The organism is Pirellulales bacterium, from assembly GCA_036499395.1.
Lineage (GTDB): Bacteria > Planctomycetota > Planctomycetia > Pirellulales > JACPPG01 > JACPPG01.
In genome coordinates this window covers 1-42,796 of record DASYDW010000086.1, presented here as the reverse complement: position 1 = coordinate 42,796, position 42,796 = coordinate 1, and the positions used below count along the sequence as shown (strand labels likewise).

Genomic DNA, 42,796 nt, shown 5'->3' with positions numbered 1-42,796 from the left:
CCGCCGTGGCCGCGGTGGTCGACGAAGCGCGGCGCTTGCAGATCCCGGTCGTCTTCGACCTCGACGATTTGATCTTCGAACCAGAAAGCATTCACCACGTCGACGGCATCAGTGGCTATACGCCGGAGCAAGTTGCCGAGTATCGGCGCGGCGTGTGCGGCTACCGCGAGATGCTGCTCGAAGCCGACGCCGTGACTTGTACGACGTCGTTCTTGCAACGCCGCGTTCAGCAATTGGGCAAACCGGCCTATGTGATCCCGAACACGATCAATGCCGCACAGCTTGAGACCGCCGCAACGCTGCCGGCGAGCAATCGCGACGGCGCCAAGATCCGCATCGGCTATTTCTCAGGCTCGGCCACGCACAACAAGGATTTCCTCGAAGCCGCGGGAGCCGTCGCCAAGGTGATGCGCGAGCGGCCGGAAGTCGAATTTCTGATCGTCGGTCCCTTGGTGTTGCCGGCAGAATTCAAGGAGTTGGAAAGCCGCGTAATCCGCAAGAGATTCATGCCTCCGCTGGACATGCTGCGCGAGCTGGCCGCGGTCGATATCAACATCGCGCCGTTGGAACTTGACAACCCTTTCACGGCCGGCAAAAGCGAACTAAAGATTTTCGAGGCGGCCCTGGTGGGCGTACCAACGGTTGTGTCGGCGACCGATAGTTACGGCAATTGCGTCACCCACGGCCGGGACGGCTTCGTCGCTGCCACACCCGCCGAATGGTTTGCCGCCCTCGATCGTTTGGTTTCGAATCGAAAGCTGCGCGAGGAGATCGGCCGCGCCGCGGCCGCGCGATTTGTGCCGGCGTTTTCGATCAATTCCTGCGCGGCGGGCATCGTCGACGTCTATCGCTCGATCGTGGCCACGGCCGATGATGGTCAGTGCGATCCCGAATGCCTCGACATTGCCTGGATCGTGCCGCAGCCGTCGGCCGGATCGGGCGGGCATCGTAATATTTACCGCGCGGCGAAGAAGCTGAGCGAATTTGGCCACCGGATCACGCTCTACCACACGGAAACCAACGACGACACGACCAAAGAGTTCGTCTGCCAGAACTTCTACGATCTGTCGAACGTCGAATTTCATCGTTATCGCGGCACCACGCTGCGGCACGATGCCTGTTTCGCCACGCATTGGTCGACCGCTTACTGCTTGCAGGCGAACCGGCACAAGATTCGTCATCCGTTCTACTTCGTGCAGGATTTCGAGCCCATGTTCTATCCGATGGGCTCGGAATACATCCTGGCCGAGAATACATATCGCCTCGGCTTCACGCATGTGACGAGCGGCCCTTGGCCCAAGAAAGTCCTGGAGCGCGAGTACAGCCAAGACGTTCACGAGTTCTATTTTCCGATAGACATGTCCGTCTATCGGCCGGGAGCTCGCGAGATTCGTCATCGGCGCGTGCTGTTCTTCGCACGGCCCGAATGGAACCGCCGCTGCTATGAACTGGGAATCGCGATGCTCGCGCAGTTCAAGCGGCGCAATCCGGACGTGGAGGTCGTGCTGTACGGTTCGTCGAAAATTCCCAGTGACAGCGTGCCGTTCGAGCACGTGAATATGAAGATGCTGCCAAGCCTGCAGGCACTGGCGGAGCTATATCGCAACGCTGACCTGGGCATTGTGTTCTCGACGACGAATCCCAGCCTGGTGCCGTACGAGATGATGGCGTGTGGCCTGGCCGTGGCCGACATCGGTCGCGACGCGGCAGCGGTCAACTACGGCGGCGAAGACAATATTTTCCTGCTCAACCCTTCGCCCGAGATCATGGCTCGCGAGGTTCAGCAGATCATGCGCGACGACGTCGAGCGTGCATGTCGTGCGCGGAATGGCACGGCCTACGTCAAAGGCTTTCCGGACGAGGAAGGGATGGCCCGCCGCATCGAGGAGATCGTGCTGGAGACGATTCGCAAGAGCCGCAAGCAAGAGAAGACGGCTCACGGCCACGATTCGCCCGCGTTTCGGCAGTTGGTCAGCGAAACGGCCGCCTAGCGGGCGTGCGTTTGTCGGGGGGAGTGGAAGTTATGAACATCCTGGTCACCGGCGGAGCCGGTTTCATCGGCAGTCATCTGATCGATGCGCTATTGGCGCTAGGACATCAGGTAGCGGTCGTCGACAATTTGTCGCTAGGGGATAAGCGGCAACTCGACCACCTTGCGGGCAATTCTCGCTTTGCGCTACACGTCGTCGACATTCTCGATCAATCGTCCTTTAGCAAAGTCATGGCCGACAGTGCGCCGGACTGTGTATTCCACCTAGCGGCCAATTCCGATATCGCCCGTAGCCACGACGATCCGGGCGTGGACTTCCATAACACGTTCGAGACAACTTACGCCGTGCTGTGCGCGATGCGCACCTGCGGTGTGAAACAGATCGTGTTTGCCTCGACCTCGGCCATCTATGGCGACGCGGCGTGCGCGCTCGACGAGAATCATGGTCCGCTGCTGCCGGTATCACACTACGGGGCAGGCAAGCTGGCCAGCGAGGCGTTTATCTCTAGCTTCGTGGCCAACTACGGCATGCAAGCCTGGATCGCGCGGTTCGCGAATATCGTCGGTGAACGGGCCACGCACGGAGCGCTATTCGATTTCATTAACCGGCTGCGTCGCGATCCGAGCGAGTTGCCGGTGCGCGGCAATGGTGAACAGGCCAAGCCCTACCTGTATGTAAAAGAACTGGTCGAGGCGCTGCTATTCATCTGGCAAAACGCCGACGAGCCCCTGAATGTGTTCAACGTGGGGGTCGATTCCCGTACCAGCGTGCAGCAAATCGTCCGCACGGTGATCGACGAGATGCGCGTTCAGCCTGAGGTGCATTACGAAAAGGGATCGACCGGCTGGATCGGCGACGTTGCACAAGTTCGCTATCGCGTTGACAAACTCGGGGCATTGGGATGGCACGCGCGACGCACGTCTGATCAGGCCGTGCAATGCGCCGTGCGAGCAATGCTGGAGACGTAAACATGAAGTTGGTCATTATCGCCGGTGGCAAAGGGACCAGGCTTGGCGCAGCCAACGTGCCGAAGCCGATGGTCAAGATCGCCGATCGAACGGTGCTGGAACATCAATTGGCCTTGGCCCGGCGCTACGGCATTCGTGATGTTTTCGTCCTGTCCGGACACTTGGCCAACGTGACCTTCGATCATTTGCAGGACGGCGCCACGCGCGGCATGCGGATCACGCATCTGGTCGAGCCCTATCCACTGGGCACCGCCGGCAGCCTGGCGCTGGTCAAACACTTGATCAGCGATCGGTTTCTGGTTTTCTACGGCGACGTGATGCTCGACATGGATCTGGGACGACTGATCGCCTTTGATCGCGAAGAGCATGCGCTGGCCACGCTGGTCGTCCATCCGAACGATCATCCGCAGGACAGCGACCTGGTCGAAATCGACGACAAAAATCGCATCCAGGCGTGGCATAAGAAGCCGCGCCCTGCCGGCGCATGTCATCGCAACCTGGTGAACGCCGGGGTGTATGTCTGCTCGCCCGAGATATTCCGCCACCTTCCGTTTGGCGAATCCGCGGATCTAGGCCGCGACGTGTTTCCCTCGATGCTTGCGCACGGGCTTCCCTTGGCGGCGTATTGCACAGCTGAGTTCGTTAAAGACATGGGGACGCCCGATCGACTGGGGGAGATTGACCTCGCGTGCCGAAGCGGCCGGATTGCGCGGATGAATTGGGCCAATCGCCGCAAGGCGGTATTCCTGGATCGCGACGGAGTGGTGTTGAACTTCGTCGACCATTTGTCGAACCCCGACGATGTAGAATTAGCGCCTGGCGCCGCTGAGGCAATTCGCCGGATCAACGACAGCGAGCATCTGGCTGTGCTGGTCACGAATCAGCCCATGCTGGCCAAAGGGATGCTGACCCGGCCGGGGCTCGAGCGCGTACATGCTCGCATGGAGACGTTGTTGGCCGCCGAGGGCGGTGCGTTTTTGGACAAGATTTACTACTGCCCACACCATCCCGAGCGCGGCTTCGACGGCGAAGTCTCGACGTTGAAGATGGATTGTGACTGCCGCAAGCCAAAGCCGGGCATGCTGCTGCAGGCTCAGCGCGAAATGAACATCGATCTGAACGGTTCGTGGATGGTCGGCGATCAGGAAAGCGATCTGCTGGCTGGCAAAAAAGCGGGCTGCCGCACCATCCAAGTCGACGCGCGTCGTGCAGCTTCCGGCAATACGGCGCGTGACCTGTTGTCGGCAGTGCAAATGGTCTTGGGCCGAAGTGCAGAAATTCCGCGAGGCAAAGTCGCATGATCATTTCACGTACACCGCTGCGTATCAGCTTTGCGGGCGGAGGCAGCGACTTCAAGGAGTTCTACGCCGAGCATGGCGGCGCCGTGCTGAGCGTGGCGATCCGCAAGTTCGTGTATCTGTCGTTGCACCCGATGTTCCACCGCGAGAAGATCTTTTTGAAGTATTCCGAGAGCGAATTGGTCGATTCCGTGTCTGCCATCCGCCATCGGATTATTCGCGAGATCTTCAGTCAATACGGCATCAATGGTGTTGATTTCAATTCGAGCGCCGACGTCCCCACAGGCACTGGCCTCGGAGGATCTTCGGCGTTTACGGTCGGCTTGATCAATTTGTGCAATGCTTACACAAACCAGATCATTTACCGGCGCGACATCGCCGAAGAAGCCTGCCACGTTGAAATCGATCGGCTGGGCTCGCCGATCGGCAAGCAGGATCAATACGCCGCGACGTTCGGCGGCATGAACTACTTTCGCTTTCGACCGGATGGGCATGTCGAGGTGCAGCCCATCTTTCTCGATGGCGTCACCCGGGCCCGATTGCAGTCGCGGCTGCGGATGTATTACCTGGGCGAGTCGCGATCAGCCAATAGCGTGCTCGTTGAGCAGCAGAAAAACCTGGCGGCGAATTCGCAAGTGATCGCGAACGTCAAACGCATGGTTAACCTGGCCGAAGAACTGCGCGGCGCCGTCAGCCACGGCAACGTCGACGCCGTCGGGCAGATCTTGCATGACGGCTGGATGTACAAGAAAGAAATGGCCCGCACGATCTGCAATGAACGGATCGACCACTACTACAACCTGGGGCTAGCCAACGGCGCGGTTGGCGGCAAGCTGCTGGGAGCGGGGCAGGGCGGTTTCTTGCTGTTCTACTCGCCCGAGTCGGAACACGAACGCCTGCGTCGCGCGCTGAGCGAACTGGATGAATGCGAAGTCGAATTCGACGATGCCGGCACGACAATTATTTACGACGATCGATCTCACATGCCGGAGCTGGCCAAAGTCGCCTAGCGCCCGCACGCTAAGCGAAACATCCGCTCGCCGGCGCGATCCCATTTCAAGGAAGATATCTCATGGCTCTGCCGAAGGATCCCACGCTCTACCCACCGTCGCGCTGGTCGCTGCACTCGGTTTACCAGCCGCTTGATTTTTCAGCGGCCTATCTCGAAACGTTGCGAGCCATGGAGAGCGATCCGCACGCGCCCGGGCATTCGGACGCGGGCATTCGCAACATGCTGTTCAGCCTGACGCTGTCGTTTAAACCCGATTCGATCCTGGAGTTGGGGACGCACATTGGGTCAGCGTCGGTCGTGATTGGCGAGGCGTTACGGCTGAATGATTTCGGCCACCTGTACACGGTCGAGCCGACCAACGAATGCCACGATAAGGCGACTGGCTACGTCAAGCGGGCGGGCCTCGAAAAGCAAGTCACTTGCATCAAGGGTTTCAGCTACGAGGAGCCGGTGCGGCAGCAGCTTGCGCAGGCGGCGCCGTTCGAAATTATTTACGTCGACGCCTGCCACGACTTCGACGCCGTATTCGGCGAGATCCAATATTTCACGAAGCTGCTGCGCGATGACGGGCTGATGATCTTTCACGATACATCACTGTACGCGCAATCGTACGACACGAAGAAGCAGGGAGGAGTGCGGCGGGCGATCGTCGAGGCCTGCGGCCGGGCTCCGGAACTGGTGCCGATCTTTTTTGAGTGGCCCTACTGGTTGAATAATTGTGGCGCCGCGATCGTCTGCAAGCAATCGATCGTCAATCGCGAGGCGTTCGCCGGGCGCGATGAGTTCGAGAACTTCGAAGCCGGGCATGCCGTCCATCATGTACATGGCAAGGGGCCCGCAGTGCTGCGCAGGGTTGCCAGGCGATTGCTCGGGCGCGGGGCGTAGCCGTGCGGGCGCGCGGTGATGGGGGGACGCGACCATGACGCAGTTCAACGACGGCATATCGGTGATCATCACCGCGCATGCCGAAGGCAACCTGGCGCACCGCGCGATTCGCAGTGTGCTGCGCGCTGCCGAAGTGGCCCAGGCGCAGGTGCCCGTTGAAGTGGTCGCAGTTCTCGATACACCGACCCCGGAGACTCAGGCTTATTTCGATAGTCACGCGTCCCAATTCGCGCAAATCCTCTGCGTCAACTTTCAGGATGAAGGTCAGGCGCGACAACACGCCATTGGACGCGCACATGGGCGGTATGTGACTTTACTGAACTCCGCGGATTTGATCTCGGGCAACTGGCTTCTGGCGGCATTCCAGCAGGCGCTCACGATCGACGATCGCCGCGCGGTATTTCACCCCGAGCTGTGCTTCCACTTTGGCAGGCAGCCTCGAATCTTCGAAAACGTTGGGTATGGCAACGCTGCAACCAGCGCTTCGAATCTGCTCGAATCCGACTGTTGGAGTGGGCACACCTTCGTCACTCGAGAATTCGCGTGTGAAGTGCCTTTCGCATCGTCAAAGTCCGGCGGCGGGTGGGGGCACACCGCCTGGCATTGGAATTGCGAAGCGATCGCCGCCGGAGGAACCCATCATGTGGTGCCAGGCACTGTAGATTTCGTTCGCGAGCAACTTGCCGCCACCCATGACGCACGTAGCGCCGACGCTCTGCTGCCGCCGACACGGCTCTTCGATCAGTGCGAGGTGAGCCAACCGCAATCGGCTAACGTCCTGAGGACGCCGCGGCAATCGATTCTTAATCAAATTGCGCGATCAGTGCGAACCAGTGTACGTGCTCAACTGCAAGACCGGCCCCGGCTGCGCGATATGGCTCGCCGTGTATCTTCGGCCCTTCAGGTGTTGAAGGACGCCCGGCAGGCGATCGCCGCGCCGGCTGGCCGCAGCGAGGCACTTCCAGAGTGGTTGGTCAACGAATGGCGCACGCTGCACGACATTGAACCGGCGCTACTTCCCACGTCGGATCACGGTGCGCAAATTCCGCGCGTGCGACCGTCGGCTTCGACGATTGCAGGCGTTTATTCGCAAGCGGCCGCAGCCTGGCAGAGGGATCGGACTCATGTTTTCTTACTACCGTGGTTGAAACGCGGCGGCTCGGACCTGGTCGTCCTGCACCAGATGCGTGCGTTGGCCGAGTTAGGTTGCGATCGTCAGTTGTGTGTCACGACCGAGGCGTGTGATTCTCCGTGGCTCGCGGAATTGCCTCCGCGGACCGACGTACTCGAACTCGGTAAGCTGGCTGCGCATCTACCGGACGAGGCTCAGTTGACCTTGCTCGCGCGATTGCTCGTGCAGCGCAGCCCCAGCCATGTGCATTGCATCAATTCGGCGCTCGGCCTGAAGCTGTTCGCCCGACACGGCAAGGCACTCAGTTCGGCGAGCCGGCTGTTCGCTTCGATGTGGTGCCCCGATTATTCGGTCGACGGTTACGCAGGGTACGCGTACGAATACCTGTTCGATATTTTTCCGCATCTGACGAACGTGTTCTGCGACCACTCGCGGTTTGTCGACGAGTTGGTTGAGAAATACGATTTCGACCGCGCGCGGTTTCAAGTGCTGGACTTCCCGACGCGCGTCACCGTCCGCCCGCGACGGTCCGAGAACGATGCTCGCCTGCACGTGCTGTGGGCCAGCCGACTCGATCGGCAAAAGCGTCCCGACGTGTTGTTAAAGGTCATCGAGGCTTGTCGCACGTTGCCTGTTCATTTCCACGTGTACGGTGCGCCGGCCTTAGAGGCGAATCGCTATTCCGCGCAGTTGCGGGCTTGTGTGAACGTCACCTATCACGGCGAGTACGACGGGTTTTCCTCGCTGCCTACCGAACGATTCGATGCGCTCCTCTATACGACCGCCTGGGATGGGCTGCCGAATGTGTTGCTGGAAGCGATGGGAGCTGGTCTAGCTTGCGTGGCTCCTGACGTTGGTGGTATTTCGGAGTTGATCTCGGCGCAGAATGGTTACCTCGTGGGCCGGACGGACGCCGTGGACGAATACGCGCGTGTGCTAGGCGAGCTATGCCAGAATCGTGAGCGCGTCGCAGAACTGCGCCGCTTGGGACCGGAGTACATCGCAGCGTATCGCAACTGGCCGCGATTCGTCGAACAAGTGCGCAGCAATTGCCACTACGCGCCGCCGACCGCCGCGATGGCTTGCGTTGCCGCCTAAGCGGAACGGATTTATGCAGCCGACATCTGACAATTTGGAAAGGCACGAAACGCCAGGCGTAGTCGTTAGTGCGTCGGTAAACGCAATCGAGTGCAGCCACAGAACAGTTGCGCTGCCGCTTGGCAATCACTGCACGTCAGAACATTCGTGGCCGGTGTTAGACGTTTCGCTCGTAACGTACAACTCGAGCGGCTGGTTGCCCAAGTTTTTTGAGAGCCTGCTGGCCCAGGGCTATCCGACGAACAGCATCCGCATCCTGGCGGTCGACAATGGTTCGCTCGATGGCACGTACGAGCAATTGCAATCGTTCGCCGAAGCCCATGGGGCTAGGTTCGCCGACGTGATTGTCGTGCAGCAATCGAATCGTGGCTTCGGCGCCGGGCATAACGTGAATCTGCGGTCGGCCGCGGCCCCTTATTTCCTGGTGACGAATGTGGACCTCGAGTTCGAGCACGATACGCTCACCCAACTCGTGGCCTCTGCCGTGACGAGTCCCGTCGATGTGGCGAGCTGGGAATGCCGGCAAAAGCCTTTCGAGCATCCAAAGTATTACAACCCTGTCACGCTCGAGACGGCTTGGTCATCGAGCGCGTGCGTCTTGTTGCGAACCGCGGCTCTCAAGCATGTCGGTGGCTACGACGAGAAGCTGTTCATGTACGGTGAAGATGTCGACCTGTCATACCGACTACGAGACCACGGGCACCGATTGCTCTATTGTCCTCGGGCCGTCTGCTGGCATTACGGCGCCACGCCCCATGAGCCGCGCGCGACCGAATTCCTGGGCATTTCACTGGCGAATCTACTTTTGCGATTGCGATTCGGGGGATGGCGCGAGCAAATAAGTATTCCGCTCGTTTACCTCACGCGGTGGTGGATCGTGCTGTACCGGCCTAGCTACGCTTGGGGGCTGTTCAAGCTTTTACCGCAGTTCGTGTGGCAGGCGCCGGCTTTCTGGCGCAGTCGCCAAACGTCGAAAACCAAATTCGCTTTCCGTGGCGTCGGTTATGAAATCAGCCGCGACCGCAGCGTGCCGGCCGCAGAAAAAACCTCGCGCACGACTTGGCCGCTCGTTTCAATCGTGATTCGCACCTACGCCGGCCGACTCGGCTTCTTGCGCGAAGCCGTGCAAAGTGTGAGCAATCAAACATATCCGCACATCGAGGTGATCGTCGTCGAGGACGGCGAAACTCGCTTTGCCGAGGAATTGCTACGCCAGTGTGCGTCGAAAACTTCGTTTGCAATCCACTACTTCACGATTCCCAAAGGGGGACGGTGCCGGGCGGGAAACGAGGGGCTGTCGCAAGCACGGGGCGAATACCTGGGTTTTCTGGATGATGACGATTACTTCTTTGCCGACCATGTCGAGACGCTCGTCGCGCAACTAGCAGCCACACTGAATTGCAGCGCCGCGTATTCGGCCGCCTGGGAAATCGCCACGGCGGTCCGATCGGTGGAACCGCTCGCGTACGAAGAAGTAACACGCCGCACGATTTACCGACAACCGTTCTACCGTGGGCTGCTATGGGAACGGAACTACATCCCGATTCAGTCGATCTTGTTCGATCGCCGATTGTACGAGCGTCACGGTGGCCTCGACGAATCACTCGAAATACTCGAAGACTGGAACCTGTGGACGCGATACTCGATCGACGCTGAGTTTGCGTTCGTCAATAAGACAACGTCCGGCTATCGTGTGCCGGCGAGCTCATCGGACCAGTTTGCGCGTACGAGAAAGTTCGCGACGTACTACCAGATCGCCAAGGAAAAGCAGGCGGCGATGCTCGCGCGAATGGACGAGCGAACCGCGGCGACTATCCGGAGCGAACAACGGGCGCACGCCGCACCGGTCAACTTTGTGCAGCGGGCCGTGAAATATCTGCGCGACCGCGGCCTGCGGGCGACGTTCGTGCGGGCAGCGCGCGAGATGGGATTGCGGCTGGGCTTTTGCTGAAGGTACATCTGCCAAAGCGAACGACATCGAAAAACGTGTTCTGAATTCTACCCGCGAGTAAGTGTGTCACACCGTTAGGGAATCGCGACCATGTTTAACCCGCTCGACTATCCTGTATCGCTCGCTTCTCCGCATCGGCTGGTTCACTCGGCCTGGATCGAGCATGTGCCCTTCGGTTTGGCCGTTGTCGAGATGACGAAGCCGAAGCTGCTCGTCGAGCTGGGCGTGCATTTGGGCGTTTCGTACTGTTCATTCTGCCAAGCCGTCGATCAATTAGGGCTCGACACGCGCGTCTACGGTGTTGATACGTGGGAGGGGGACGAGCATGCCGGCTTCATGGACCTCGCCGTGCTGAACGATTTGAAGCAGCATCACGATCCGCTTTACGCCCACTTTTCTTACCTGGTGCAAAGCAAATTCCGCGACGCCGTGAATCGTTTCGGTGACGGCACGATTGATTTGTTGCACATCGACGGCTTTCATTCGTACGAGGCTGTTAAGGAAGATTTCGACACCTGGCGACCCAAGATGAGCAACCGGGGCGTCGTGCTGATGCATGACATTCGCGCCCGACTGCCGGGCTTTGGCGTCTGGCAACTGTGGGACGAGATCGAGGCCAGCTATCCAACGTTCGCTTTCGATCATCAATACGGGCTGGGGGTCGTGGCCGTAGGGAACGAGATTCCCGATGAGCTGGCAGCATTTGTGAATGCTTCAGCGATCGAGCGCGGCCGAATCCGCCGCTACTTCTCGCAGGTGGGCGAGCGACTAACCAGCCGCCTGGAAAACCTTTGCCTAAAGCACAAGGTCACCGAACTCGAATCACGCGAGCTTTTCGCGCCCACGGTAGCTACGCCAGACGCTGCGTGATCGCATTGTCACGACTAACATCGCTATCTTCGATCCGTTTATGCGGATTTAGCCTCAGTGCATACCGAGGCGCATCTGCATGAGAACGCCTTTCGGAAGTCGGCGGCGCGGCCGCACTTTTGTATACTGACGGCGGTTTCTTTGATTGCCGCTAGCCAGGTGCCTTTTTTCGATGCACGATTCGATCCTGACGCTTAACGGCGGTTCGTCGAGTTTGAAGTTTGCCGTGTTCGCACCAGGCGTTCCGCCCACGCGAATATTTTCAGGACGCATCGAGCGCATCGGACAAGCTGGCAGCACGCTCGTCACGCGCGAGGCGGATGGGACGGCTGCCGATCCACAACCGGTTCAGGCCGGCGGCCTAGCCGCGGCCGCAAACTCGCTGTTTGACCTTCTCGACAAGCGAAGCGGGCTGGCAAATGTGCGTGGTGTCGGGCATCGCATCGTTCACGGCGGGGCGAACTTCACCGAATCGCAGCCGATCACCGCGACAATGCTCGACGAACTGCGCCGCCTGGCTCCGCTGGATCCCGAGCACTTGCCGGGCGAGATTGCACTGGTCGAGGCCTGCCAGCGACGATTGCCGAAGGTCCCGCAAATCGCCTGCTTCGATACGGCCTTTCACCGTGATCTGCCGCGCCAGGCGCGGCTACTGCCGATACCGCTCCACTACGAACAAGAGGGAATCCGCCGTTTCGGTTTCCACGGCCTGTCGTACACCTACCTGATGCAGGAATTGGCACGCCTGGCCGGGCCAAAGGTCGCTGCAGGGCGAATTGTACTAGCGCACTTGGGGAGCGGCGCGAGCATGGCCGCCGTGCAAAACGGCCGCTGCATCGATACGACGATGGCCTTTACGCCCACGGCGGGCCTGGTGATGGGAACGCGCACTGGCGATCTGGACCCGGGTGTAATGGTCCACTTGATGCGGCAAGGAATGAAAGCTGACGCGCTGGACGAACTTGTAAATCGGCGTTCGGGCCTGTTAGGCCTGTCCGAGACGAGCGCCGATGTGCGCGATCTGGTCGCAAAACGTGTGTCAGATCCGCGCGCTCGCGATGCCCTAACAATTTTTTGCTATCAAGCGCGAAAATGGATTGGCGCGCTCACGGCCGCCCTCGGCGGTATCGACGTGCTGGTATTTGCGGGCGGGATCGGCGAAAATTCGGTCGAGGTGCGTGCCGAGATTTGCCAATCGCTCGACCATCTTGGCATTCGACTCGATGCGCAGCGCAATGCCCACGCCCTGGGAATGATTTCTGCACAGAACGCATCGTGCCAGGTGTGGGTGATCCACACGGACGAAGAATCGATGATCTCGCGAGAGGTACAGCGGCTGGTCGCCGCAGATGACGGCGGCTGAAATGCGGCGGATCTCGCATCACTTTTCGGTAAAGGAACTACCAACTATGTCCTCCCCCTCGATCGAACAGACACCGCCGAGCCTTGCTAGCGCGAAGAAGCCCGTCGCACCTGCGAGCGGCACTTCCGCCGCTCGTTCGCTGACGCCCGATTTGCTGCGGCGCATCGACATGTATTGGCGGGCGGCGAATTATCTGTCGGTCGGGCAGATTTATCTCTATCAGAATCCGCTGCTCAAAGAGCCGCTCAAGCCCGAGCACGTGAAGCCGCGATTGCTCGGGCACTGGGGAACGACGCCGGGACAGAACTTTGTCTACGTCCATCTGAACCGGATTATCAAGGATCGCGATCTGGACATGCTTTACATTTCCGGCCCTGGGCATGGTGGGCCGGCGCTGGTGGCCAATACCTATCTCGAAGGGACCTATAGCGAGCTGTATTCACACATCACCCGTGACGAAGAGGGAATGCAAAAGTTATTCAAGCAGTTCTCCTTCCCCGGCGGAATTCCCAGCCACGTTGCGCCCGAGACACCGGGGTCGATCCACGAAGGGGGCGAGTTGGGCTACAGCCTGAGCCATGCCTTTGGAGCGGTGTTCGATAATCCGAACCTGGTCGTGGCCTGCGTCATCGGCGACGGCGAGGCCGAAACCGGCCCGCTGGCCACGGGCTGGCACGGCAACAAATTCTTGAACCCAATCAGCGACGGCGTTGTGCTGCCGATTCTGCACCTGAACGGCTACAAGATTTCGAATCCGACCGTGCTCGCGCGCATCGGCCGCGAAGAGCTCGAACAGCTCATGCGGGGCTACGGTTACGAGCCTTACTTCGTGGCCGGCGCCGACCCGACCAAGATGCACGAGCTAATGGCCGTGACGCTCGACAAGATCTTCGATGACATCGCCGCGATTCAGCATGCGGCGCGAACCAACTCAGATGCGACGCGCCCCCGCTGGCCGATGATAGTGCTCGAAACGCCCAAGGGATGGACTGGGCCGAAAGTGGTTGACGGTCTGCCTGTCGAGGGAACCTTCCGCGCGCACCAGGTCCCGCTTTCCAATCCGCGGAACAACCCACAGCACCTGCGACAACTCGAAGAGTGGATGCGCAGCTATCGGCCCAAGGAATTGTTCGATGACGCGGGGCGGTTGGTCGCCGAAGCGGCGGACCTTGCGCCGCAGGGCGAGCGCCGCATGGGTTCCAATCCGCACGCCAACGGCGGACTGCTGTTGAAAGATCTGACCCTCCCTGACTTCGAAACCTACGGCGTCAAGGTAACGGCGCCCGGCGCCGTTGACGCCGAAGATACGCACGTGCTGGGCGGTTTTCTGCGTGATGTAATCAAACAGAATGCCAGCATGCGGAACTTCCGCATTTTCGGGCCCGACGAAACGATGTCGAACCGGCTGGGGGACGTGTTTCAAGTCACCCAGCGGCAATGGGACGCCGAGACGATCCCCGGTGACGACCATTTGGCCCGCGATGGCCGCGTGGTGGAAATCCTCAGCGAGCATCAATGCGAAGGATGGCTCGAAGGTTATCTACTTACGGGCCGGCACGGCATCTTCAACTCGTACGAGGCGTTCATCCACATCATCGACTCGATGTTCAACCAACACGCGAAGTGGCTGAACGTCACAAATCACATTCCCTGGCGGCGGCCGATCGCGTCGCTGAATATCCTGCTGGCCTCGCACGTCTGGCGGCAAGACCATAACGGCTTCACGCACCAGGATCCCGGCTTCATCGACGTGGCGATGAACAAGAAGGCCGAAGTGGTGCGCGTCTATTTGCCGCCGGACGCGAATTGCCTGCTCTCGGTGGCGGATCACTGCTTGAAAAGCCGGCAATACGTGAACATCGTCGTGGCCGGCAAGCATCCCGCGCCGCAATGGCTGACGATGGATCAGGCGGTGAAGCATTGTACGGGCGGCGTCAGCATCTGGGATTTTGCCAGTAACGACGCTGGCGGCGATCCGGACCTGGTCATGGCCGCGGCCGGCGACGTGCCGACCTTGGAGACTCTCGCGGCAATCAAGCTGCTGCGCGAGCACGTGCCGGAATTGAAGATTCGCATGGTCAACGTCGTCGACCTGATGAAGCTGCAACCGTCGAGCGAGCATCCGCATGGGCTGTGCGACAAGGACTTCGATTCCTTTTTCACGCGCGACAAGCCGGTGATCTTTGCCTATCACGGTTATCCGTGGTTGATTCACCGGCTAACATACCGCCGCACGAACCACGACAACATGCACGTTCGTGGCTACAAGGAAGAAGGCACCATTACCACGCCATTTGACATGACGGTGCTGAATGAGCTGGACCGCTTTCACCTGGTGATGGATGCGATCGATCGCCTGCCGCGACTGGGCGACAAGGGCGCCTACGTCAAGCAATTCTGCCGCGACAAACTGATCGACCACAAGCACTACATCCGCACGTACGGCGAAGACATGCCAGAAATCCGCAACTGGCGGTGGGCGTAGTCCTTATTGCGTGCTGAGGTGCTGGTCCGACGTAAACTATTCCCAACGCAGCCGCTTGAAGACTGGCGGGTGGTTGGCCGGATTCTGGCCTTGTAGGATGAAGTACTCGACATGCTCCCAATCCGGCAGCGCGATTTCTTGCGGGTTTTTGAATTGCTCGCGCGTCATGCGAATTGTGCGCCAGCGTGAATCGGCCGGCTGAGGTTCCGGGCCTTTGGCTTCGTCAGCGAGGCCGGGCAAAATCTCGGCGCTATATTCCTGTGAATATTCGCCGGGCAACCGATGCTTTAACCGGACGGTCAGCTTTTCGGGCAGCGCCTCGGTCAGGCAATCGATCGAGATCGCCGTCACTCGCTGAACGCGAAACTGCGGGTCGCCGATTTTACGCGTGCCGAAGTAGAACGACATCGGCCGGTTGTGCGGAAACATTGTGCGGTCGAGTGTGAAGCCGCGTTCGTCGCCCGTGCCGCGCCACGGCTCGAAGAACGCCGTATCCCCTTGGTTGGGATCGGTGTAAGCCGGCACCCAATTCCAATCGGTCGACGTTTCCATATCGTCGATCATCGTTGATCGCGTCAGCGTCGGTCGCATGCCGACAAGATCGGCGACCGGACGCGCGATCGATCGCGCGCTTTGCCGGATGCCTGATTCGTACGTGACGTTGGCAAACGCGTACAGGACATCATCCGCCGCGACAAAAGGGGCGGCCGCAACAAAGGCCTCGCCGTCGCGACGCACCGGCGCGGCCGTTCGCCAGAACCGCGACATGGGCCAGTTGTTCGACAACGAGTAAAAGATGTCGGCTTGAACGATTCGCGCTGTGCCTGGCTGTGTGACGCGAAGTTGTGGAACTCCGTCGACGGCGTCGGCGAATTCAATCGCCGGTGAACTGGGCCAAACGGGCAGTTTGCCACGCAAATGAACGTCCATCCACAATGGCAGCGAGCGCGCTTCGGCCGGCTCGATGTGGTGATCGTAGTTCGGCGTGAAAACCTGTCGGCGGATGGGCGAGGCCAGCAGATCGAGCGAGCGATAGCCCAGGTCCATCTTGCCATGAAAATCATCCGTCGCGCTCATGAACAGTAGCGGACATTTGATGCGCGGCGCGTGTGTTTCGGGCGCGATCAGCAGTCGCCACAGGCGGTTATCTTCCGTGACCTGCGGCTCGGGCTCGGGCGGGTAATTCGTGTACGATTCCCAGCCATTGCCATAGATCGGTACCGCGACCTTTACCCGCGAGTCGACGCCGGCCACGATCCAGGTCAGCGTGCCCCCCATGGAAATGCCGAAGATGCCGAGCCGCTCGCGATCAACTTCTGGCTGTGCTTCGAGCAGCGACAACCCACGCCGCGCGACGAGTGCCCAGTGATACCAGGGATTGTGTCGGGGCGTCGGCGACATCGATCGTCCGCCCGAGACCTGCATCATGTTGGCCTGCACCTTGCCCCAGCGCGTGAAATGCTCGCGGCGGTACTGCGGACCAAGGTTGGGCAGGTTCGTGTCACCGCAAAAGTCGAAGCTTAGGCAGGTGTAGCCGCGGCGAGCCCAGAACCGGGCCCAATCGAGATTCGCCGTCTGACCACCGCCGTGAATATGCAAGATGCCCGGCACTTGACCATCGACCTTTTGCGGATGGCCGAGATAGCCGAAGACTCGCACTTTTTCGCCGTCGAATACTTCGCCCGTGAAATAGATGGTCTCGAGGCGAATGCCCTCTTCGTCCCAGGACTTGATCGTTTCGACTTCAAAGGGCAACTCGCCCGGGTCGAAGCCGGCCCACAGTTCGTCGATCGAGTTGAATTTGGTCGTCGCCGAATCGTCAGCACCGCACGTCGATCCGACCGCAATGACCGCGACCAAGAGCGCGTGGCGAATCATTCGAACACCACCATGGCGTGCATGCCGAGGTCGTTGACAATCACTTCCAGACCGTCGTCGGTCTTGGCGATTGGTAAATCGATCGAACCCGGCTCGAGCGTGGCCCGCGTCATACCGGGCTGGCGGCAGCGGACGCGGATGCCTGAGAGTGGAATCACCTCCTCGCGCACCGGCCAGGTACCGCGCAGTTCGGACTGATTCGGAAAGCCCCATTGCTTGTTCAGTTCTTCGGGGAGCGGCGCGAGCTTTTGATAGATCGAGTGCATGCCCCAACTACTTCCCTGGTTGAGCAGATGGACGATTGTGCGTTTCTTGTCCGCCTGCTGACGATAGGTCGCAGTGAGGATCAGCGGACCATCGACCTCGATTGGCGGGCGGTCATCGCGTGCCACCCAGCGTGCCGCCGCGGCCAGCATTTGCCGCATGTATGCGTCCGGATAGAAGAACATTCCCTTGTCGATCGAGGCGGGGAAATAAACGACCCGGCCGCGGCCAAACTCCGAGGTGATGATCGCCGGATGAGGCTCCTTGGCACGCTCCGCCGGAAGGTTCACGCGATACGTGGCCAGAACCTGACCGCCGTCCGTCGGTTTCACGTCGGCGGCGCTCGCGATCAGGGCCAGCGTCCCTTGCTCGGGCGGATGGCCGGGATTCAGCCAGGCTGTGTTCTGCTTCGATTTGATGAGCGGATCGTTCACGATCGGATGATCCGCTGCGAGCGACAGATACAAGTTCTCGGTCCGCTGGCTAACGGTATCTGTCGATTGATATTGCGCGCGAAATAGATCGGCCAGAGCGAAATCGGATCGCTTTTGATAGTTCTCGTCGTACAGCGAGGTTTCGAACGTGGCGATCAATCCGCCGCCGGCGGCGACGAAGCGGCGCACGACTTCGGCGGCACGCGGCGACATGCAGGCGACGTTCGGCAGCACCAGTACGCGAATGCCCTGCAGGTCCGCATCCTCCAGATCGTGCTCGGTCAGCACGCGGGTGGGAATGTGCTTTTCCATGAACGAGCGGAACGCGCCCAACGTGTGTGAAAAGTAAACGGGCAGTGCTCCTTGCGCGTACAGCGTGCGCGTTTGCTCCGAGGCGACGATGCCCAGCCACGGTATTGCGCGCGAGTGCGTAAACCACTCGTCGCGGGCTTTCATATTCTCCAGATGCAGCTTGTAGTATTCTTCGCGCCCCGTGGATTCGACGAATTCGGGATACACGCCCCAGGGCGTTCCTTCCAGGCCGCGTAGTTGAATCTCGACGCGCGAGGAAATGCCCGAGATGCCATGGGCCGAGGGTTGAATCCAGCATGCGGCGCCGCGCTCGTGAGTGATTCCTTGCATGAACGCGTAGACGAATTGCTGATACAGCGGATCGCCCGGCACATCCCAGTACAACTCGACCGAGGAAATATCGACGGCGCTTGTGTAATCGATCGGGTACTCTCCCATGTACATGTCGGGAAAGTACCACGTGCGATTCGCCGAATGGTTCACATAGATGATCGAGTCGAGGTTCGCTGCACGAATCGCCTCGCGCATGCGGTCGGCGAAATCAACAAAGTAGGCGTTGTGCCAGTCGAGATACTGCTTGGCGACCGGATCATGGACCGGATCGAAACGGGTAGGAATCTCTTTTCCGCTCGAGAAATCGCGAAATGCTTTCTTCGTGGCCTCGTCGTAAGTATGCAGGTGAACCGGGGCGTAGCCGTCGAACCAATATCCATCGACGTGGAACTCGCGCGTGACATATTCGAGTTGCTTGAGCAGCCAGTCGGCATAGCCGCTGCGAATATTGACAAAGTTCGGAACTGCGTCAGGCTGTCCATCAGCTTTGAAGCGCAGCCAATCGGGATGTGCCTTGGCGAAGATGTCATTGCCTGACGGAACCTGCACCGGTCCCATGTAGAACACCGCTTTCGCGCCGGCGGCGTGACAACGCTCGACGTGCGTGCGCATGTATTGCTCGGCCTCTTTGACCCGTTCAGCCGGATAGAGATCGGCCGTGGGGCCGACGATGTCCCAGCGTCCTAGCACGTTTAGCGTGACGACGTTGTAGCCGGCTTTTACGAACTCGTCGGCCATTCGCAAATCGCCTGGCAAATGGCCGACGCGCTTGTGCGTTTCGACCCATTCGGGAATCGGCCGCAGAGGTTTTGCCGTGGCTACCGATCGCGGTGGCAAGCCGGCCGTGTCGGGATTCGCGATTGGCTCACCGGCTGACACTATAAGGCCAGGGCCTATGGCGAACGCAAACAATAGGATCAACGAGGAACGCTGACCGCAGAGTGCGGCGGGAGGAAGTTGGCGCATGAGAAGAATCCGTCAGGGCGATTGATAGGCAAGACAATCGCCTCCGATCATGCGCGCTGAATTGGCCCTGAGCAAGCGTTTGTCGCACGCGGGGGTGCGGGAAATCGCGACATGGGAAAAGAGTATCGGCAGATTACACAGATGAGCGGCACGGCGTGAGAACCAACTGCGTGGCTCTCACGCCAGCCTTCTTTAAATCTGCATGCATCTGCGCAATCTGCGGATTAACGTCCTCGGAACCGTCGCGGTAGAGAATCTGGGGTCGCCTCAAGCCACGCCGTTTTTCTTGAACCATTCGAGCAGACGCTTCCAACCGTCGTCCGCCTTGTCTTGACGATAGGTTGGGCGATAGTCGGCATAGAATCCGTGCGGCGTGTCCGGGTAGAGGACGATCTCGCTGGGCTTGCCGGCGTCCTTGAGCGCCTTCTGCATCTTCTCGACGCTTTCGACCGGGATGCCCTGGTCCGCGCCGCCGTACAAACCCAGTACCGGCGCCTTGAGCGCGTCGACCAGGTCGATCGGGTTCTTGGGATGCAACTCGTCGGTGTTGGTGATCAGTCGGCCGTACCAGGCGACGCCTGCTTTCACATCGGGATTGTGGGCCGAATAGAGCCACGTGATGCGGCCGCCCCAGCAGAAGCCGGTGATGCCGAGCTTCGCGGTATTTCCCTTGCCTGACTTCTTGGCCCAGGCGACCGACGCATCAATGTCGGACATGACCTGCGCGTCGGGAACTTTCGAGACGACCTTGGCGATGATCTCTGCGATGTTTTCCATGTTCGAGACATCGCCTTGCCGGGCGTATAATTCCGGCGCGATGGCCAGATAGCCCAGCTTGGCGAAGCGGCGGCAGATATCCTTAATGTGCTCATGTACGCCGAAAATTTCTTGCACGACGATCACGACGGGAAAAGGACCGCCCGAGGCCGGCATCGCTCGATAGGCGGGCATCTCACCGTCCGTGACGGGAATCTTCACTTCGCCCGCGACCAGTCCCTTGTCATCGGTCGTGATCGTCTCGGCGGATACGGGACGCACGGCCAAGGCAAACCCCGCGGCAAGCGAGGTCACGACAAACGTGCGGCGGTTGAAATCGGCTTTGCCCAACAGGCTCAACATTTCTTCGCGAATGGCTGGCGTGGACATAATCTTGCGATGCTCCTCAAAAGGCGTGTTCATTGCCAATGGTTGATTAGCTAGAAACGGCCTATCAACGATGCGTTATCGCGATCGGCCGTATGATGCCGCTCAACATACCCGGTTGAATCGTGGTTCGCTACGATTGGGACAGGTTGCTGGCACTCGCCCAAAGTGTGGGGAATTTTATTTTCTGAGGTGACAAATTGCATGGCGCTCTCGATTTCTTAATGTACGCGCTGATCGCCAGATGATTGGCGCCGCCAGGCCAACGTGTCAGGAAGCACTCTTGTCCACGGATTGGAACGAACTAGTTCGCCGAGAGGGGCCGGGCGTGTATAGCGCGGCATGGCGGATTCTCGGCCACGAGGCGGATACCGAGGACGTCGTGCAAAACGTCTTTCTCGAGGCGCACCGCTTGTGGTGTACGCGGCCGACTGCTGAATGGATTGGTATTTTGCGCTCCATGGCCACGCGCCGGGCGCTCGATCAATTGCGGCGGCGCCGGAGCTTTGCCGCGACGGACGAATTGCTGACCGTGCCGGCAACCGACGATCCCGTGGCCAATGCCATCGAGCGCGAATTGGCGGCACGCCTCGCGCAAGTTCTGGCAGACCTGCCGACACGCGAGGCCGAGGTGTTCTGCCTGCGGTTCTTCGAAGATTTCTCCTACGAACAAATTGCGGCCCAGCTAGGCATCAGCGGCAGCGCCGTTTCGACGGCACTGAATAAAGCGCGGACGAAGCTGGCGGTTGCGTTGGAACGAACGTGCAAGGGGGACTGATATGGGAGACAAGCCATTAGCCGTCGACGAGGGCAACTTGTCCGATGCGTTGCGAATGGCCGTTAAGACATTGCGCGAAAGGCCAATCCAGCAGGACTCGCTAACGCGGAGTTTAGCATCGGCCCAGGAGCTAGCGTTGCGTGAAACACTGGCAGAGCCGGCCGAACACGAAACGATACGGAAATCCAAGAATGCGTTCGTTCTCAATCGACGCCGGTCGCGGAGTTTGATTCGCGTCGCCGTGCTTTCGGCCGCGACAATTCTCGTCGCGGCGATTGTGCCGACAGCGTGGCGCGCGACCGAGCCGCAGACGAGTTGGGCCCAGGTCGTCGAGGCCGTCAAATCGCGACCATGGGTTCGTTGCGTTGAGGACAGACAAGATCCGGGGAGGTTCGAGGCCTGGTCCAATCAGGATCGGCAGAAATTATGCTTTCGTCGCGAACGCTGGCTGCATTTCGCCAATTTGCAGACACGCCTCTACGAGATTTATGACGTGGACCAGAATCTGATCAGGCGCGCGCCGGTAGATTCCGAAGGTTTATTGCTGGAGGTAGTCGGCGGGTTGCAGATGTTTTTTCAGCTAACAGATGGGATACCCAAGGAAGGCAGCTTCGTCAATTCACAAGAGCTGGCACTATCGCGTCGCGAGGTGAAAGCCGTCGTTGATGGTCATGAATGGATTGACTTCATATTTACGACGTCTCGATTTAGCTTTACGGTGCGAGTCGACGCTAAAACGCATTTGCCTGCGAGCTTAATTCAACCTGAATCGGCGCCTTGGTTATTCGAATATCCTACAAAGGGGCCGAACGACGTTTATGAATTTGGTGCGCCTGCAGATGCGGGGGTGCTCGATTGCCGGCCACCAATGGAAGTTGCAAAGATTCGGCTGCAATTACGTGCGGCTGCAAACCGGCTCGGCGATTACGTCGGGTACATTGTGCACCTTACCGCGGGCGAGGCCACGGAAGTCGCGCGCGTGTGGCGCGCGGGGCGTCGGTTTCGATGCGAACGTGCCCTGGCTACGCCGCCCGCTTCGCATATTGCAGATTTGGCTCTTCCCATGTCCATCGCAAATGAAGCGACTTGGATCGCCAATCTTGATCGAAACTTGACCTTTGTGCCGACAGAAGTATTCGACGGTGAGACCGTCTGGCAGCGAGCCGACAGTGATAAGGCTCCGCAGCAGGTATGGAACGTCGTGCGGCATACGGGCTCCGATCGTGACGGGGATTGCGATCTATTCCGCCCGTTCATCTGGGAGATGCCGCATAATTATTTGTTTCCCGAAGTTAGTTATTTGTGCGAAGTCGATCGCGCCGAGTTCACGAAGCGACCGGACGACGGCCCTGCTGGATCAGTTCGCATCCGATCGCATATGACGGATGTCTTTACCGGATCAGGAAGCTACGAGCCGTGTTATTCAGAAATGTGGCTCGATCCCGCGCGTGGGCATGCTTGCCTGAGATACTTTCGCACCGAGAACGATCGCCGTCCACCGAAGAGAGAATCAAAGGTCTGTTGCGAAATGGACGGGTTCCGGCAGCACAGCTCGGGCGTCTGGTATCCGACGATCGTGCGCCGATGTGATGACGACGGGAAAGTACTTGCTGGCGAACAAGCTGAGGAGCTGCGGATGTATTGGGACTTCGATCGACCGGTACCAGCCGAGGCGTTTACGCGATCGATCGAGCCGGTGCGCGACCGCTGAGGTGTGAATCACGCGCGCGGAACGACTTGCCGCTACATCAATTCGCGCAGTGGTTGCGCATCGCCGGCGACCAAGTATTGCGGCCGGCCTGACAGGTCGGGCACGGTGACCTGTGTGGCGTCGATGCCCAGCGTGTGATAGAGCGTGGCGAATAGTTCGGCGAATTTCACCGGACGCTCGATCGGCTCGCCGCCCAAACGGTCCGTGGCGCCGATCACCTGACCCATGCGCAGTCCGCCGCCGGCCAGTAATCCAAAGGCGACGCGCGGCCAATGATCGCGTCCTACGTTCGCATTGATCGTGGGGGTACGGCCGAAGTCGCCCCACACGGCCACGGTGACATCGTTTTCCAATCCGCGGTCACGCAGGTCATCCAATAGCGCCGAGAAGGCACGATCGAAGACGACTAAATCTTCGCGGCAGCGGTCGAAGCACGATCCATAAGGATGGCCGTGCCAGTCCCATTTGCTGTAATTCACGGTCACGACCCGCGCCCCGGCCTCGACCAGGCGGCGCGCGGCGAGAAAACTTTGCGGCACGCGCGGCGCGCCGTTGTCATCGATGAATATTTTCGGATCGCCGGTGCCGTAGCGCTCGACCGTCTGTGGTTCTTCGCGTGACAGGTCGAGCGCCTCGGCCAGTCTGGACGATGTCAGCACGCCCATCGCTTGCGAGGTAAAAGCATCGAGTCCCGACATCATGCCACGCGCATCCGTCTCGCGACGAAACCGGTCGACGCTCGACAGCAACCGGTGCCGATCGTGCAGCCTGTCTTGGGTTATGCCACGCAAGACGAGGTCGTCGCGGCCATCTCCAAGAGGACGAAACGGCGTGTGCGCCACGCCCAAAAAGCCCGGCCCTGGTTCGTTGTAAGGCGGATGCGTACACGGATAGCAAAGGCTGACGTACGGGGGCACGTCGGTCGTCACGGCACCTTGCAGCCGAGCCACGGTTGCGCCGACAGTTGGCCAGGCACCACTCGCAGCACCGGCGCGCAGGTCGCGCCCCGTAAAGCATTGAAACGCATCGTGATCCGCCTGGGAGTCCGCAATCGAACGTACGATCGCCATGCGGTCCATGCGCTGAGCAAGTTGCGGCATGTGCTCACAGATGTCAATGCCTGGCACGTTGGACTTGATCGGCCGGAAAGGTCCGGCCACTTCGCGCGGGGCGTCGGGCTTCAAATCGAACATGTCCAGATGCGGCGGCCCCCCGACGAGGTAAATCAAGATCAGCGACTTATGCCGTTTGCTCGCACCGGCCTGGGCTTCGGCGGCGAAGAGTTGCGGCAACGTCAGCCCAGCCGCCCCCAGGGAGCCGATCTGCAAGAAGTTTCGCCGCGAGAGGCGATTGGGATGCTGCTTGTCGCCGTGCGGTCCTGGCAGGTTCAGCATGACGCACGCTTCCGCTTCTGGGCAGAAATTGGCGGGGGGGTGGCGGGCGGAGTGACTCGGCGGACAACTCGTGCCCGAGGAGTTAATTGCGACCGTCAGAATAACAGTCACCGGCTTGCGCAGGCAAGATTTTTTGCCGGCGAATATCGGCATAAAGTCTTTCCAACAAGGTGGCTTCGAGCTTGACGTGAGGCGCCGGATGCAATTAGGATTACGGGGTTGAACGGCGAATAATATTGCCCAACCTTTACATCCGGTTTCGTGCTGCACGCTCTTGGCGTGCGATTCACCGGGATATTCTCATGCGACGCCAGCAATTCCGAAGCGCGACGAGCCTGTTCGCCGCAGCGGCCTATTTGCTGGCTATTGCGCTCAGCAGTCTGTCGCACGTCCATGTGCATCCGCTGGCCGACGGCTCGCACGAGACCGCGGTCGCCGACCATTGCGGCGCACACAATCACGACGGCGATCATCATTGTGATCACGACCAGGGCATCGCTATCGACAGTGTTGCTGTCGACAGTGATGCTGTCGACTGGGCCGCCGACGGCCACGACTCCCACGATGCAGGCCATTCACCGCTTGCTCACGACGACGATTGCAATATCTGCCAATTCCTCGGCCGACCGATTCTGGCAGTAACGCCGTTCGCGCTGTCCGAGACATCGGAACCGGTCTCACCGCTTCCCACGGCTGCCGCGCCCGAGGCGCAACCGATTGTCGTAGTTGCCACTCAGGCCCGCGCCCCTCCTCGCGCCGCTCACTCGATCTGAGCTGCGTCTTTTCCAGCCGTCCGTAATTTGCTGCGCTGCAACTGTTGCGCGCTTACGCGAATTGATCGGCGGTTTTTCGAATGCGCGGATGTTCGTGACTCTGGCCAGGCCCGAGCGCGATACCGCGCGACCAGCGACTGCGAACCTGCAAGAAAGTTGGACGCGAACGCTGGTCCTGAATTCATTTAAGGGATAAATCCGTGATTCATAGAATCAACAAGAAGCTGACGCCGAGCGGATTTACGCTCGTCGAATTGCTGGTCGTGATCGCGATCATTGGCTTGCTGGTCGGGCTTTTACTGCCCGCCGTACAAGCCGCTCGCGAAACTGCCCGGCGCACGCAGTGCACGAACAATCTCAAGCAGATCGGTTTGGCTCTGCAGAACTATCACGACAGTCAGCGGTTCTTTCCGCCAGGCTATATCGATCGCAACACGCCGCCGGTCAACACCCCGGACTTGGATCTGGGGCCTGGCTGGGGATGGGCCGCGTTCTTGCTTCCCTACCTTGAACAGGGCAATACGTCGAGCCAGATCGACTTCTCGCAAGGCGTCGGGCTGGGGCCGAACGTCGCCGTTTCGCAAATGTCGCTGCCGTTTTACCAATGTCCGACGGATCCGCTGCAGGATCCGTTCGCGATCTATGACAACACGATGACTGCGCCGATCGCCACGGTGGCGCACGGAAATTACGTCGGCTGCAACGGCTGGGAAGAATGCTTTTGGAATTCCGGAGGCGCTGGAACCGGATCGGGCAGTGGCGCGGATGGGCTGATCGGCGGCGCAGGCCCGCAGGGAAACGGCCTGTTCTTTCGCAATAGCCGGTACACGATTGCCAACGTTACGGACGGCCTGAGCGGCACGATCATCGTCGGTGAACGTTCGAGCGATCATTCTCCCAGCACCTGGACCGGCGCGGTCACGGGCGGATTGTGTCCGGCCTGGATGGCGGGCCAAACGCCGAATTCGGCGCCGCCGGGCCCCGCCTATGACAACACCGACTACAACGAGGCTCTGGTCCTGGCCCACGGCAATGCCACGCATGTGCCGAGCGCCGATTTTCCGATTTTCGATCCTGACGTGTTCTATAGCATGCATGCCGGCAAGGGAGCGAATTTCCTCTTCGGCGATGGCTCGGTGCGGTTCCTGACCTCGGGCATTGATCCGATGACCTATCAGTACCTGTGTACGATCGCCGGCGGTGAGCCGACGACCACTCCATGAGTGCCGCCATGCAAGAAACTCACCAACTGCAGGGACGTACAAAATGGGTTCTGCTGCTAGGACTGATCGCTTGCTCTGCCTGCAGCAAAGCAAAAACGACTGACGAACTACTGGCTGATCTTAACTCGACCCACGAGCGAGATCGCATCATCGCGGTGCGATTGCTGCCGGATCATAAAGCGGATGCGGAAAAAGTTGTGCCGGCGATGATCGCCTGCCTGAAGGACGACGGAGGCGATATCCGTTTAAGCGCCGCTATAGGACTGGGGAACTTTGGCGCCGCCGCCAAAGATGCCATTCCCGCGCTGCGCGAGGCGGAAAAGGATCGTGACGTGCGAGTGATCCGCGCGGCGGGCGTCGCTCTGACGCGCATCGATCCGACGTTAACTCCGAAGCCCCAGCCCGTGAAGCGGCGCAGGAAGTAACTTCAAACGAAAAAGGGCCGCCTGCCCCGAACGGCAGGCGGCCCCCAGTGGATGTGCCCGAGCGAGCAATCGTAGTCGGGCTGCAGTCGCTTGCGCAATTTCGCTAAATGCAGCCCAAGACGTCCAACAAGGACGAAACTATCGCTTACATCGTGCGAGCGATCATCATCGCTTGCTGGATGCCGCGAGGGTGGCGGCACCCGTGATTCGTTTCCGGAACGGTCACGATTTCGGCTCTTCATTGACGCTACCGCGGCGCGTCGTGCGGCGTCGCACCGCTGCGCTGGCCAGGCCGAGAGCCAGCAACGCGAAGCTGCCGGGTTCGGGCACGCCACTGGTGGTGACCGGTGCTCCTGCGCCGCTCGTGTGTAGCCAATTCGACGATACGAGCGCCAGGTCTTGTCCGTTGACGATGCCGTCATGATTGACGTCCCCGGTGACACCCGATCCGGCGTGTAGCCAATTCGACGAAACCAGCGCCAAGTCTTGTCCGTTGACGATGCCGTCGCCGTTAACGTCACCAGTAAGAGACGCGAGCGAGGTAACATCGAGCAGGATTTGGCCCGGGGTCGAGGTTTCGTCGAGCTTGTATGAGAAGCCGGTCGGTAATGTGCCGAGCGACAGGCCGCTATCGATAAGCGAACCGGTGTACGAGAACAATTCGTAGATGCCCGCACCGAAGCCAGTAAGTGCTGAGACACTCAGCGAGCCGGCCAAGGTCAGGTTACCGTTGACCACGGTTAAATCATTCGCCCCCGATGTACCATGCGCACCAAGCTAGTATTGGATCTTGGAAGCCGCGTCGAGCGACGTGTCGCCCAGGGTCAGCGTGGCAGCGGTCAATGCACCAGCACTCGGCGCGAGCGTGCTTCCCAGCAGGCTCACCGGTCCGCTGATCGTGCCCGAGCCGGCCAGGGTTGCCGAGGTCAGCACCACGGCGCCGATGCCGGTCGCGGAACCGGTGGTATTGGAAACGTTCAGCGTACCTCCGGTGACGGTGGTTCCACCCGAATAGGTGCCGGCGCCACTCAGTGCGCCGTTAGAAGTTCTGCGGTAGCACTTCACCGGAATCCTTCGAACCGAGCGCGCGCCACACATTGATGTCGATCGCGTTGGCGACAAACCGCGCGCTGCCGTCGACCAGCCCCAGGCCCACGCCCCCGTTGTGTCGGCTGCAGGCAGTGGTGGCGCCACCGTTGGTATTGGGACTGTTGCCGCGGGGGCAGCTCCAGGTGTTGGGCGCCATGACGTGGTTGTAGCGCGTGGTCATGTAGTTGCCGTTGATCCAATCACGGCCTGCGTAGGATGTCTGGTTGCTCGCGCCCACCTGCGCACTGGTATTCAGGGCCATGCACTTCGTGTAGACCTGTGTCGCCGTTGCGGTATTGCCGTTGTTGGCAATCTGCAGGAAGTCGCTGAACACCTCGACCGTGGTGTCATCGCCGTCACCGAGGACTTTCTCGCTGAACAGCGCAGTGTTCGACGTGCCGTCCGTAACCTGGCCGATGCGCACGCTGGTCTTGGTCAGAAAAATACCGTTGTTCGTCTCTTTGGCGGTCACGTCACCGTCGTTGACGGTCGTGCCCACGTCGTTGCCGGCGTTGGCGCGATAGTTGTTGCGTCCCCAAGCGCCAAGGACCGCATCGAATTGGTCCGCGGATAGCGACGGATCGCTCATCCGATCTTCAGAATCCGTCGGGCAGCGGAAGCCCGGGATATTGATGTATTTGACGTTGTTGGTGCCCGTGCCGGCTGAGAGATTGATCTGGGCGAAAACCGCACTCTGCTCGAGAAATGGCAACAACATCACGTGCTGGCTATAGGTATTAGGCTGTTGCCGACCTATCGGGAAAACCATGTTCGCATCGTGAAACGACAGCGCAGCCAGTCCCAGTTGCTTAAAGTTGTTGATGCACTGCGTGCGCCGGGCGCTTTCGCGCGCCGCTTGCACGGCCGGCAGCAAGATGGCGATCAAAATACCGATGATCGCAATGACCACCAGAAGTTCGACCAAGGTAAAACCGTGCGGGGCGCCGACAGGCGCGCCCGCGCCCTGACGAAGTGAGGAACGTCGCATCGTTGACTCCATCAACGATTTCTGTGCGCGCTTCCGGAGGACCGGTCAGCTACGCACGATTGGCAAAATGAGCTCCCGAGATCGGGTCGCCAATACGCGAATCAGGCACCGCGGAATTCCCCGGACAAGCGTTGCGTCACGCAACCGCCGAGGAAACTCGCCTAGCTACAACAGCCGAACGACGTCGCCCGAGGTGCCCAAGATTGAGCTGAAAAAGCGATCACGGCCACGCGTCCGTGGGCTCGTGATCGCTGCAAAATCGATGCGGACCGCAACCGCGGCAAGGGAGTGCCGGTTGCCAAAATCGCATCAATTGAGAGTTGGTCGCTGGAAAATGGAAAATATCGCTGTGACATGCGCGACTCCTAATAAGTCGTAACGCGTGCCTCCGGAATTCCAGTCAGCGACGCTTGAGTTTTTTGGACTCAACAACATGGTCGATGGGATTAAACATCACCAATTCGATCACATTGCGTGTGATTATTGGAATTCCGGCTGAATTGTCAAGAGGGCATTTTTAAGGAATGTCGATCGGTCGCCAGGAGTCCGCACCTAAGCGTTTCTATTCAAAGTACTTACGAATCTGATCTGTCTCGGGCGGGTTTGGGTTGTTCCTTGGTTGCCGGATTTGCCGATATTGCCAATGAGTGCGGATATTTCCCGTCTGCACGCTCCCCGCGGCCGCAAGTTCCCCTGTCGGCCTCGCCCCATTCCTAGACTGTTCCCACCCCTCAAATCGTCTGATTCCCGAAGGATTTCGCGCATGGAGGCAATCGCGCCTCGGCGTCTGACGACATCGTCGTCCGTTGCCGGATCGAAACCGCGCGCGTTCGGTCGCGATTGGCGACCGTGCGCAGGCGCCGGCGCGCACCTGCGATCCGTGCGATCGCTTGGAATCAGCGTGCGAACTTTGGCCTGCGCGCTGGTCGTGCTTAGTTCTGGTTGTACTAGCTTCCGCGAGTATGTATCCAACGGATTCAAAGTTGGACCGAACTATCGGCGCCCGCCCGCGCCCGTGGCCAACGATTGGATCGATGCCGAGGACATGAGGCTGCGCAAGGAAGAATCGCCGGAGCTTGCGCATTGGTGGACGGTGTTTCAGGATCCGGTCCTCGACGAACTAGTGGCTGATGCCTATCGACAGAATCTGACACTGCGCGAAGCCGGCTTTCGTATTCTGCAGAATCGCGCCATGCTCGGCATTGCCGTCGGTGGCTTTTTCCCGCAGCAGCAATACGCGTTCGGCGACCATACCCGCAACGCGATCAGCACTCAGGTCGCCAACCGTGGCTTCGTGCTCGATCAGTACTATCCACAGTGGGATGGGGGATTCACGCTCAACTGGGAGCTGGATTTCTGGGGGCGCTTCCGTCGCGCGATCACCGCGGCCAATGATCGGTTGGACGCCTCGGTCGAGGATTTCGACGCGGCGTTGGTGACGATGCTTGGCGATATCGCGCAGGCCTACGTGCAGATGCGCATCTACGAACAGCAAATCGCACTGACGCGCGCGAACGTGCAATTGCAGCGCGAAACGCTTGCCATCGCGACGGCTCGCTATAAGGGAGGTCTGGTCACGGAACTCGACGTCGATCAGGCGCAGAGCATTTTGTCAGAGACCGAAGCACAGATTCCGCAGCTTGAAATCTCGCTACGGCAAACCAATAACCGCCTGTGCGTGCTGCTGGGCATACCGGCCGAGGATCTGGTACGGCGCATGGAGCCTCGTTCGATACCGATCGTTGGGCCCGAGGTGGCGGTCGGCATTCCGGCCGACCTGGTGCGCAGGCGGCCCGACGTGCGCCGCGCCGAGCGCAATGCCGCAGCGCAAGCCGAAAACATCGGCATCGCCGAATCGGATTTCTATCCGGCTATTTCGCTGAATGGCACATTCAGCTATTCGGCGGAAGAGTTTCAGAACTTGTTTAACGCCCGAGCTTTATACGGCGCTTGGGGGCCGACGTTTCAGTGGAATTTGCTGAACTACGGCCGCATTCTGAACAATGTGCGTGCTCAGGACGCCGTCTTTCAGGGACTCGTGGCGCACTATCAGCAAACCGTTCTGACGGCCAGCCAGGAAATCGAAAACGGCATCGTGGTGTTCCTGAAATCGCAGGTGCAGACGCGCTACATGGCCGAAAGTGTGACCGCCGCCAAGAAGGCCGCGGTGGTCGCGATTGCGCAATATCAGGGCGGACTGACTGACTTCAATCGCGTGTCGCTAGTGGAACAGAATTTGGTCCAGCAGCAGAACCTGTACGCGCAAGCTCTTGGTTCGATAGCGCTGGGGCTGGTGCAGACTTTTCGCGCGCTGGGAGGCGGGTGGGAGATCCGCCTCGATCCTTCGGCCGGCGCATTGCCTGGGCTGCCGCCGCCGGATGCCCGTCGTGACCCGGAAAAGATTCCGGCGCCTTCGCCGCTGCTGGATCCGCCCGCTGTGCACGGACCGATTCCGCCGCTGCCGCCGCCGGACGGCCCGCTGGGTATGGTGCGACCATTGCCGAGCGTCGATTCCCAGGCAGCAAATCGAATTGTCCCGTCGTCGCGTGTTGTACCCACGAGCGTCACTAATAGCGCTGTGCGGCAAGCTCCTGGTGGCTCGCGCGGAGGCGTTCCATGAGGCAAACGTTGACGGCCCTCGTCGTGCTGGCGTCGATCGTGAGCGGGACTGGCGAATCGAGAGCAGGATTTCCTTGGGCTCGACGCGATGTCTGTTCGCCGCCATGCGGCGTTTGCGACACCTGGTGTTGCGACGATTATTGCCGTAAGCCGCTCCCTGGTGCGCCGCCTTGCCCAGGTTGTTGTGGTCCGAACGATTATTGCCGCAAACCGCTTCCCGGCCCGCCCCCCTGCGTCTGCGGCACGTGCGACGACTACTGTCGCAAACCACTTCCCGGTTGCCCGCGCAATTGCGAACCGTGGTACCGTTGCGCGCCGACGAACCCGGCAGGCATCTATGTCCTTCCCGCTTCGCCGCAGCAGGCAACTTCGTATGCCACGCAACCAGCGACGAAATGATGATGGCGTTTGCTTAGTGTTCGACGTTCGCTGCGGCGGCCGGCGCATCCGCATTCGTCGCGGGGGACTTGCCGAACCATTGAATGACATAATAGAAAACCGGCGTCAAAAAAATGCCGAACAGCGTTACGCCTAACATGCCGCTAAAAACGGCCATTCCCAGGGTCTGCCGCATTTCAGCACCGGCGCCGTGCGCGAGCACCAGCGGCACCACGCCCAGAATGAACGCAAATGACGTCATCAGAATAGGTCGCAAACGCAGCCGGCATGCTTCGAGCGCGGCTTCGCGCAGGGGCACGCCCGCTTCTTGCTGCTGCTTGGCGAATTCGACGATCAGAATCGCATTCTTGCTCGCCAGTCCGACCAGCACGACCAGGCCGATTTGCGTGAAGATATTGATGTCCATGCTGGATGCCGTGACCCCGATCACCGAGCACAGCAAGCACATCGGTACGACCAAGATCACGGCCAGCGGCATCTTCCAGCTTTCGTACTGCGCCGCCAGTACCAGGAACACGAACACTACGGCCAGGGCGAAGACATAGACCGCGGTGTTGCCGGCCTGCAATTGCATGTAGGTCAGTTCGGTCCAGTCGAAGGCCATCGACCGCGGCAACTCTTTTTGGGCGATGTCCTGCATAATCTTGATCGCCTGGCCCGAGCTGATGCCCGGGGCCACGTTGCCGTTGATCGCCGTGGCGGAATACATGTTGTAGCGCATTACGGCGGCGGGCCCGCTGGAATTGCGCACGTCGAGAACCGTTCCCAGCGGTACCATTTCGCCGCGCTTGTTCCGAATCTTGATCAGCGAGATATCCTCGATGCGGTCGCGAAAGGGCGTGTCGGCCATAACATTCACCTGCCAGGTGCGGCCGAACTCGTTAAAGTTGTTCACGTAGTACGAACCGAGATAGACTTGCAACGTGTTGAACACTTCGGCCATCGACAGCCCTACGGCCAGGCATTTCGTTCGATCGATGTCCAGATAGAGCCAGGGTGTGTTGACGCGCGTGCTCGCGAACATTCCGTCGAGCTCAGGCGTGGCATTACCATTGGCCACGATCCGATCGGCAACGGATTCCAGTTCGGGTAGCCCCAGGTTGCCTCGGTCTTCGACGATCATCTTGAAGCCGGCTGTGGTGCCAAGTCCGTCGATCGGCGGAGCGCCAAAGATGCTGACAACCGCATCGTTGATCTCGGCGTGGCATTGCTGGCGAATCTTCGCGGCCACGTCGTCGGCCGTGATGCCGCGGCGTTCGCCGAATTCCTTCAGCATGACGTACATCGAGCCCAAGTTCGGCGCATTGGCTCCCAGCAGCAACGATTGTCCGGAAATACCCACGGTGTGCGAAACACCGGTGGTTTGATGGGCGATGTCGTCTAGCCGCGCCATCACGGCCTCGGTTCGTGCCACTGTGGCCGAGTCGGGCAGTTGCACGTTGACCAGCAGGTACCCCTTATCCTGTTCGGGCACGAAGCCCGTCGGCGCCCGGCGGAATTCTTCATAGGTCAACCACAGAAGTCCGCCGTAAAGCAGCAGCACGATCACGCTGACACGCAACAGCATTCCCACGGCGCGTGTGTAGGCCGACGTGCCGATCGTGAACGCGCCGTTGAACAGCCGGAAGAACCAACCCAGCGTGAAATCGAGCACGCGGGTCAGCGGGTCATGCAGCGCGTGGCGCGGTCGTAGGATCAAGGCCGCCAGTGCCGGGCTGAGCGTCAAGGAATTGAATGCCGAAATTACGGTTGACGTGGCAATGGTCACTGCAAACTGCCGGAAGAATTCACCGGTGATGCCGCTAATGAAGGCGCACGGCACGAACACGGCACACAACACCAGCGCCACGGCGATCACGGGGCTCGTAACCTCGTCCATGGCCTTGCGGGCGGCGTCACGCGGCGAAAGCCCTTCTTCCAGCCAGCGCTCGACGTTCTCCACGACCACGATCGCATCGTCCACGACAATGCCGATCGCCAGAACCAGTCCGAACAGCGAAAGGTTGTTGAGCGAGAAACCGAGCGCCGCCATAGCCGCAAAGGTTCCGACCACGGCCACGGGCACAGCGATCAAGGGAATCAGCGCGGCTCGCCAGTTTTGCAAGAACACCAACACCACGATCGCGACCAGGATGATCGCGTCACGCAGCGTCTTAAACACTTCGCCGATCGACTCCTTGATAAAGGGGGTCGTGTCGTAGACGATTTCATACTTCATGCCGTCCGGGAAGCGGGATTTCAATTCTTCCATCTTGGCGTACACTCCCTGCGCCGTTTGCAGGGCATTCGACCCGGGCAGTTGGTAGATCGACAGCGCCACCGAGGGTTTGCCATCCAAAGTGCAGGACTGATCGTACTGCTGCGAGCCAAGCTCGATGCGTGCCACGTCGCGCAATCGCACGATGCTGGTCGATTGGCTTTGCTCGTTATTCGGCGTTGTGCCGCCGCTTTGGCCAGAGCCACCGGTGGGCGTTGTGGCCTGGTTCTGCCCGACCTTGATGATGATGTCAGCGAATTGTTCGGGATCGATCAAACGGCCGAGGGTATTGATCGTTAATTGAAACTGTTGCCCGGGAGGAATCGGGGGCTGACCGATCTGTCCGGCCGCCACCTGCAGATTTTGCTCGCTGATTGCCGCTACGACGTCCTCGGCCGTGATCGCCATCGCGGCCAGCTTTTCCGTATCGAGCCACGCCCGCATGCTGTAATCACGCTCGCCCAGGTATGCGACGTTGGCCACGCCGGGCAGACGCCCCAGCTCATCACGAATCTGAATCGTGGCGTAATTGCTCAAGAAGATGTTGTCGTACCGCCCGTCCGAAACCAAGTTGACGATCATCATCGTCGATGGTGACATCTTCTTGACGTTGATCCCTTCGCGTTGCACCAGATCGGGAATCACCGGTTCGGCCAATTGCACGCGATTCTGCACGAGCACCTGGGCCATGTCCGAGTCCATGCCCAGCTTGAACGTCACGGTCAGGACGTAGGCCCCGTCGTTGGTGCATAGGGAGGACATGTAGATCATGTTCTCCACGCCGCTGACCTGCTGCTCGATGGGGGCTGCCACGGTGTCGCGCACTGTCAGCGCGTTGGCTCCGGGATAGAGCGCCGTCACGAGGACCGTGGGGGGCGTGACGTCCGGATACTGCGCCACGGGCAGGGCGAATAGCGCGATCGCGCCAGCGAGCGTTGCCACAATGGACAACACCGAGGCGAAGATCGGCCGGTCTATGAAAAAATGCGAGATCACAGTAACTACTCTTTTTCTGTTGGCTCGGGGCACGCGGTAGGACCATGCGCGGTTCGTGGCACGTGGCGCAGACGCGTGACCAGTGTGGTACTGATCACGCCCAAGACGATACCCAATAGCAGAGCCACGGGCAGGCTGATGTGGGTGACCATGTACAGCAATCCGCCGGCGATCAGTCCGGCCAATCCGCCCAGCATGGCCGAGCCATAACGTTGCACGGCAGGCCTGCAGAAAAACGGCGTTTCGCCCAGGCCTTCGATGACCAGGAAGAATACCGGCGTAAAGAAGATTCCGAACAGCGTCACGCCCAACATCCCGCTGAAGACGGCGGTGCCCAGTGCTTGCCGCATCTCGGCGCCCGCCCCTTGGGCTACAACCAACGGCACCACGCCCAGGATGAAGGCGAACGACGTCATCATGATCGGCCGCAGCCGCAGCCGGCACGCCTCGCGCGTGGCCTCGCGCAGCGGCTGCCCTTCATCGCGCAGTTGCTTGGCGAATTCCACGATCAGAATTGCGTTTTTGCACGCCAGGCCGACGAGCACCACCAGGCCGATTTGCACGAAGATATTGATCGCCATGTGGGCCATTGCCACGCCGACGATCGACGACAGCAAGCACATCGGCACGACCAGGATCACGGCTAGCGGCAGCGACCAACTTTCATACAAGGCCGAGAGCGCCAGGAAAACGAACACCACGGCCAGCCCAAACACGTACATCGCCGTATTGCCGGCGCGGATTTGCATCAGCGTCAGCTCAGTCCATTCGGTCTTCATCGACCGGGGCAACGCTGAGACCGCCATCGAGTCGATCATCTTGATCGCTTCGCCGGAGCTGAGCGTAGGAAATATCACACCATTGACGGGCGCCGCGGGATAAAGATTATAGCGCGTGACCATGATCGGCCCATTCACTTCGCGCATATCGACCAGCGTGCTCAAGGGGGCCATGTTGCCTTGATTGTTGCGCACTTTCAGAATATTGATGTCCTGCTCGCGATTACGAAACTGGGCGTCGGCCATGATGTTGACTTGCCACGAGCGGCCGAAGTCATTGAAGTTGTTGACGTACAACGATCCCATGTAGATCTGCAGCGTGTCATCCAGATCCTGGATCGTGACGCCCATGGCGCGGACCTTGCTGCGATCGATGTCCATGTACAACTGCGGTGTGTTCGAGCGGAACATCGTGAACACACCGACCAGGCCGGGCGTTTTCAATAATTCCTCGATCAACTGGTCGGTGTATTTTTGCAGCGACGGCAAGCCCAGCGAACCGCGGTCCTCGACCATCAGCTTAAAACCGCTGGCCGTACCGATGCCAGGCACCGGTGGCGCGCCGAACACGCTGACCATCGCTTCGGGAATCTCGCGTTTGAAGGTCTCGCGTAATTGATACATGATCGCGTCGGCCTTCAAGTCTTCCGACCGACGCTTGTCGAAGGGATCGAGCACGACGAACATCGAGCCGAAGTTTGCGCTATTGGCCGTGAGCAACACCGACTGACCCGAAACGGCCACCGTCACGCGGACGCCGGGCGTTGCCCGAGCCAGCTTGTCCACTTTGCGCATCACGTCCTGCGTGCGTCCCACGGCCGAAGAATCGGGCAACTGCACGTTTACCAGCAGCCAGCCCTGATCCTGTTGCGGGATGAAACCCGTTGGCATTTTTGCGAACAGGCCGTAGGTAACGACCAGCAGCCCCAGGTAAACCAACAGCACAATCACGGACAGACGCAGGAACCAGCCGACCATGCGGGCGTAAATGTCTGTGGCGAAATTGAACGTGTGATCGAACGCGCGAAACAGCCACCCCAGCGTAAAGTCGAGCAGACGCGACAAGATATCCTTCGGGCCGGAACGCGGGCGCAATAACAACGCCGCCAGGGCCGGGCTGAGCGTCAGCGAATTGAAAGCGGAAATCACGGTCGATACGGCGATCGTCACCGCGAACTGTCGAAAGAACTGCCCAGGAATACCGCTGATAAAAGCGCACGGCACAAACACCGCGCACAACACCACGGCCACTGCGATCACGGGGCTCGTGACCTCATCCATGGCGCGGCGGGCGGCTTCGCGTGGGGCCAGGCCTTTTTCCAGCCAGCGCTCGACGTTCTCGACCACGACGATCGCATCGTCGACCACGATGCCAATGGCGAGCACCAACCCGAACAGTGAGATGTTGTTCAAGCTAAAGCCCAGCACCTGCATCACGGCGAAAGTGCCAACGATCGCCACCGGCACAGCTACCAGCGGAATCACCGTGGCCCGCCAGTTCTGCAAGAACAAGAGCACGACGATCGCGACCAAGACAACGGCTTCGAACAGCGTGTGGACCACATCCTCGATCGATTCGCTGATGAACGGCGTGGTGTCGTAACCGATTTCGTAGTCGACGCCGTCAGGGAATCGCGATTTCAGCTCGCGCATTTTGGACTTCACACGATCGGCTACGTCCAGGGCGTTGGTGCCCGGCAGTTGGTAGATCGCCAAACCCACCGACGGCTGCCCATTGAGCATGCTGCTCTGGTCGTATTGTTGCGCGCCCAGTTCCACGCGTGCGACGTCCTTCAAGCGGACGATCTGCGGCGTAACGCCGTTGGGTCCACCGTCGAAGGTCTTGATAATGATGTCGCCAAACTGTTCTGGCTTGGTCAGTCGCCCCAGCGCGTCCATTGGCATCTGAAACGCGGTGGGGGATTGTGTGGGCTGCTGGCCGAACGAGCCCGGCGAGACTGCCTGATTCTGCCCCTTGATGGCCTGGGCCACTTCGGCAGCCGTGATACTGCGCGACGCCAGCAGCTCGGGGTCAAGCCACGCGCGGATGCTGTAGTCGCGCTCGCCCAGGTAGTTGATGTCAGCCACGCCTTCGAGCCGGAACAATTCGTCCTTGATGTAGATCGTGGCGAAGTTGCTCAGGTAGATATTGTCGTAGCGGCCGTCGGGCGAGTAGAAGCTGACCGCCAGCAGAATGTTCGGCGACTTTTTCTTGATCGTCAGCCCTTCTTGCTGCACCGAGGTGGGCAATTGCGGCATCGCCAGCGAGACGCGGTTCTGAACCATCACGAGCGCCGTGTTCAGATCGGTCCCCAGGTCGAACGTGACGGTCAGATTGTACGAGCCGTCGTTGCCCGACTGGCTCGACATGTAGAGCATCCCCTCGACGCCATTGACCTGCTGTTCGATCGGCGCGGCGACAGTATCGGCGACGACCTGCGCGCTCGCGCCGGGGTAAGTCACCGAGACTTGCACCGTAGGGGGCGTGATCTCGGGGTACTGTGACAACGGCAACGAGAGCATCGCGATCGCGCCGGAAAGCGTGATCACGATCGACAGCACCGACGCGAAGATGGGGCGATCGATGAAAAATCGCGATATCATCGGGCCGCCCTACGGGGTAGAGCCCTGCGAGGCCGGAGCGGAATCCGCAGCCTTACCCGGTGCGGCCGGAGTGGCTGCCGGCGCGGCGGGAGTAGTCGCCGGCTTCGCTTGCGGTCCCTTCTCGGGTGCAGCAGCCTCTTTTTCCGGCGCTTTCTTTTCATCCGCGGGCTTGTCGAGTTTCGCCGCGTCGGGCTTGGCCGTCGCCGGTATGCCGTTGGCCGCGGCTTGCGACTGTGCCGCCTCCTCGACCGGAATTGGCATCGAAATCTGTTCCGGTTTTACTTCCATCAGCGGGCGAATTTGCTGCAGGCCGCTGATCGCAACCCAATCATCCGCCTGCAAGCCATCGGCGATGACGCGCAGTCCGTCGTCTTCCAACGGGCCCAGCGTTACCCGACGGTACTGCACCTTGTTCTGTGCATCGACGACGTAGAGGTATTTCAAGCCTTGATCGGTACCGACGGCGCGGTCGGTGACCAACAGGGCTTCGTGTGGCTCGCCCAAGGGGATGCGGACGCGGACGAACAAGCCCGGCGAAAGCAGCCGAACGCCGTTTTTCGGTTCCTTATTATCGAACTTCCCACGCAGCGTGATCGTGCCGGTGTACGGATCGATTTTGTTGTTGATGAAGTTCACGATGCCGTCGTGCGGATAGCCGGGCTCGCCCTGCAAGCCCATCATGATCGGAATTTCACCGGGGCCGCGGGGGCGCAGCTTTCCGGCATTGATCGCGTTGCGAATTCGCAATAGCGTCCGCTCGTCGACGTCGAAATAGGCATAGATCGGATCGAGCGAGACGACGGTCGTCAGCAGCGTCTGATCCTGATTCACCAGGTTGCCGAGCGTGAAGTAATAACGACTGACCTGCCCATCGATCGGCGACTTGACTTCGCAGAACTCGCGATTCAAACGATTGACTTCGACGTTGGCCTTGGCGGCGTCGACGTCGGCCAAGGCTTCTTCCTCGGCCGCTTCGTACTTGTTCACATCCTGGACGCTGATGGCACCGGGCGTTTTGCCGGTTTCCTTGGCCAGCGAATTATTCGCCTGCGCCACCTTCAGCCGCGCCTTGGCCAATTCGAGCTGCCCGAGCGCCTGATCGAGTTGCGCCTGATAGGGACGCGGATCGACCTCGAAGAGCAGTTCCCCTTCTTTGACGTCGCTTCCTTCGCGGAACGGCATCTTGGTGAGATATCCAGTGACGCGCGGGCGGATATCGACCGAGTACACCGCGTCGGTTCGTCCGGTGTAGTCGATATAGTCGACAACTTTGCGCTGCACGGGCCGGCTGACGTCAACGATCGGCGGGCCAGAGTCCGACGGCGGTGCCTGGCGGCGGCCGCAACCATGCGCAGCACCGAACAGCACGAGCATCGAAATCCACAGCACGCGGGGCTTCATGCCGAAAGTCCGCACAGAACGCAAAAAGGCGAGATTGACAATAGCGCAAGGAAATATAGCCCCGCGCAAGTGCAAAAAACCCAGAGAAATAGGGCAATTTTGAGTGAATTAATGGGCGAGCTGAGCCGAGGCGGGATCGCTATTGCGCAAGAATTTCGAAAGTAAGCGCCGCACCTATCTGTTCGGTGCCGATGACGAGTGTGTGAGCCCGGCTATTGGCTGGAATCTACGACCTTGCTTCAATCGCTCTGACATACTTGTTGTAGACAGCCAAGACGTCACTGTACGCGTCGGTGATTTCTCTGTTCGACCATTGTCGAAGTCGGTATCTCCCTTTCTTTCTAATTGAATGCATAATCGCATTCCGCATGGTGATCCCCGTTGCACATGCGTTTATTTCGTTAGCCGACGGCCGTTCATTCTCTTCCATGAACAAGAACGGGGTCAATTGATTAAGAACAAACAATCCCTCGGTGCGAAGTAGGTCCGCGACTCGGCTTTCAACGACCTTGTTCCGCTCTTCTTCATCCAGGATATGCATAAACCGACTCTGCAATCCGAGCCGCAACATCGCAGCGTGCGCTCCTTCCAACGCGATCACAGAATAAAGCAATGCGGCAACATAGTCCTTATTGGCCATTCGAGTTTTGGCATCGAGAGCAAACTCATAAAAGATGTATTCATGCTTGAGGTCTAACGACCGCTTTATCCCCTCGAGTAGTGTGAGAGGGAGATCGCCAAAGTCGCCGTGAACTTGCTGTAGCACGATTGATCCGCAGGAATCAGCGAATTTGAAGCATTCCGACCAATTGGGCACCTGCCCGAATCGGCCGACATACGCTATCTCGCATTTCATGCTGTCGAACAACTCCATATTGGTCAGACGCGCGAGGGCCTGCCCCCCAAAAAGCATTTGAGTAGTAGTTTGATATGCCACTATGAAGTCGTTAATTGCACATAAAGCGGCAAAATGCCGTGACGGCATATTGATTAGCTCTGCGTTCGGCGCGATTCTGCGTACAACATCGACGTCGATTCCCAGATTCCAAATCGCGATGCCAATGTCAGACTTGAGTGCTTCGATGGGCGTTGCAGGAGTAGTGCTTGCCATCTGGTGCAAAAGCTCCTGCGTCGTTAGTTCGCTAGGCACGACGAGGCTATTCCTGACGAAAATATCGGTCTTATCGTCGTATTTGAACGAGAAGGTCTTTCCGACGCGAAGGCGAAACGGCAGTCGCAAAATGTAAATGGCGGCAATGTCGTCCGCTCTCAATTCCTCGGGCGATACTGTTTGATCGACCATCGTAACGGAAATTGGCATTAGGCTTGCTCCGCCGTGTGATTCCTTTTTCAGATCCTACACTAGTTGCTGCGTAATCTCACCGAAGTAAGTCGTGTCTTCCTGGAACTTCACGGATGACGGTATCATGACGTAACTCAGCGCCTTGCAGCGCAAAAACATGGCCACGCAACTTGCGTGGCCATGGCACCCGCGGTCGGGTGGCTCCTCTTCGGTTTCTACGTCATCTTCTAACTATCGCGTCACGACTTGGCCGGCTTCTCGGTCGGGTCGCTTTCGACCAGTTGCATGACTTGCTTTGTCATGCGGTCGGCGAAGGCTTTGAATTCGCCTAGCGCCGGGTCGGTCGATTCCGACTGGAAGCCTGATTTCTCGGAGACGAGCAGACTGACGAGCAAGCCCAACAGTCCGGTCGTTTGTCCCGCAGGGCCGGCGCTCGCGCCGTCGCCGCCGGCCGCACCGGCCACGAAGACGCGCTCTGGCACCAGTGGTTGCGTGCTCTTGGACAATTGCTCGGCCAAGAGCGACATGGCGTACAACCGTGGATCGCGGTACGAGGCGATGCGCTGGAACAGCACCGCGGCCTCGGACAGACCGACGTGCGCAATCTTCTGCGCCTCGCCGCGACCGGCCAACTCGCGTTGCCGCGCGTCGGCTTCGGCCAAGACGACCGTCTGCTCGGCCTGGCGGCGCGAACGGGACAATTCGCCGTCCGACACGACCACGACCTGTTCGGCCTGCTTGCGAGCACGGGCCAGGTCTGCCTCGCCATTACTTTCCGAAATCTGGATTTGCACCCGGGCGTTGGTCAACTCGGTTTGCTTGTTGGCCTGGGCCTGGGCTTCGTTCAGGATGCGCAGCTTGTCAGCCGCGGCCCGTTGACGCTCGTAGGTTTCCAGTTGCTCGAACGAAAGCTGCCGTTGACGCAACTGCTCGAGCAGCGTTTCGATCTTCTGGTCGCCGTTTTGCGAATCGGGCTTGCCGATCAGGACGTCGACGCATTCGATATCGAATTCTCGAAACCTTCGGCGCAGCACTTCCCGCGCCTCGGCCTGGATCGTATCGCGCTCGTGCAATAGCTCGAGCATCGTTTTCTTGTGCGCTACGTCGCGGAAGAAAGCTGACAACATCGGATCGAGCGTCTGCGTAATCAATCGCTTTACATCGCCGAAACGCTGGATGACGCTGGGGGCCCGCTGGTAGTCGATATGCACGACCACCGACAAGGGGAGCAGCGGTTCATACGCGTCCTTGGTCACCAGGTCGATCGAACGCAGACTTTCGTCATAGCGGTGCGACTCGCTCTTGCCAGTGATCCAATGCAGCACGAAATTCGTCGTCGGCACCAGCACGATATTGCCGGCGAAGGTGTTAAACGGATACTTGCCCGGGCCGAGCGGACGCTCCCACACGCCACGTTCCCCTTCGGCCACGCGTTCGCCGTGGCGGAAGGCATCGCCCGACAGGTCGGTACCGTGGCGTCCGTAGTAACTGACGACGACGCCGACATAGCCGATCGGTACGACGGTCTTCGGAATTAATGTCCATGCGATGGGTCTAAATCCCTCGCCGTCAGGCGAACCCTTGAGGTTTTTCGGTTTGCTATGATCGGGTGATGGAAAAGTACCGGACTGGTTCGCATAGTCGCTTCGACCTGAAGTACCATTTCGTGTGGAT

At 59.7% G+C, this 42,796-nt stretch carries 28 protein-coding genes; 16 read left to right on the top strand and 12 right to left on the bottom strand.

The genetic code is table 11. From position 1 onward, the window contains the following. From VGN12_16155 to VGN12_16110, 10 genes are all read left to right on the top strand, one after another. A partial coding sequence (locus VGN12_16155; protein ID HEY4310985.1) for a glycosyltransferase occupies positions 1 to 1,991 on the top strand: 1,991 nt, incomplete at its 5' end. A 32-nt stretch (positions 1,992 to 2,023) separates the two neighbouring features. Beyond that, the gene (locus VGN12_16150) at positions 2,024 to 2,959 is read left to right on the top strand and encodes an NAD-dependent epimerase/dehydratase family protein (protein ID HEY4310984.1); all 936 of its coding nucleotides are present in this window, start codon (positions 2,024 to 2,026) and stop codon (positions 2,957 to 2,959) included. Positions 2,960 to 2,961: 2 nt separating this feature from the next. Next, positions 2,962 to 4,260, top strand: coding sequence for an HAD-IIIA family hydrolase (locus VGN12_16145; GenBank protein ID HEY4310983.1), 1,299 nt, complete (start codon positions 2,962 to 2,964; stop codon positions 4,258 to 4,260). Next, a complete protein-coding gene (locus tag VGN12_16140) occupies positions 4,257 to 5,267 on the top strand; it encodes a GHMP kinase (protein ID HEY4310982.1) in 1,011 nt (336 codons plus the stop codon). Before VGN12_16145 ends, VGN12_16140 begins: the two co-directional genes overlap by 4 nt. A gap of 62 nt (positions 5,268 to 5,329) precedes the next feature. Continuing rightward, complete coding sequence (locus tag VGN12_16135) at positions 5,330 to 6,154, top strand: class I SAM-dependent methyltransferase (GenBank protein HEY4310981.1); 825 nt, start codon at positions 5,330 to 5,332, stop codon at positions 6,152 to 6,154. 34 nt (positions 6,155 to 6,188) lie between these two features. After that, the gene (locus VGN12_16130) at positions 6,189 to 8,384 is read left to right on the top strand and encodes a glycosyltransferase (protein ID HEY4310980.1); all 2,196 of its coding nucleotides are present in this window, start codon (positions 6,189 to 6,191) and stop codon (positions 8,382 to 8,384) included. A gap of 13 nt (positions 8,385 to 8,397) precedes the next feature. Further along, positions 8,398 to 10,335, top strand: a complete 1,938-nt coding sequence (locus tag VGN12_16125; protein ID HEY4310979.1) for a glycosyltransferase family 2 protein — start codon at positions 8,398 to 8,400, stop codon at positions 10,333 to 10,335. A gap of 90 nt (positions 10,336 to 10,425) precedes the next feature. Then, a complete protein-coding gene (locus VGN12_16120; protein ID HEY4310978.1) occupies positions 10,426 to 11,205 on the top strand; it encodes a class I SAM-dependent methyltransferase in 780 nt (259 codons plus the stop codon). A 172-nt stretch (positions 11,206 to 11,377) separates the two neighbouring features. After that, on the top strand, positions 11,378 to 12,568 hold the full coding sequence (locus VGN12_16115) for an acetate/propionate family kinase (GenBank protein HEY4310977.1): 1,191 nt from the start codon (positions 11,378 to 11,380) through the stop codon (positions 12,566 to 12,568). Between the two features lie 46 nt (positions 12,569 to 12,614). Continuing rightward, positions 12,615 to 15,053, top strand: coding sequence for a phosphoketolase family protein (locus tag VGN12_16110; GenBank protein ID HEY4310976.1), 2,439 nt, complete (start codon positions 12,615 to 12,617; stop codon positions 15,051 to 15,053). A 36-nt stretch (positions 15,054 to 15,089) separates the two neighbouring features. Here the strand turns inward: VGN12_16110 and VGN12_16105 are convergent, their stop codons facing one another. From VGN12_16105 to VGN12_16095, 3 genes are all read right to left on the bottom strand, one after another. Next, on the bottom strand, positions 15,090 to 16,931 hold the full coding sequence (locus tag VGN12_16105; protein ID HEY4310975.1) for a dienelactone hydrolase family protein: 1,842 nt from the start codon (positions 16,929 to 16,931) through the stop codon (positions 15,090 to 15,092). Next, positions 16,928 to 19,240: an alpha-amylase family protein gene (locus VGN12_16100; GenBank protein HEY4310974.1), complete on the bottom strand. Its 2,313-nt coding sequence runs from the start codon at positions 19,238 to 19,240 to the stop codon at positions 16,928 to 16,930. Before VGN12_16100 ends, VGN12_16105 begins: the two co-directional genes overlap by 4 nt. 267 nt (positions 19,241 to 19,507) lie before the next feature. Continuing rightward, entirely contained in the window at positions 19,508 to 20,386 is an 879-nt protein-coding gene (locus VGN12_16095) for a dienelactone hydrolase family protein (protein ID HEY4310973.1), read from the bottom strand. A gap of 280 nt (positions 20,387 to 20,666) precedes the next feature. Here VGN12_16095 and VGN12_16090 point away from each other — a divergent pair, with 280 nt between their 5' ends. Then, complete coding sequence (locus tag VGN12_16090) at positions 20,667 to 21,161, top strand: sigma-70 family RNA polymerase sigma factor (protein HEY4310972.1); 495 nt, start codon at positions 20,667 to 20,669, stop codon at positions 21,159 to 21,161. Position 21,162: 1 nt separating this feature from the next. Next, positions 21,163 to 22,872 (top strand): hypothetical protein, encoded by a 1,710-nt coding sequence (locus VGN12_16085; protein ID HEY4310971.1) that lies wholly within the window; start codon positions 21,163 to 21,165, stop codon positions 22,870 to 22,872. A gap of 32 nt (positions 22,873 to 22,904) precedes the next feature. On the opposite strand, the gene VGN12_16080 is transcribed toward VGN12_16085, so the two are convergent. After that, entirely contained in the window at positions 22,905 to 24,266 is a 1,362-nt protein-coding gene (locus VGN12_16080; GenBank protein HEY4310970.1) for a DUF1501 domain-containing protein, read from the bottom strand. Positions 24,267 to 24,568: 302 nt separating this feature from the next. Here VGN12_16080 and VGN12_16075 point away from each other — a divergent pair, with 302 nt between their 5' ends. From VGN12_16075 to VGN12_16065, 3 genes are all read left to right on the top strand, one after another. Then, positions 24,569 to 25,039: a hypothetical protein gene (locus VGN12_16075; GenBank protein HEY4310969.1), complete on the top strand. Its 471-nt coding sequence runs from the start codon at positions 24,569 to 24,571 to the stop codon at positions 25,037 to 25,039. Between the two features lie 200 nt (positions 25,040 to 25,239). After that, a complete protein-coding gene (locus VGN12_16070) occupies positions 25,240 to 26,262 on the top strand; it encodes a DUF1559 domain-containing protein (GenBank protein ID HEY4310968.1) in 1,023 nt (340 codons plus the stop codon). Positions 26,263 to 26,270: 8 nt separating this feature from the next. Beyond that, positions 26,271 to 26,687 carry a HEAT repeat domain-containing protein gene (locus VGN12_16065; GenBank protein ID HEY4310967.1) on the top strand — a complete coding sequence of 139 codons (417 nt, stop codon included), beginning with the start codon at positions 26,271 to 26,273 and terminating at the stop codon, positions 26,685 to 26,687. A gap of 222 nt (positions 26,688 to 26,909) precedes the next feature. On the opposite strand, the gene VGN12_16060 is transcribed toward VGN12_16065, so the two are convergent. The 3 genes from VGN12_16060 to VGN12_16050 are packed head-to-tail and all read right to left on the bottom strand — an operon-like array spanning position 26,910 to position 28,764. Beyond that, positions 26,910 to 27,425 (bottom strand): dockerin type I domain-containing protein, encoded by a 516-nt coding sequence (locus VGN12_16060; protein HEY4310966.1) that lies wholly within the window; start codon positions 27,423 to 27,425, stop codon positions 26,910 to 26,912. 39 nt (positions 27,426 to 27,464) lie between these two features. Beyond that, positions 27,465 to 27,752: a hypothetical protein gene (locus VGN12_16055; GenBank protein HEY4310965.1), complete on the bottom strand. Its 288-nt coding sequence runs from the start codon at positions 27,750 to 27,752 to the stop codon at positions 27,465 to 27,467. Further along, positions 27,727 to 28,764: a DUF1559 domain-containing protein gene (locus tag VGN12_16050; protein HEY4310964.1), complete on the bottom strand. Its 1,038-nt coding sequence runs from the start codon at positions 28,762 to 28,764 to the stop codon at positions 27,727 to 27,729. The genes VGN12_16055 and VGN12_16050 overlap by 26 nt, the downstream gene beginning before the upstream one ends. A gap of 901 nt (positions 28,765 to 29,665) precedes the next feature. On the opposite strand from VGN12_16050, the gene VGN12_16045 reads away from it, so the two are divergent. Then, on the top strand, positions 29,666 to 31,384 hold the full coding sequence (locus tag VGN12_16045) for an efflux transporter outer membrane subunit (protein HEY4310963.1): 1,719 nt from the start codon (positions 29,666 to 29,668) through the stop codon (positions 31,382 to 31,384). Between the two features lie 411 nt (positions 31,385 to 31,795). Here VGN12_16045 and VGN12_16040 read toward each other — a convergent pair whose 3' ends face one another. The 5 genes from VGN12_16040 to VGN12_16020 all read right to left on the bottom strand — a co-directional run. Beyond that, positions 31,796 to 35,035, bottom strand: coding sequence for an efflux RND transporter permease subunit (locus VGN12_16040; protein HEY4310962.1), 3,240 nt, complete (start codon positions 35,033 to 35,035; stop codon positions 31,796 to 31,798). Between the two features lie 5 nt (positions 35,036 to 35,040). After that, positions 35,041 to 38,418, bottom strand: coding sequence for a multidrug efflux RND transporter permease subunit (locus VGN12_16035; GenBank protein ID HEY4310961.1), 3,378 nt, complete (start codon positions 38,416 to 38,418; stop codon positions 35,041 to 35,043). A 9-nt stretch (positions 38,419 to 38,427) separates the two neighbouring features. Beyond that, positions 38,428 to 39,819: an efflux RND transporter periplasmic adaptor subunit gene (locus VGN12_16030; protein ID HEY4310960.1), complete on the bottom strand. Its 1,392-nt coding sequence runs from the start codon at positions 39,817 to 39,819 to the stop codon at positions 38,428 to 38,430. Between the two features lie 226 nt (positions 39,820 to 40,045). Then, positions 40,046 to 41,140 carry a hypothetical protein gene (locus VGN12_16025; protein HEY4310959.1) on the bottom strand — a complete coding sequence of 365 codons (1,095 nt, stop codon included), beginning with the start codon at positions 41,138 to 41,140 and terminating at the stop codon, positions 40,046 to 40,048. A 221-nt stretch (positions 41,141 to 41,361) separates the two neighbouring features. Continuing rightward, a partial coding sequence (locus VGN12_16020; GenBank protein ID HEY4310958.1) for an SPFH domain-containing protein occupies positions 41,362 to 42,796 on the bottom strand: 1,435 nt, incomplete at its 5' end.

What these genes read in the sequence shown, in the direction of transcription:
- VGN12_16150 (HEY4310984.1), top strand. Translation starts at nt 2,024, where the DNA reads ATGAACATCCTGGTCACCGGCGGAGCCGGTTTCATCGGCAGTCATCTG.
- VGN12_16145 (HEY4310983.1), top strand. Translation starts at nt 2,962, where the DNA reads ATGAAGTTGGTCATTATCGCCGGTGGCAAAGGGACCAGGCTTGGCGCA.
- VGN12_16140 (HEY4310982.1), top strand. Translation starts at nt 4,257, where the DNA reads ATGATCATTTCACGTACACCGCTGCGTATCAGCTTTGCGGGCGGAGGC.
- VGN12_16135 (HEY4310981.1), top strand. Translation starts at nt 5,330, where the DNA reads ATGGCTCTGCCGAAGGATCCCACGCTCTACCCACCGTCGCGCTGGTCG.
- VGN12_16130 (HEY4310980.1), top strand. Translation starts at nt 6,189, where the DNA reads ATGACGCAGTTCAACGACGGCATATCGGTGATCATCACCGCGCATGCC.
- VGN12_16125 (HEY4310979.1), top strand. Translation starts at nt 8,398, where the DNA reads ATGCAGCCGACATCTGACAATTTGGAAAGGCACGAAACGCCAGGCGTA.
- VGN12_16120 (HEY4310978.1), top strand. Translation starts at nt 10,426, where the DNA reads ATGTTTAACCCGCTCGACTATCCTGTATCGCTCGCTTCTCCGCATCGG.
- VGN12_16115 (HEY4310977.1), top strand. Translation starts at nt 11,378, where the DNA reads ATGCACGATTCGATCCTGACGCTTAACGGCGGTTCGTCGAGTTTGAAG.
- VGN12_16110 (HEY4310976.1), top strand. Translation starts at nt 12,615, where the DNA reads ATGTCCTCCCCCTCGATCGAACAGACACCGCCGAGCCTTGCTAGCGCG.
- VGN12_16105 (HEY4310975.1), bottom strand. Translation starts at nt 16,931, where the DNA reads ATGATTCGCCACGCGCTCTTGGTCGCGGTCATTGCGGTCGGATCGACG.
- VGN12_16100 (HEY4310974.1), bottom strand. Translation starts at nt 19,240, where the DNA reads ATGCGCCAACTTCCTCCCGCCGCACTCTGCGGTCAGCGTTCCTCGTTG.
- VGN12_16095 (HEY4310973.1), bottom strand. Translation starts at nt 20,386, where the DNA reads ATGTCCACGCCAGCCATTCGCGAAGAAATGTTGAGCCTGTTGGGCAAA.
- VGN12_16085 (HEY4310971.1), top strand. Translation starts at nt 21,163, where the DNA reads ATGGGAGACAAGCCATTAGCCGTCGACGAGGGCAACTTGTCCGATGCG.
- VGN12_16080 (HEY4310970.1), bottom strand. Translation starts at nt 24,266, where the DNA reads ATGCTGAACCTGCCAGGACCGCACGGCGACAAGCAGCATCCCAATCGC.
- VGN12_16075 (HEY4310969.1), top strand. Translation starts at nt 24,569, where the DNA reads ATGCGACGCCAGCAATTCCGAAGCGCGACGAGCCTGTTCGCCGCAGCG.
- VGN12_16065 (HEY4310967.1), top strand. Translation starts at nt 26,271, where the DNA reads ATGCAAGAAACTCACCAACTGCAGGGACGTACAAAATGGGTTCTGCTG.
- VGN12_16050 (HEY4310964.1), bottom strand. Translation starts at nt 28,764, where the DNA reads ATGCGACGTTCCTCACTTCGTCAGGGCGCGGGCGCGCCTGTCGGCGCC.
- VGN12_16035 (HEY4310961.1), bottom strand. Translation starts at nt 38,418, where the DNA reads ATGATATCGCGATTTTTCATCGATCGCCCCATCTTCGCGTCGGTGCTG.
- VGN12_16030 (HEY4310960.1), bottom strand. Translation starts at nt 39,819, where the DNA reads ATGAAGCCCCGCGTGCTGTGGATTTCGATGCTCGTGCTGTTCGGTGCT.
- VGN12_16025 (HEY4310959.1), bottom strand. Translation starts at nt 41,140, where the DNA reads ATGCCAATTTCCGTTACGATGGTCGATCAAACAGTATCGCCCGAGGAA.